The 49,700-nt window shown below is 59.1% G+C and carries 50 protein-coding genes and 1 pseudogene (1 of these 51 running past the window's edge); 32 read left to right on the plus strand and 19 right to left on the minus strand.

All coding sequences use genetic code 11. The annotated features are described in order from the left end of the window. The 3 genes in view from LD28_RS0104410 to LD28_RS0104420 are tightly spaced (at most 39 nt apart) and all read left to right on the plus strand, a layout consistent with a single transcriptional unit that may run on beyond the window. Positions 1–377 carry the end of an ATP-binding protein gene (locus tag LD28_RS0104410; RefSeq protein ID WP_241462261.1) on the plus strand. 3,862 nt of this gene lie to the left of the window's left edge, so the window shows 377 of its 4,239 coding nt (coding positions 3,863–4,239); its start codon lies off the left edge, out of view; its stop codon occupies positions 375–377. Further along, positions 364–1,575 (plus strand): EAL domain-containing response regulator, encoded by a 1,212-nt coding sequence (locus LD28_RS0104415; protein WP_033135803.1) that lies wholly within the window; start codon positions 364–366, stop codon positions 1,573–1,575. The genes LD28_RS0104410 and LD28_RS0104415 overlap by 14 nt, the downstream gene beginning before the upstream one ends. A gap of 39 nt (positions 1,576–1,614) precedes the next feature. Continuing rightward, positions 1,615–3,591 carry a HAMP domain-containing methyl-accepting chemotaxis protein gene (locus LD28_RS0104420; protein WP_033135804.1) on the plus strand — a complete coding sequence of 659 codons (1,977 nt, stop codon included), beginning with the start codon at positions 1,615–1,617 and terminating at the stop codon, positions 3,589–3,591. A 54-nt stretch (positions 3,592–3,645) separates the two neighbouring features. Here LD28_RS0104420 and rfaH read toward each other — a convergent pair whose 3' ends face one another. From rfaH to metN, 4 genes are all read right to left on the minus strand, one after another. Next, entirely contained in the window at positions 3,646–4,146 is a 501-nt protein-coding gene (gene rfaH / locus LD28_RS0104425) for a transcription/translation regulatory transformer protein RfaH (RefSeq protein ID WP_033135805.1), read from the minus strand. A 96-nt stretch (positions 4,147–4,242) separates the two neighbouring features. Next, positions 4,243–5,043, minus strand: coding sequence for a methionine ABC transporter substrate-binding lipoprotein MetQ (gene metQ, locus LD28_RS0104430; protein ID WP_033135806.1), 801 nt, complete (start codon positions 5,041–5,043; stop codon positions 4,243–4,245). Positions 5,044–5,068: 25 nt separating this feature from the next. Continuing rightward, positions 5,069–5,722, minus strand: a complete 654-nt coding sequence (locus tag LD28_RS0104435; RefSeq protein WP_005339070.1) for a methionine ABC transporter permease — start codon at positions 5,720–5,722, stop codon at positions 5,069–5,071. Then, entirely contained in the window at positions 5,703–6,746 is a 1,044-nt protein-coding gene (gene metN, locus LD28_RS0104440; RefSeq protein ID WP_033114901.1) for a methionine ABC transporter ATP-binding protein MetN, read from the minus strand. Before metN ends, LD28_RS0104435 begins: the two co-directional genes overlap by 20 nt. 504 nt (positions 6,747–7,250) lie before the next feature. On the opposite strand from metN, the gene LD28_RS0104445 reads away from it, so the two are divergent. Beyond that, positions 7,251–7,706, plus strand: coding sequence for a hypothetical protein (locus tag LD28_RS0104445; protein ID WP_033135807.1), 456 nt, complete (start codon positions 7,251–7,253; stop codon positions 7,704–7,706). A 104-nt stretch (positions 7,707–7,810) separates the two neighbouring features. Here LD28_RS0104445 and ppgK read toward each other — a convergent pair whose 3' ends face one another. Further along, complete coding sequence (gene ppgK / locus LD28_RS0104450; RefSeq protein ID WP_033135808.1) at positions 7,811–8,551, minus strand: polyphosphate--glucose phosphotransferase; 741 nt, start codon at positions 8,549–8,551, stop codon at positions 7,811–7,813. Between the two features lie 111 nt (positions 8,552–8,662). Then, a complete protein-coding gene (gene queG / locus LD28_RS0104455) occupies positions 8,663–9,817 on the minus strand; it encodes a tRNA epoxyqueuosine(34) reductase QueG (RefSeq protein WP_033135809.1) in 1,155 nt (384 codons plus the stop codon). Between the two features lie 60 nt (positions 9,818–9,877). Here queG and LD28_RS0104460 point away from each other — a divergent pair, with 60 nt between their 5' ends. The 11 genes from LD28_RS0104460 to LD28_RS22125 all read left to right on the plus strand — a co-directional run bounded on the left by LD28_RS0104460 (position 9,878) and on the right by LD28_RS22125 (position 20,788). Beyond that, on the plus strand, positions 9,878–11,389 hold the full coding sequence (locus tag LD28_RS0104460) for a bifunctional ADP-dependent NAD(P)H-hydrate dehydratase/NAD(P)H-hydrate epimerase (RefSeq protein WP_033135810.1): 1,512 nt from the start codon (positions 9,878–9,880) through the stop codon (positions 11,387–11,389). Between the two features lie 10 nt (positions 11,390–11,399). Then, positions 11,400–11,873: a tRNA (adenosine(37)-N6)-threonylcarbamoyltransferase complex ATPase subunit type 1 TsaE gene (gene tsaE, locus LD28_RS0104465; RefSeq protein WP_005339056.1), complete on the plus strand. Its 474-nt coding sequence runs from the start codon at positions 11,400–11,402 to the stop codon at positions 11,871–11,873. Further along, positions 11,864–13,588, plus strand: a complete 1,725-nt coding sequence (locus LD28_RS0104470; protein WP_081959416.1) for an N-acetylmuramoyl-L-alanine amidase — start codon at positions 11,864–11,866, stop codon at positions 13,586–13,588. The genes tsaE and LD28_RS0104470 overlap by 10 nt, the downstream gene beginning before the upstream one ends. A 16-nt stretch (positions 13,589–13,604) precedes the next feature. Continuing rightward, entirely contained in the window at positions 13,605–13,784 is a 180-nt protein-coding gene (locus LD28_RS0104475) for a hypothetical protein (RefSeq protein WP_033135812.1), read from the plus strand. Positions 13,785–13,892: 108 nt separating this feature from the next. Next, on the plus strand, positions 13,893–15,758 hold the full coding sequence (mutL, locus tag LD28_RS0104480) for a DNA mismatch repair endonuclease MutL (RefSeq protein WP_033135813.1): 1,866 nt from the start codon (positions 13,893–13,895) through the stop codon (positions 15,756–15,758). Then, positions 15,748–16,677 carry a tRNA (adenosine(37)-N6)-dimethylallyltransferase MiaA gene (gene miaA, locus LD28_RS0104485; protein WP_033135814.1) on the plus strand — a complete coding sequence of 310 codons (930 nt, stop codon included), beginning with the start codon at positions 15,748–15,750 and terminating at the stop codon, positions 16,675–16,677. Before mutL ends, miaA begins: the two co-directional genes overlap by 11 nt. Before the next feature lie 72 nt (positions 16,678–16,749). After that, a complete protein-coding gene (hfq, locus tag LD28_RS0104490) occupies positions 16,750–17,013 on the plus strand; it encodes an RNA chaperone Hfq (protein ID WP_005339045.1) in 264 nt (87 codons plus the stop codon). Positions 17,014–17,076: 63 nt separating this feature from the next. Beyond that, positions 17,077–18,363 carry a ribosome rescue GTPase HflX gene (gene hflX / locus LD28_RS0104495; protein ID WP_033135815.1) on the plus strand — a complete coding sequence of 429 codons (1,287 nt, stop codon included), beginning with the start codon at positions 17,077–17,079 and terminating at the stop codon, positions 18,361–18,363. A 91-nt stretch (positions 18,364–18,454) separates the two neighbouring features. Continuing rightward, a complete protein-coding gene (hflK, locus tag LD28_RS0104500) occupies positions 18,455–19,606 on the plus strand; it encodes an FtsH protease activity modulator HflK (protein WP_033135816.1) in 1,152 nt (383 codons plus the stop codon). 3 nt (positions 19,607–19,609) lie between these two features. Continuing rightward, complete coding sequence (hflC, locus tag LD28_RS0104505; protein WP_033135817.1) at positions 19,610–20,494, plus strand: protease modulator HflC; 885 nt, start codon at positions 19,610–19,612, stop codon at positions 20,492–20,494. A 105-nt stretch (positions 20,495–20,599) separates the two neighbouring features. Next, positions 20,600–20,788 (plus strand): DUF2065 domain-containing protein, encoded by a 189-nt coding sequence (locus LD28_RS22125; RefSeq protein WP_005339036.1) that lies wholly within the window; start codon positions 20,600–20,602, stop codon positions 20,786–20,788. An 81-nt stretch (positions 20,789–20,869) separates the two neighbouring features. Here the strand turns inward: LD28_RS22125 and ispB are convergent, their stop codons facing one another. Beyond that, the gene (ispB, locus tag LD28_RS0104515) at positions 20,870–21,841 is read right to left on the minus strand and encodes an octaprenyl diphosphate synthase (protein ID WP_033135819.1); all 972 of its coding nucleotides are present in this window, start codon (positions 21,839–21,841) and stop codon (positions 20,870–20,872) included. A gap of 242 nt (positions 21,842–22,083) precedes the next feature. Between ispB and rplU the strand changes: the two genes are divergently transcribed. From rplU to LD28_RS0104555, 8 genes and pseudogenes are all read left to right on the plus strand, one after another. Further along, entirely contained in the window at positions 22,084–22,395 is a 312-nt protein-coding gene (gene rplU / locus LD28_RS22130; protein ID WP_005304210.1) for a 50S ribosomal protein L21, read from the plus strand. A gap of 17 nt (positions 22,396–22,412) precedes the next feature. Next, entirely contained in the window at positions 22,413–22,670 is a 258-nt protein-coding gene (gene rpmA / locus LD28_RS0104525) for a 50S ribosomal protein L27 (RefSeq protein WP_005339028.1), read from the plus strand. A 191-nt stretch (positions 22,671–22,861) separates the two neighbouring features. Continuing rightward, on the plus strand, positions 22,862–24,064 hold the full coding sequence (gene cgtA / locus LD28_RS0104530; RefSeq protein ID WP_033135820.1) for an Obg family GTPase CgtA: 1,203 nt from the start codon (positions 22,862–22,864) through the stop codon (positions 24,062–24,064). A 367-nt stretch (positions 24,065–24,431) separates the two neighbouring features. After that, a pseudogene (locus tag LD28_RS0104535) lies at positions 24,432–25,802 on the plus strand (YjiH family protein). A 165-nt stretch (positions 25,803–25,967) separates the two neighbouring features. Further along, positions 25,968–26,957 (plus strand): luciferase-like monooxygenase, encoded by a 990-nt coding sequence (locus LD28_RS0104540; protein WP_033135821.1) that lies wholly within the window; start codon positions 25,968–25,970, stop codon positions 26,955–26,957. 3 nt (positions 26,958–26,960) lie between these two features. Further along, positions 26,961–27,407, plus strand: coding sequence for a bleomycin resistance protein (locus tag LD28_RS0104545; protein WP_033135822.1), 447 nt, complete (start codon positions 26,961–26,963; stop codon positions 27,405–27,407). A 123-nt stretch (positions 27,408–27,530) separates the two neighbouring features. Next, the gene (locus LD28_RS0104550; protein WP_033135823.1) at positions 27,531–28,031 is read left to right on the plus strand and encodes a 2TM domain-containing protein; all 501 of its coding nucleotides are present in this window, start codon (positions 27,531–27,533) and stop codon (positions 28,029–28,031) included. A gap of 215 nt (positions 28,032–28,246) precedes the next feature. Then, entirely contained in the window at positions 28,247–28,756 is a 510-nt protein-coding gene (locus LD28_RS0104555; RefSeq protein ID WP_033135824.1) for a DUF6622 family protein, read from the plus strand. A gap of 261 nt (positions 28,757–29,017) precedes the next feature. On the opposite strand, the gene LD28_RS0104560 is transcribed toward LD28_RS0104555, so the two are convergent. The 6 genes from LD28_RS0104560 to lptD are packed head-to-tail and all read right to left on the minus strand — an operon-like array spanning position 29,018 to position 35,806. Continuing rightward, positions 29,018–29,839, minus strand: a complete 822-nt coding sequence (locus LD28_RS0104560; protein WP_033135825.1) for a symmetrical bis(5'-nucleosyl)-tetraphosphatase — start codon at positions 29,837–29,839, stop codon at positions 29,018–29,020. A 6-nt stretch (positions 29,840–29,845) separates the two neighbouring features. Further along, positions 29,846–30,208 (minus strand): Co2+/Mg2+ efflux protein ApaG, encoded by a 363-nt coding sequence (gene apaG / locus LD28_RS0104565; RefSeq protein WP_033135826.1) that lies wholly within the window; start codon positions 30,206–30,208, stop codon positions 29,846–29,848. A gap of 4 nt (positions 30,209–30,212) precedes the next feature. Then, on the minus strand, positions 30,213–31,040 hold the full coding sequence (gene rsmA, locus LD28_RS0104570) for a 16S rRNA (adenine(1518)-N(6)/adenine(1519)-N(6))-dimethyltransferase RsmA (protein ID WP_033135827.1): 828 nt from the start codon (positions 31,038–31,040) through the stop codon (positions 30,213–30,215). Beyond that, positions 31,030–32,025, minus strand: a complete 996-nt coding sequence (gene pdxA / locus LD28_RS0104575) for a 4-hydroxythreonine-4-phosphate dehydrogenase PdxA (protein WP_033135828.1) — start codon at positions 32,023–32,025, stop codon at positions 31,030–31,032. The genes rsmA and pdxA overlap by 11 nt, the downstream gene beginning before the upstream one ends. Continuing rightward, positions 32,025–33,323 (minus strand): peptidylprolyl isomerase SurA, encoded by a 1,299-nt coding sequence (gene surA, locus LD28_RS0104580; RefSeq protein WP_033135847.1) that lies wholly within the window; start codon positions 33,321–33,323, stop codon positions 32,025–32,027. The genes pdxA and surA overlap by 1 nt, the downstream gene beginning before the upstream one ends. Positions 33,324–33,349: 26 nt before the next feature. Then, on the minus strand, positions 33,350–35,806 hold the full coding sequence (lptD, locus tag LD28_RS0104585) for an LPS assembly protein LptD (RefSeq protein WP_033135829.1): 2,457 nt from the start codon (positions 35,804–35,806) through the stop codon (positions 33,350–33,352). A 174-nt stretch (positions 35,807–35,980) separates the two neighbouring features. On the opposite strand from lptD, the gene LD28_RS0104590 reads away from it, so the two are divergent. From LD28_RS0104590 to djlA, 3 genes are read left to right on the plus strand one after another with little or no spacing between them, the layout of a single operon-like run. Next, complete coding sequence (locus LD28_RS0104590; RefSeq protein ID WP_033135830.1) at positions 35,981–36,991, plus strand: aminoglycoside phosphotransferase family protein; 1,011 nt, start codon at positions 35,981–35,983, stop codon at positions 36,989–36,991. Continuing rightward, a complete protein-coding gene (murU, locus tag LD28_RS0104595; protein ID WP_033135831.1) occupies positions 36,988–37,656 on the plus strand; it encodes an N-acetylmuramate alpha-1-phosphate uridylyltransferase MurU in 669 nt (222 codons plus the stop codon). Before LD28_RS0104590 ends, murU begins: the two co-directional genes overlap by 4 nt. Before the next feature lie 19 nt (positions 37,657–37,675). Next, a complete protein-coding gene (gene djlA / locus LD28_RS0104600; protein WP_033135832.1) occupies positions 37,676–38,509 on the plus strand; it encodes a co-chaperone DjlA in 834 nt (277 codons plus the stop codon). A gap of 89 nt (positions 38,510–38,598) precedes the next feature. Here the strand turns inward: djlA and LD28_RS0104605 are convergent, their stop codons facing one another. After that, positions 38,599–40,050, minus strand: a complete 1,452-nt coding sequence (locus LD28_RS0104605) for an aminoacyl-histidine dipeptidase (protein WP_033135833.1) — start codon at positions 40,048–40,050, stop codon at positions 38,599–38,601. 957 nt (positions 40,051–41,007) lie between these two features. Here LD28_RS0104605 and gpt point away from each other — a divergent pair. The 5 genes from gpt (at position 41,008) to LD28_RS0104630 (ending at position 45,939) form a co-directional block, all read left to right on the plus strand. After that, the gene (gene gpt, locus LD28_RS0104610) at positions 41,008–41,475 is read left to right on the plus strand and encodes a xanthine phosphoribosyltransferase (protein WP_033135834.1); all 468 of its coding nucleotides are present in this window, start codon (positions 41,008–41,010) and stop codon (positions 41,473–41,475) included. A 165-nt stretch (positions 41,476–41,640) separates the two neighbouring features. Further along, positions 41,641–42,909, plus strand: a complete 1,269-nt coding sequence (gene frsA, locus LD28_RS0104615; protein WP_033135835.1) for an esterase FrsA — start codon at positions 41,641–41,643, stop codon at positions 42,907–42,909. 63 nt (positions 42,910–42,972) lie between these two features. Continuing rightward, positions 42,973–43,365, plus strand: coding sequence for a sigma factor-binding protein Crl (crl, locus tag LD28_RS0104620; RefSeq protein ID WP_033135836.1), 393 nt, complete (start codon positions 42,973–42,975; stop codon positions 43,363–43,365). 181 nt (positions 43,366–43,546) lie between these two features. Next, positions 43,547–44,650: a glutamate 5-kinase gene (proB, locus tag LD28_RS0104625; protein ID WP_033135837.1), complete on the plus strand. Its 1,104-nt coding sequence runs from the start codon at positions 43,547–43,549 to the stop codon at positions 44,648–44,650. Further along, positions 44,650–45,939: a glutamate-5-semialdehyde dehydrogenase gene (locus tag LD28_RS0104630; protein ID WP_277619814.1), complete on the plus strand. Its 1,290-nt coding sequence runs from the start codon at positions 44,650–44,652 to the stop codon at positions 45,937–45,939. The genes proB and LD28_RS0104630 overlap by 1 nt, the downstream gene beginning before the upstream one ends. 86 nt (positions 45,940–46,025) lie before the next feature. Here the strand turns inward: LD28_RS0104630 and LD28_RS0104635 are convergent, their stop codons facing one another. Genes LD28_RS0104635 through rsgA form a run of 5 tightly spaced genes read right to left on the minus strand, consistent with a single transcriptional unit; the run spans position 46,026 to position 48,869 of the window. Beyond that, positions 46,026–46,415 (minus strand): hypothetical protein, encoded by a 390-nt coding sequence (locus LD28_RS0104635; protein ID WP_033135839.1) that lies wholly within the window; start codon positions 46,413–46,415, stop codon positions 46,026–46,028. A gap of 2 nt (positions 46,416–46,417) precedes the next feature. Further along, a complete protein-coding gene (locus LD28_RS0104640; RefSeq protein ID WP_033114870.1) occupies positions 46,418–46,681 on the minus strand; it encodes a DUF2960 domain-containing protein in 264 nt (87 codons plus the stop codon). A gap of 4 nt (positions 46,682–46,685) precedes the next feature. Continuing rightward, on the minus strand, positions 46,686–46,937 hold the full coding sequence (locus tag LD28_RS0104645; protein ID WP_033135840.1) for a VF530 family protein: 252 nt from the start codon (positions 46,935–46,937) through the stop codon (positions 46,686–46,688). Continuing rightward, positions 46,934–47,806, minus strand: a complete 873-nt coding sequence (gene asd, locus LD28_RS0104650) for an archaetidylserine decarboxylase (protein ID WP_033135841.1) — start codon at positions 47,804–47,806, stop codon at positions 46,934–46,936. Before asd ends, LD28_RS0104645 begins: the two co-directional genes overlap by 4 nt. Before the next feature lie 28 nt (positions 47,807–47,834). Then, on the minus strand, positions 47,835–48,869 hold the full coding sequence (gene rsgA / locus LD28_RS0104655) for a small ribosomal subunit biogenesis GTPase RsgA (RefSeq protein ID WP_033135848.1): 1,035 nt from the start codon (positions 48,867–48,869) through the stop codon (positions 47,835–47,837). Positions 48,870–48,960: 91 nt separating this feature from the next. Between rsgA and orn the strand changes: the two genes are divergently transcribed. Then, positions 48,961–49,506: an oligoribonuclease gene (orn, locus tag LD28_RS0104660; RefSeq protein ID WP_033135842.1), complete on the plus strand. Its 546-nt coding sequence runs from the start codon at positions 48,961–48,963 to the stop codon at positions 49,504–49,506. Positions 49,507–49,700 lie beyond the last annotated feature (194 nt).

Here is a 49,700-nt window from a genome sequence, read left to right on the forward strand (position 1 = left end):
GCGAAGTGGCGGAGCCTGAGCAGGTTCAGAACCCTGCCGCCCCGGCACTGGCGGCCCGCTGGATCGCCCTGTTCGGGGAGGAGGCGGATGCCAGGGATATGGCCTGCGAATATCTGGCATCCAACCGACAGGATCGCGAGGAACTGATGGCGGCACTGGCTGCCTGCGATGAGGCCGCGGTGCTGGAGATCGCCCACCGCATCAAAGGGGCCGCCAGAATGGTCGGCGAGTGCGCGCTGGCCGAACAGGCCGAACAGCTGGAAAACGCCGCCCGGTTCAAGCAACTGGATGTGCTCGCCGTGCTGGGACAGGAGGTTGATTTGTTGATCAATCAGGTTACATACGAGACAGGGTTATGGCTGAATGAACAAGCGTGAGCATAAAGTTGTCATCATGGTGGTGGAGGATCACGCCTTTCAGCGCAAGGCGCTGTTACATCAGCTCCGGGGGCTTGGTTATCACCAGTTGCTGGAGGCCAGGGATGGCGTCGAGGCGCTGGCGCTGTGTCAGAGTCATACCGTAGATATCCTCTGTTGTGATCTGCGGATGCCCGGTATGGATGGGATGGGCTTGTTGCGTCGCCTCTCGCTGGCAGGTTTTCGTGGTGGCATCATCCTCTCCAGTGCCCTGGGTGATGATGTGGTGGAGGCCGTGCTGCGAATGAGCGAGGCCTATGGTTTGCAAGTGCTTGGACGGATTGAAAAACCCTCCCTCCCGGCGCAGCTGGGCGCACTGATCGCAGCCTGGTCCCCCGCGGCGACACCCGTGCGCCAAGAGAAGGGGTATCCCATCGATCTGGATGCGCTGAAATCTGGCATTGAACGAGGTGAGATTTTGCCCTGGTATCAGCCCAAGGTGAGTTTTGCCACGGGTCAATGGGTGGGCATGGAGGCCTTGGCCCGCTGGCAGCATCCGGCATACGGGCTGATCTCCCCGGGGATCTTTATCCCGCTTGCAGAGGAGAACGGCCTCATCGATCCGTTGACCGATATCATCATTGGCAAGTCACTCGAGGATTGCCATCTTTGGGCTGCGACCGGGTTGTCGATCAATCTGTCGATGAATATGTGCCCCACCTCACTGAGTGAAGGAGGGGTGTGCAAGACCCTGATTGACCAGTGCCAGCACTGGAGCGTTGATCCTGAGCTGATCACCCTGGAGGTGACCGAGAGTGTCTTTATCCGGGATATCGGGGCGCTGCTGGAGGTGCTGACCCGGTTGCGGATGCATGGCTTTGGCCTTTCCATTGATGACTTCGGCACCGGTTACTCCTCGATGCAGCAGCTGGCATTGTTGCCGTTCACCGAGCTGAAACTGGATCGCTCCTTTGTCGATCGCTGCCATGCCGACCCGTCATGCTTGGCCATCATCGAATCCAGCATCGAGCTGGCCCGCAAACTGGGGCTCAAATCGGTGGCGGAGGGGGTGGAAGATGCCGCAACCTGGCAATTGCTGGCAACGCTCGGCTGCGATGTTTGCCAGGGCTTTTTCTCTGCCCGACCGATGCCGCGTAGTGAATTGCAAGATTGGCACCGGACTTGGCAGCAGCGATTGCCTACACTGATATCTATCTGAATCTTTGGGTCAAATCAGTCACGCTGAACAAGGATGTTCATGAAAATCTCAAGCAAGTTGCTGCTCAGCTTCGGTTTTATCAACCTGCTGATCGTGCTCTCTTCAACGTTGGTCTATTACCGGCTAACCCAGATCAATCAGGCCCAGCACACGTTGCTGGAACAGGCGCTGCCCGCCTTGCAGCGGGATGAGGCGAGCCAGAAGGCCTTGGTGGCAACAGTCTCTGCGCTGCGTGGCTACCTGATCCTCGGCAAGGATCCAGCCCAGGCTTCCCGCCTCAAGCAGGAGTGGGAATCGGCCTGGCAGGCCATTGCCCATCAGACCTTCAGCCCGGCGCTCGCCAAGTCTCTCGAGACCTTCAAAAGCCATCAGGAGAAGGTGTGGACCATCGCCCAGAGCGAAGAGAATCTGCCCGCTCACGCTCTGATGTTGCAGGAGGCGGGACCGCTGGCGGAGGCGGCGCTCGACCAGCTGCAATCTTTTGCCAATGAGGAGGTGGCGACCCCGCAGGATCAGCTCTCCGGTGATCGTCGCATGCTGCTCAAGCAGGTGGGGGATGCCTATAACAGCCTCGCCAATGCTCTCTCTGCCCTGCGGGATTTTCTCATCTCCGGCGATCCCGAGTACCGCAGCAAATATCAGGATTACTACCAGTTTCACCAGCAGCGGGTTGCCGAGCTGAAGCAGCAAGCGGCGCTCTTTACCGAGACCCAGCGTAGCCTATGGCAGCTGTTCGAAGAGATGGCGACTCCTTTTTCCGAACTGGTGGGACAGGTGATCAGCAAGCGGCAGGCGCCGGATTGGGATCAGGCCAACTATCTGATGGCCACCGAGATTGAACCCATGCAGGCCACCTTGTATGCGCAGTTGGTCAAACAGGTGGAAGAGACGCGGGCCGCAGTAGCCGGGATTTCAGTCCGAATGACTCAGGCGGGGATTGCCATCAATCGCACCCTGCTCATGGCCACCGGCAGTGCCATTGTGCTCGGCATGGTGGTCGCATGGCTCTTTAGTCGGCGTCTGACCCGCGACATTGCCAGTCTGGTGACCCGGGCGGGGCAGGTTGCGGATGGCCGATTGGCGGCTCAGCCCCTGCCGATCACGGGACAGGATGAGCTGGGGGGACTGACCGGCTCCATCAACCGGATGTCTACCCAGCTGCGTCAGCTGGTGGGGGAGCTGCAGGGGGCCGTGGGGCAGGTTGAGGTAGCCTGCCTCGATGTGGGAAGTACCACGCGGGCGATCGTGGCCGATCTCACGGTACAGGATCAGCGGGTCGATGCAGTGGCGGCGGCTATCGATCAGATGTCGGTCAGCGCCCGGGATGTGGCTGGCAACATCGCCGGGGCGGCTGATGGGGCCCATCAGGTGCAACAGCAAACCCGGCAGGGGGAGGCCGCGCTGGCGCGGATGACCGACACCATGCAGCAGATTGCCGCCATGATTGGCCAGGCCAACGAAGCCATGGGGCTGCTGGAGCATCAGAGCGAACAGGTCGGGCAGATCACCGAGGTGATCGCCACCATTGCCGAGCAGACCAATCTATTGGCTCTCAATGCCGCGATAGAGGCGGCGCGGGCGGGCGAGCAGGGGCGCGGTTTTGCGGTGGTGGCCGATGAGGTGCGCCAGCTGGCGACACGAACCCATCAATCGACTGCCGAGATCAGCCAGACCATTGCGGCCATCTCTCAGCAGACCCGCCAGACGGTGAGCACGGTCAGCGGCGGCACCCGGCTGGTGGAGCAGGGGCGGGATGCAGTGGGGCTGGTGACGGATACCCTGAGCGCTATGAATCAGCTGGTGCAGTCGCTGTCGGGCCAGCTGGAGGCCATTTCGGTGGCAACCGAGCAGCAGTCACGGGTGGCCGCCGAAGTCGCGGGGACGGTCGATGATATTGCCGAGCTCAGTCGGCAATCCTGTCTGCGCAGTCAGCAGGGGGAGGAGATAGTCGCCAGGTTGGCCGGGGATACCGGCAAGCTGACGGCAGTGATCGCTCGCTTCGATCTCGACGCGTGAGATGGCGGGATCATCCCGCCATTACCATTCATCGAGTCGTCTGGCTCGGTCGGCTTAGTCCAGACGTCTGAAAGCGTGGTTGTCAAAGCTGCTGGTGGTCTCCCGATTGAGCAGGCTCACCAGCAAAATGGCCCGTTTTTCCCCATCCGGTTCCATATAGATGGCTTCGAAGCCGGCCAGCGGCCCCTCTTCAATCAGTACCTTGTCACCTGAGCTGGGCAGGCTGGCGTAGCTGGCGCGCGCCTCATCACTGTCATCGCGACTCATCAATTGATAGACCAGCTTGCTGCAGATCGGGGTCCATTCACTGCCAAAGTGGATGATCCGGCTGATGCCGCGGGTTGATTTCAGGGTGACCGGCGTTACCTGTTCCAGATCGACAAAGATAAACAGGTAGTTGGGAAACATGGGTTCCCGGACCGGAACCCGCTTGCCCCGACGCAGCTTCTCGATCTCCACCATGGGGTAATAGGATTCGATACCCTGGGCATCGAGGTGGGCGCGGGCGCGGGCCTCTTCTTTTGGCTTGCAGTAGGCCAGATACCATTTTTTCATGTTATGAGTATGTTCGTGTTGCCGTGCTCGCCAATATGATAACGGCGACAATAAAAAAGGCCACGCATTGCGTGGCCTTTTTTGTCGAGTGAGCAATTACCAACCTTTCACCAGACCGCCTTTGAACAGTTCCAGACCCTTTTTGTAGACCTCTTCGGTCTGATAGGACTGGACGAACTGTTTGACCTTCTCGTCATCCTTGTTGTTGTCGCGAGCCACGATCAGGTTGACGTAGGGGGACTCTTTGTCTTCAACAAACAGGCCGTTTTCGGTCGGGGTCAGACCAATCTGACCGGCGAAGGTGTTGTTGATGATGGAGAGATCCACATCTTCCAGCGAACGGGGCAGCTGGGCTGCTTCCAGCTCGACAATCTTGAAGTTACGCGGGTTGCTGGCGATATCCAGCACGGTCGCTTCCAGACCTGCGCCATCCTTCAGGGTGATCAGACCCTGTTTGGCCAGCAGGATCAGGGAGCGACCCAGGTTGGTCGGATCGTTCGGTACCGCGATCTGGGCACCATCCTTCAGCTCGGAGAGGGCCTTGATCTTCTTGGAGTAACCTGCGATCGGGTAGACGAAGGTGTTGCCAACCGGCACCAATTTGAAGCCGCGATCTCGCACTTGCGCATCCAGATAGGGTTTGTGCTGGAAGGCGTTGACGTCAATGCTGCCATCGTTCAGCGCCACGTTCGGGGTGACGTAGTCGGAGAAGTTGACGATCTGAACGTCCAGACCGTATTTCTCTTTGGCTACCTTGGCTGCCACTTCAACCAGTTCGGTCTCCGGGCCCGCGATGGCGCCCACTTTCAGAACCTTGCTCTCTTCTTTTTGACCGCAACCGGCCAGAACCAGACCAGCCAGCAGGGCAGCCGCAACGGATTTGATGCCAAATTTCATAAAACCTCCTGTCAGAAATCGACGATTAACGATGATCACATTTGTTGACCAGGCGCTCACCCGCGCTCTGGATAAGTTGAACCAGTACTACCAGGATAACCACGGTCACCAGCATGACGGTTGGGTCAAAACGCTGATAACCATAACGAATACCCACATCCCCCAGACCGCCGCCACCAATGGCCCCGGCCATGGCCGAGTAGTTCACCAGAGTGACGAGGGTAATGGTGACGCTGTTGAGGATGCCGGGCAGGGCCTCAGGCAGCAGCACCTTGGTGATAATTTGCAACGGCTTGGCGCCCATCGCCTTGGCCGCTTCCAGCAGGCCGTCCGGCACTTCCATCAGGGCCCCTTCCACCAGACGGGCGATGAAGGGGATGCAGCCGACAGTCAGCGGCACGATGGCGGCGATGGTGCCGATACTGGTGCCGACAATCAGCCGGGTCAGCGGAATGATGGCGACCAGCAGGATGATAAAGGGCACCGAGCGACCCACGTTGACCACCATGCCCAGGGTGCGGTTGAGCAAGGGGTTGGCCAGGATCTGGCCCGCCTTGGTCACATGCAGCGCCACGCCGAGCGGCAGGCCCAGCAGGCAGCCGAACAGGGCGGAGGCAAACACCATGATCAGGGTGTCGCCCAGGGCCGTGATGAGCAGATTAATCATGGCTTCGGACATAACCCATTACCTCCAGCTGAATGTGGTTGTCAGTCAGGAACTGCTGGGTCGCCTCACACTGGGCTTCATCCCCGAACAGCTCGGCCAGCAGGAAACCGAATTTGACGCCACCGGCGTACTCGATGTCTGCGCTCAGAATGCTGATGTCGATATTGAAACGACGGCTCGCCTCGGAAATCAGCGGCGTATCGACCGTGCTGCCGGTAAAGCCGAGCTTCAGCAGTGGATAGCTGCCAGGCACCCGCTCGCGGCTCATCCGATCCTGATACTCCTGCGGGACCTCCAGATGGATGGTGGAGTGGATGAAGTCACGGGCCAGCTGGGTCTTGGCATTGCTGAAGAACCAGGCCACTTCGCCCTGTTCGATCAGGCGACCGTCGCTGATGATGGCCACTTCGTCACAGATCCCTTTCACCACGTCCATTTCGTGGGTAATGAGCAGGATGGTGAGCCCCAGCTTGACGTTGATCTCCTTGAGCAGGGTCAGGATCGAGCGGGTGGTTTGCGGGTCGAGGGCCGAGGTGGCCTCATCACAGAGCAGCACCTTGGGGGCTGGGGCCAGTGCGCGGGCAATGGCAACACGCTGTTTCTGGCCGCCGGAGAGCTCGGACGGATAGGCGTGGGCACGGGCTTCCAGCCCGACCAGCGCCAGCAGCTCTGCAACCCGTTGCTGGATCTTCTCTTTGCTCCAGCCTGCCAGCTCCAGCGGAAAGGCGATGTTGGCAAACACGGTACGGGAGGCGAGCAGGTTGAAGTGCTGGAAAATCATCCCGATCTGGCGGCGGGCCTGGGTCAGATCCCGTTCGCTCAGGGCGACCAGATCCTGGCCATCGACGATCACCTGACCCTCTGTCGGGCGCTCCAGCAGGTTGACACAACGAATGAGGGTACTCTTGCCGGCACCGGAGGCACCGATCACCCCGAAAATTTTGCCTTGGGGTACATGCAGACTCACATCACGCAGGGCGTGCACGGCGTCACTGCCTGTACCGTAGACTTTGTTGAGACCGATCAACTTAATCATGGATTCTTCCGTGCTAACAGCCTTAAAGCACAGGGCGCTACAGGCGGGGAAATTGGGCAGAGGTTCCACTGGGTTACTCTGCCATCATGGAGGATGATGCTAAGATGTCTGGATGGCCGTGTCAACGCATGTTTCTACGTCTAGACGTCTAAAAAAGTGATAAGGATTTCTGTCTGGTTGATAACGATCAGGGGAGATATGTCGTGTATCCAGATCCTGTTTCGCTTGTGTGGCATATGACCGAATTAAAGATGGTTTATGGCGGGGAAATGCTGGTTTTATTAGTGTGCCAGCCCGATCCCGCTCACGTCAGATGTCGAGCCTGACGCGCCGCCATAGTTGCACAAATCGCTGCACAAATCGTTCCCTAATCGTTCCCGGATGACCTGCTCGCCCCTTTGTCGACGTCAACCTTGATGCAGCGCAAGGGGCGCTCGGATAGGGATTGGGTGGTTGCGCCGGTTTTTTATACTGATGGTGCCGACAAGCATGGAGGGCAGTGCGATGAGATTTCAACAGATCAAAGAGTTGCTGCACTATCTTGAGCAGGTTCATCACCAGCTAGGGCTCTGTTACGGACGGCTGGCCCGTCAGGTGGACAGCGAACGCAGCCGGATGTTGCTGGTCTATCTGCAAGGGCGTGAGGATGCGGCCAGTGCCCATCTGCACGAATATGCTGCTCAACTGGGAGGGGCGGTCAGGGAGACCTGGCTGAACCAGAGCTTCAGCGAGGATATGCTGCCTGCCATCACCCGCTTCGAGATGCCGGCCTCGGCCCAGACCCAGGATATCGTCACTCAGGTGTGCCGCAGGGAAGAGCAGTTGGTGGGCGAGCTGGGCCATCTGGCCCGGGAGTGTCCGACACCGGCAACTACCACGCTGCTCGACAATCTGGCCAAGCTGGAGCAGACCCGCCTGACCCGACTGGTGCACGGGGTACATCGACTCGACGACATGTAACGGGTGGTGGCGGTCAAACAGACAAGATAGCGGCCAAACAAAAGGGCCCGGCAGCAGTGCCGGGCCCTTTCCATTAGATCTCTGCTGATTTGCAGTGAGCGTGGTCAGCCCTGCTGCTCGGCCGCGTAGAGGGCGGCTCCGATAATGCCTGCCTGATTGAGGCTGGCCGCCGGAATGAGCGGCGCCCGGGTCTCGATGCGATCGACAAACTTCTCCAGCTTGGATGCGCTGCCGCCCCCCAGAATGAAGAGGTCGGGGGAGAAGAGAAACTCGAGGCGCGCCAGATACTTGTTGAAGCGCTTGCCCCAGCGGCCCCAGGAGAGATCTTCCCGCTTGCGCACCGCGTCGGAGCAGTAGTGCTCTGCCACCATCCCTTCCAGCATCAGGTGGCCCAGCTCGGTGTTGGGCAGCAGGTGACCGTTGACGAAGACAGCTGTGCCGATGCCGGTGCCAACCGTTATGAGGATGATGACCCCCTTGCGATCCTTGCCGGCACCAAAGCGCATCTCTGCCAAACCGGCGGCGTCGGCATCGTTCAGCACATAGCAGGGCTTGCCGGTGACATCGGCAAACAGGTGCTCGGCATCGGTCTCAATCCAGCTCTTGTCGATGTTGGCTGCGCTCTTGGCAATGCCGTTGTGGATGGTGGCCGGGAAGCCGCAACCCACCGGTCCTTTCCAGTCGAAGTGTTCCACCAGAGCCTTGAGGGTATGGGCAATGGCGGCCGGGGTCGCCGGCTGTGGTGTGGCAATGCGATGGCGCTCGCCAATCAATTCGCCGGTTTTGGTATCGACCAGACAGCCCTTGATCCCTGAGCCTCCAATATCCACTCCCAACATATGCATTTGTGTTGTCCTTGTTGTGTGCCGACCAGTTGGTACTGACTACGGTGTTCTGGTCACTGCGGGTCGGCAGAGCATGAAAAAAGTGCTGCAATCCGGCAAGGGGCAGATCACTTATGCGTGATCCGACAGACCTTTTTCGATGCAGCGGATCAGCAAACGGGTCTTCTTGTTCTCTTCATCCTGACGCCGGGCAAGGGTGGCCAGCGCCCATTCGATATGTTCGGCCACCATGGGCTCGGCGGTGGTCAGCCCCTGTTGCAGGGCGGCGATGACCTCGGGGGTTGCCGGGCCATTGCCAAGGGCGACCGCCAGATTGCGGCGCCAGCGTTGATAGCCGATGCGGCGGATCGGGCTCCCCTCGGTCTGCTTGAGAAAATCGCTCTCGCTCCAGCGCCACAGCGCCAGCAGGGGCGGGCGGTGCAGGCTGGGGCGCGGGCTGAAATCGGGCTCCGGGCTGGCATCGGCATAGCGATTCCAGGGGCAGATAAGCTGGCAGTCGTCGCAGCCGTAGATGCGGTTGCCCATCAAGGGCCTGTACTCTTCGGGGATGGGGCCGTCGTTCTCGATGGTGAGATAGGAGATGCAGCGGCGGCCATCCACCACATAGGGGGCGACAATGGCGCCGGTCGGGCAGATGTTGATGCAGGCGACGCACTTGCCGCACTGCTCCTTCTCCACTGGCTGGTCGAGCGGCAGCGGCAGGTTGAGCAACAGCTCACCGAGAAAGAAGAAGGAGCCGGCCGATTCATTGAGCAGCAGTGAGTGTTTGCCAACCCAGCCAAGCCCGGCCTTGGTTGCCAGCGGCCGCTCCAGGATGGGGGCGGAGTCGACGAAGGGTCGCCACTCACCCAGGGTGTCAGTGGTGCCTTGAAACAGCTCGGCGCAGCGCGCGTCGATGCGATCACCCAGTTGTTTGAGCCGGTTGCGCAGCACCTTGTGGTAGTCGCGGCCGAGGGCATAGCGGCTGATATAGCCGAGGGTCGGATCGCGCAGGGTGGCGGCAAAGCCCGCCTCGAATGGCAGGTAGTTCATCCGCACCGACAACACCCGCACCGTGCCCGGCAACAGCTCGTGGGCGCGCGCGCGCATCATGCCGTGGCGCGCCATGTAATCCATGCTGCCGTGATAGCCTGCATCCAGCCAGGCCTGCAATCTCGGCTCTTCGATACGCAGATCGGTGTCGGTGATGCCCGCCTGGTCAAATCCTAGCTCCCGTGCCCAGAGCTTGATATCGTGGGCCAGCTGGTGGAAGTCAGGTGCGCTCATGCGACTTGGCCTGGCCGGTGTTTGCTGGCATGGGTCGGTTGATAAGAGGCGGGAGCCGTCATGGTAGAGATCATCAGGGGCGCGTTGGGCACAAAAGAGGGTGGCAGTTTACCACAGGGGCTGTGGCAGACTGAACAGATCCGCGCACTGGAGCGCAACTGGGCCGCCCGTGATGGGCAACCGCTCTATGCCCTGATGGAGCGAGCCGGTGCCGCGCTGCGTACTTATGCCACCCTGCATTGGCCCGAGAGCCGCGGCTGGTGGATCTTCGTCGGCCCCGGCAATAACGGCGGTGATGGCTATGTGTTGGCCCGTCTTGCCCGCCAGATTGGCATCGAGGTGGTGGTGATTGCCGCCAGAGCACCCGACCAGCTGAAGGGGGATGCCAGACGGGCCGCCGATGAGTGGCTGGCGGCCGGTGGCCGAGTCTGGCCAGCCGAGCAGTTTGACGGAATGCTGCTGCCCGCCCCGGATCTGGTGGTCGATGCCCTGCTTGGCACCGGCGTCAACACGCCGCTTTCACCGTTACTGACAAAGATCGTCGCAACAATCAATGGCTTGGCTGCGCCTGTGCTGGCGGTGGATCTCCCCTCCGGCCTCAACGGCGATACCGGCCGCGCCATGGGGGCCGTGGTGCAGGCCACTCGCACCCTCACCTTTATCGGTATCAAGCAGGGGATGCTCACCGGCGACGGAGTGGATTGCGTCGGCCTGCTCGACTGTGATCCCCTTGGCGTCACGCCGGATGGCGCGATCTCGCCCGCCGCATGGCGCATCGATTATCCGCTACTAAGCGAACAGCTGACCCCGCGCCAGCGCGCTTCCCACAAGGGCTCTTATGGCAAGGTGCTGCTGGTGGGGGGTAATCGCGGCATGCAGGGGGCCATCGTGCTGGCGGCCCGCGCCTGCCTGCGAGCGGGGGCTGGGCTGGTGCGGGTGTGTCAGCATCCGGAGCATCCGCCGGTCAGCCTCTATCAACCCGAGCTGATGAGCCTCACTACCGCTGATGACGAGGGGTGGGCGTCGGTGCGGGTCATTGGCCCCGGGCTCGGTCAGGATGAGTGGGGAAGCGCGCAAATCGCCCGTTATCTCACCGATCGGCTGCCATTGGTTTTGGATGCCGATGGATTGAATTGGCTGGCACAATCTCCCCGCCATCAGGATAATTGGGTGCTCACGCCCCATCCCGGCGAAGCGGCGCGACTGCTGGGATGCACCATTGCCGACATTGAAATCGACCGCTTTGCCGCCGTGCAGGCGCTGCAGCGGCGCTATGGCGGTGTGGTGCTGTTAAAAGGGGCGGGAACACTTATTTATGACGGCGAGCGGGTCGCTCTCTGTTGTGAAGGCAATCCCGGCATGGCAAGTGGCGGCATGGGCGATCTGTTATCTGGTATAATCGCCGCCCTTTTGGCCCAGGGCTGGTCTGCCACCATGGCAAGCTGGCTGGGCGCCGTGATCCACGGCGAGGCCGCAGATCAGGCCGCCGCAGACGGCGAGCGGGGCATGCTGGCGTCAGATCTGCTGCCGCTGATCCGCAGACTGGTTAATCCCGACACCATAACAAGTTAAAAAGAAGAACATGGCAAAACAGTTGATGATGACACTGCCGGACGAGGCAGCAACCGTGGCACTGGGTGGCCGTCTGGCACAGGCTTGCCAGCAGGCGACCACAGTGTTTTTGCATGGCACGCTTGGCGCCGGTAAAACCACCCTGACCCGTGGCTGGGTGCAGGGCCTTGGCCATCAGGGCAAGGTAAAAAGCCCGACTTACACCCTGGTCGAGCCCTACGAACTCGATGGCTGGCAGGTCTACCATTTCGATCTCTATCGCCTGGCTGATCCGGAAGAGCTGGAATTCATGGGCATTCGGGACTACTTTGCCGCCAATACTCTCTGTCTGGTGGAGTGGTCCGAGAAGGGCGAGGGCTGGTTACCGGCTCCCGACCTTGAAATCACCCTCACTTATGTAGGCGAGCAGCGCGAGGTTCTGATAGAGGCCCGCACTGCTATTGGCGAAGCCATTCTGGAACGGTTGTCATCTACGTGCGCTTGATCCTTGTTATTGCTCTCTCTTTGATGGCGTTACCCTCCTGGGCAAATCAGCTCAAGAGCGTACGAATCTGGCCATCACCGGATAACACCCGGGTGGTACTCGATATGAGCAGCGCCCCCAACTTTAACTATTTCACCCTGAGCGGCCCGGATCGGTTGGTGATCGATCTGAAAGGGGCGAGCAACGCCGCCAATCTGGCTCGGGTCGAAAACAACAGTGAGCTGGTGCGCAAGATCCGCCAGAGCACACCGCTGGAGAAGGGCGGCCTGCGACTGGTGATGGATCTCAGCTCCGCCATCAAGCCGGTGGTCTTTCCGCTGGCGCCAGCCGGGCCATATGGCCACCGTCTGGTCATCGACTTGCCTTATGAAGAGAAGCGCTCGGCGGCAGCGGTGCAATCCACGCCGGTAGGTGGCAAGGGGCGCGGGGTGGTGATTGCCATCGACCCGGGCCACGGCGGGGAAGACCCGGGTTCCATCGGCCCGCGCCGTACCTATGAAAAGCGGGTGACCATGGCCGTCTCCCAGAAGCTGGCGGCGTTGATCGATCGCGAACCGGGCATGCGTGCCGTGTTGACCCGTCGCGGCGATTACTTCGTCGATCTCAACAAGCGATCCGAGATTGCCCGCAAGGCCAAGGCGGATCTGCTGGTGTCGGTGCATGCGGACAGCTTCCACAACTCCACGCCTCGTGGTGCCTCGGTCTGGGTCTTGTCTACCAACCGTGCCAACCGCGAGATGGGCAGCTGGCTGGAGAAGCAGGAGAAGCAGGGTGAGCTGCTGGGCGGTGTCGGCAAGGTATTGGCGGAATCCGATCCCAACCCCTATCTGGCGCAGACCTTCCTCGACCTCTCCATGGACAAGTCCCGTGCCGAAGGGTATGACGTCAGCCGCCAGATCCTGCGCTCCATGGGCAAGGTCGCCCGACTGCACAAGAAGGCGCCGGAGCATGCCAGTCTGGCCGTGCTGAAAGCGCCGGATATTCCCTCGGTGCTGGTGGAGACCGGCTTTATCTCCAACCATGCGGAAGAGAAGCTGCTGGCCACCGCCAGCTATCAGGACCAGCTGGCTCGCGCTATCTTCGAGGGGATCCGCAACTACTACCGAGCCCACCCGACCAAGGGGGCCATGCTGACTGGCAAGGGGCAGGCGAGCCGACCTGCCGCTACCACTCGCCCAGCGCCAGTGGCCCAGCAGCCGGTGAGCCAACCGAGGCAGGTACAGTCACAACCGGTGGTGACCAACAAGATGCCCGCCACTGCCCGCGACGGCGGTGCGGCGACCGGCTCCGGCGCCGGAGTGATCAAGCCTTACTCGGCGGCCGCGCAGGAGTCCGGTGCGCCGGTCAGCAATGTGGGCGACTATGACAAATCGCGGATGATCCGCCATGTGGTCCAGCGGGGCGAGAGCCTCTCCCGCCTGGCCGAGAAGCATGGGGTGAGTCAGTCCACCCTGGTCGAGATCAACCAGCTGCGCAGCCGGGATATTCAGATTGGTCAGACAATCTATATTCCCCAGCAGGGGCCGAGCCGCAGTGCAGCCCCCGTTCGCAGTGACGACAAGTCGCAGATGATCCGTTATGTGGTCAAGCGGGGTGAGAGTCTCTCCCGCCTGGCCGAGAAGCATGGGGTGAGTCAGGCTCGACTGGTGGAGATCAACAAGCTCAAGTCGCGGGATATTCAGGTAGGGCAGGTGCTCTACATTCCCCAGAACTAATGTGCGGGAGCTGGCGATGCCGCTCCCGCTGTTAGCGAATACCATCTGCAAGATTGAAATTCAGGAGCAAGTGATGCCGATCCGTATATTGCCCCCGATTCTGGCCAACCAGATTACAGTCGGAGGTGATGTGGTGGAGCGGTCCTCCTGGATCGTTAAGGGACTGACCATCCGCAAGATAGAAATTCAGGAGTAAATGATGCCGATCCGTATTTTGCCACCCATTCTGGCCAACCAGATTCCGGTTGGTGGAGAGGTGGTGGAGCGGCTCTCTATCCGCAAGATTGAAATTCAGGAGTAAGTGATGCCGATCCGTATATTGCCCCCTATCCTGGCCAACCAGATTGCTGCCGGAGAGGTGGTGGAGCGGCCCTCTTCTGTGGTGAAAGAGCTGGTGGAGAACAGCCTGGATGCGGGGGCCGACCGGGTCGAGATCGACATCGACAAGGGGGGCGCCAAGCTGATCCGCATCCGTGACAACGGCAGTGGTGTCGCCAAAGACGAGCTGGTGCTGGCGCTGTCGCGTCACGCGACCTCCAAGGTTGCCACGCTGGACGATCTGGAAGGGATCAACAGCCTCGGTTTTCGTGGCGAGGCGCTCGCTTCCATCAGTTCGGTCTCCCGTCTCACCTTCACCTCCCGTACCGCAGAGCAGTCCGAAGCCTGGCAAGCCCAGGCGGAAGGGCGCGAGATGAGCGTCACCATCAAGCCGGCGGCCCATCCGGTGGGCACCACGGTGGAGGTGGTGGATCTCTTCTTCAATACCCCGGCGCGGCGCAAGTTCATGCGCAGCGAAAAGACCGAGTTTGCCCATATCGACGAGCTGGTGCGCCGCATCGCGCTCTCCCGCTTCGATGCCACCCTGATCCTGCGCCACAACGGCAAGGTAGTGCGCCAGTACAAGGCCGCCAATACCGTGCCGGAGCAGGAGCGCCGTCTCGCCGCCGTTTGCGGCACCCCTTTCATGCACCATGCGTTGGCGGTGGAGAGCGAGCATAGCGATGTGCGGCTGTGGGGTTGGCTGGCGACCCCGGAGGGGGCAAGACCGCAAAACGACCTGCAATACACCTACGTAAACGGCCGGATGATGCGCGACAAGCTCATCAATCACGCCATCCGTCAGGCCTATGACGAGTTGCTGCCTCCCGATCGCTTCGCCGCTTATGTGCTCTATATCGAGCTGGATCCCCGTCAGGTGGATGTCAACGTCCACCCGGCCAAGCACGAGGTGCGCTTCCATCAGGCACGGCTGATCCACGACTTTATCTTTCAGGCGCTGTTTACTGCGCTGCGCCGTGAAGGGGTCGGTGCCGCTCATCAGGAAGCGCCGCTGGCTGAAACCCTGGTCGAGCTGCCGGTCAGCCCGCAGATTGAATATCCCGGTCAGGCGCCACGCCCGGAGTGGTACGGTGCCGAGCACAGCTACCGGGCGCCTGCGCAGGTGCGGGAAGGGGGCGCGGCTCGCGCCAGCAACTATCAACCGCCCGAGCCGCCAAGCAGGGAGGCGATGCGTGGCATGGGGGCTCTGCTCACGACGCTGCCCATCGCAACAGCGGCTGAGGCTGCGCCCGCGCAGCCAGCTGCCGCCATGCCGCAACCCAAACTGGGGGGATGCCGCGCTCTGACGCTGGTGGAGCAGGCCTACCTGTTGATCGAGCGGGATAGTCAGCTGGCACTGCTCTCGCTGGTGCGCGCCGAGCGGGTGCTGCTGCGCCACTGGCTGTTGGAGGCCTGGGGGCAGGGGTTGGCGGCCCAGCCACTGTTGCTGCCGGTCTCCTTCAAATTGCCGAAGAATCTGATCGCGCTGGTGACCGAGCAGGAACGTTTGCTGAAACGGATGGGGCTGGAGTTGAAAAGCGGGGGGCGCGACACCATGATCCTGACTCGGGTTCCTGCCCTGCTGCGCCAGACCGATCTGGTGCGACTCTTACCCGAATTGTTGCAACTCATCGAGGGCGGATCTGACAGTGATGCTGGTCAGCAGGCTGAAGTATTATGCCAATGGCTGGTGGAGCAGGGGATAAGCCGCGAGAAGATATACGATTTTTCAACTGCCAGTCGCCTGCTGACGGAACTTGTGACCGATTTCAGTGACCAACTGGCAGACATTCGCATGGTGCGCCCGCTTTCGCTGGCGACCGTGCTGGAGGAGTTTGAACATGGCGAGTGACTTGCCGACCGCAATTTTTCTGATGGGGCCGACGGCCTCCGGCAAGACGGATCTCGCCATTGAACTGTGCCAGGCATTGCCTTGCGACATCATCAGCGTCGATTCGGCGCTGATCTATCGCGGCATGGATATCGGCACGGCCAAGCCGACCGCCGATGAACTGGCGCGGGCCCCGCACCGGCTGATCGACATTCTTGACCCGGCCTTGAGCTATTCGGCGGCCGACTTTTGCAAGGATGCCCTGCGGGAGATGAAAGAGATCGCCGACCGTGGCCGCATTCCGCTGCTGGTGGGCGGTACCATGCTCTATTTCAAGGCGCTGCTGGAAGGACTCTCTCCGCTCCCTTCTGCCGACCCTGTTATTCGGGCCGGAATAGAAGAGGAGGCTGCCCGTCTTGGCTGGCAGGCGCTGCACGATGAGCTGGTGCGCATTGACCCGGTGGCCGGGGCGCGGATCCACCCCAATGACCCGCAGCGGCTCTCTCGGGCGCTGGAGGTCTACCGCATCAGCGGCAAGACCCTTACCGAGCTGACGCAGGTGCAGGGGGAGGGATTGCCCTATCGGGTGCAGCAGTTTGCCATCGCCCCGAGCGATCGCGCCGTGCTGCATCAGCGGATCGAGCAGCGCTTTGACAAGATGCTGCAAGGTGGCTTTGAACAGGAGGTTCGTGCGCTGATGGCGCGCGGCGATCTGAACCCGGATCTCCCCTCCATTCGCTGTGTGGGTTATCGCCAAATGTGGGACTACCTGTGCGGTGAAGTGGGGTATGATGAGATGCGTTATCGTGGCATTGTTGCCACACGCCAATTGGCAAAACGACAGATGACCTGGTTGCGCGGCTGGCCCGACGTGACCTGGTTGGAATCTGGTGAGTCTGGCAATCTTGACCGCGTGCTTGCTCGCGCTGGTGCGGCTTGACACTCCCTGTATAATCAGGTTGTTATATTGATATCCGGTGTTTAAAAACAACAAACTATAAGGAAAAGAAAAATGGCTAAGGGGCAATCTCTCCAAGACCCGTTTTTGAATGCGCTGCGCCGTGAGCGGATTCCTGTTTCTATCTATTTGGTGAACGGCATCAAACTGCAAGGTCAGATCGAGTCTTTTGACCAGTTTGTTATCCTGCTGAAAAACACTGTGAGCCAGATGGTTTACAAGCACGCCATCTCGACTGTCGTACCGGCCCGTGCCGTCAATCATCACCAGCCCACTCCGGGTGGCGCGGCTGATGAACAGGGTGATGCCGAGGCGTGATATCCCTGGGCGAGTCGACTCGCCAACTCAGATTCATCATGATTCCTGTTAAGGAGCAAGCGCTTGTTTGACCGTTATGAAGCTGGCGAACAGGCCGTTCTGGTGCATGTCAACTTCAGTGATGAGGGTGAGCGGGAGGATCTGGAAGAGCTAAAGATGTTGGTGAGCTCGGCCGGAGTCAATGCGTTGGGGGTCGTTACCACCAGTCGCAGTGCGCCCAGTGCCAAATTTTTTGTCGGCAGTGGCAAGGCTGAAGAGATCGCGTCCCAAGTCCAGATGCTGGCGGCGGACGTGGTGATCTTCAACCATGCCCTTACCCCCGCCCAGGAGCGTAACCTGGAGCGTCTGTTCCAGTGCCGGGTGGTGGATCGAACCGGCCTGATCCTCGATATCTTTGCCCAGCGCGCCCGTACCCACGAAGGCAAACTGCAGGTTGAACTGGCCCAGTTACGCCATCTTTCCACTCGTCTGGTGCGAGGCTGGACCCACCTTGAGCGTCAAAAGGGCGGGATTGGTCTGCGTGGCCCGGGTGAAACCCAGCTTGAAACTGACCGACGCCTATTGCGGGAACGCATCAAGGCGATTTTGCGTCGGCTCGACAAGGTGGCCAAGCAGCGGGAGCAGGGACGTCGTGCCCGCAACCGCAACGAAGTGCCGACGGTGTCACTGGTTGGTTATACCAACGCCGGAAAGTCCACTTTGTTCAACCAACTTACAGCTGCCAGCGTGTATGCTGCCGACCAATTGTTCGCAACTCTGGATCCCACCCTGCGTAAACTGGTGATCCGGGATGTGGGTGATGTGATTTTGGCGGATACAGTTGGATTTATTCGACACTTGCCCCATGATCTGGTCGCGGCCTTCAAGGCGACCCTGCAGGAGACCCGTGAAGCGGATCTGCTGCTGCATGTGGTGGACTGTGCCGATGAGCAGATGCAGGAGAATATCGACTCCGTGCAGCAGGTGTTGGCCGAGATCGAAGCCGATGACAGGCCCCAGCTGATGATCTGCAACAAGATCGACAAGCTGGCGGATCGTCCGGCAGGTCTGGAGCGAGATGACGAGGGGCGCCCGTTGCGCGTCTGGTTGTCGGCCCAGACCGGTGAAGGTTGTGAGCATCTGTTTACGGCGCTGACCGAATTGCTGGCTGGCTCTATGGTGCATCACACCCTGCAGTTGCCTCCTTCTGCCGCGAGATTGCGCAGTGCGCTCTATCAGCTGAAAGGGATTGAGCAGGAAGGTTTTAGCGAGGAGGGTGATTTCGTGCTGGAAGTCCGCTTGCAAGTGGCCGACTGGAACCGCCTCGTGAAACAGGAAGGTGAGAGTTTACAACGCTTTATCAGGCATTGATTCGTCGATGAAGATGAACCCTTAGGGGCTTCTCAACGTATGACGGCCCGGTAGAGATGATATCCATCCGCATGTATTAATGGAGACGCTGATGGCTTGGAATGAGCCTGGTAACAACGGCAAAGACCGTGACCCTTGGGGGAATAACGGCAAGAATCAGGGACCCCCTGATCTGGATGAAATGCTGCGCAAAGTGAGTCGCCGTTTCGGTGGCTTATTTGGTGGCGGCAAATCTGGCGGCGATGTAGGTCGCTTTGGTATCTCCATCGCGCTGGTTGTGGCTGTGGTGGTGTGGGTCGTCAGCGGCTTCTACACCATTCGCGAAGCCGAGCGTGGAGCAGTGCTGCGGTTTGGCAAGTTTTCCCATATTGTCGAGCCGGGCCTGCGCTGGAAGCCGACCTTTATCGATCAGGTGATCCCGGTGGACGTCGAGTCCGTGCGCTCCCTGCCTGCCTCCGGTTTCATGCTGACTCAGGATGAGAACGTGGTACGGGTCGAGATGGACGTGCAGTACCGTGTCGTCAATCCCGAGCAGTATCTGTTCAGCGTGACCAATGCTGACGAGAGTCTGGGCCAGGCCACCGATAGCGCCCTGCGCTACGTGGTGGGTCATACCCGGATGGATGATGTGCTGACCACCGGCCGTGAGAAGGTGCGTCAGGAGACCTGGCAGGTGATCGATGGCATCATCGAGCCCTATCAGATGGGTCTGCAGATCGTCGACGTCAACTTCCTGCCGGCTCGTCCGCCGGAAGAGGTGAAAGACGCCTTCGATGACGCCATCTCCGCTCAGGAAGATGAACAGCGCTTTATTCGTGAAGCAGAAGCTTATGCACGCGAAGTGGAACCGAAGGCGCGTGGCTCAGTCAAGCGTCTGGAACAGGAAGCCGAAGGTTACAAGTCCCAGATCGTGCTGAAGGCCAAGGGTGAGGTTGCCCGTTTCAACGAGCTGCTGCCCCAGTATCAGGCTGCGCCCGAGCTGACTCGCAACCGTATCTACCTGGAAACCATGGAAGAGCTCTATCAGCAGGCCAACAAGGTGGTGGTCGACATGCCGGCTGGCAACAACAGCATGATCTACCTGCCGCTCGACAAGCTGTCTGGCAAGCCGAATGCAGTCCAGTCTGATCGCGCCACTGTCGCTCCGGTCGCAGAGCCAGCCCCCGTTTCCAACGAGGGTGCCAACTCTACTCCGATAACGCCGCTGCGTAGCGGTGACCGCTTCAGCTCAGGGAGAAACTGATAGATGAAAAAGCTAGCTATTGGTGCAATCGCTGTCGCGGCCATGGTCTGCTTCTCCTCTGTCTTTATCGTTGATGAAGGTCAGAAGGGGATTGTGGTGCAGTTTGGCAAGGTGAAGCGGATTGACTCCGGTGAGCCCCGCCTCTATGAGCCGGGCCTGCACTTCAAGGTGCCGCTCATCGACCAGGTTCGCAAGATGGATGCTCGCATCCAGACCATTGACAGCCAGGCCGACCGTTTTGTCACCTCCGAGAAGAAAGACCTGATCATCGACTCCTATGTGAAGTGGAAGATCGAGGACTTCTCCAAGTACTACCTGGCAACTGGTGGTGGCAACAAACTGCAGGCTGAAGATCTGCTCAAGCGCAAGATCAACAACGGTCTGCGTTCCGAGATCGGTAACCGCACCATCAAGGACATCGTCTCCGGTGAGCGCAGTACCGTGATGGAAGATGCCCTGAAGAAGATGGCGCGCTCCTCCGAGCTCGGTATCAAGGTGGTGGATGTGCGGATCAAGCAGATCAACCTGCCGGTGGAAGTCTCCAACTCCATCTACCAGCGTATGCGTGCCGAACGTACCGCAGTCGCCCGTGAGCACCGCTCTCAGGGTCGCGAGAAGGCTGAAATCCTGCGTGCCGATATCGACCGCAAGGTGACCGTCATGATCGCTGACGCCGAGAGTAACGCTCGCCAGCTGCGTGGTGAAGGAGATGCGGAAGCCGCCAAGATCTATGCCGACAGCTACAAGAAAGACCCCGAGTTTTTCAGCTTCGTGCGTAGCATGGAGGCCTATCGCAAGAGCTTTGCCGGTGGCAACGACCTGATGGTGTTGAAGCCGGACAGCGAGTTCTTCCGTTACCTCAAGTCTCCTCACGGCACCAAGCAGTAATCGCCACGAGGTCACATTCAAAGGGTCTGCATTGTCAGACCCTTTTGTTTTTGGCGCCAACGCCAGCTGTCGACCCCGGTGGCTGGTTGTGTTGAAGGGGGTCAGATGCTGACATCCATGCTGATGGGGTTGGGATTGCTGTTGTTGTTCGAGGGGCTCGGTCCACTGTTGATGCCCAGGGCATGGCAGCAGATGTTGCGGCTGCTTAGCGACCAGCCACCGGAGCAGTTGCGTCGTATCGGCGGCTCGCTGGTGGTAGCTGGCAGCGTGATCCTCTGGATGCTGAGTCGCTGAGTCTGGCGCAATGCACAGTCCACCAGAAAGCAGACAATAAAAAAGAGGCCAACGGCCTCTTTTTTCATGCATGTCGTTTACTCAGGCACTGCGCTGCACGGCCATGTGCGCCAGTGTTTCCAGTGCGTGCTTGTGCGGGGAGTCCGGCAGGATGGCGAGGGCGGCAATGGCCTTGTCGGCCTCTTCACGGGCCCGCATGCGGGAGTACTCCAGCGCGCCGGTACGGTCGAGAATGCCGAGGATCTGGTCGAGATGCTCCATGCCGTTGCGGTGCTCGATGGCATCGCGCACCAGCTGGCGCTCTTCCGGGTTGCCCACTTCCATTGCGCGCAGCAATGGCAGGGTCGGTTTGCCTTCAGCCAGGTCGTCACCGACGTTCTTGCCCATCTCTTCGCTCTGGGAGCAGTAGTCCATCACGTCATCGATGATCTGGAACGCGGTGCCCAGATACTTGCCGTAATCGGTCATGGCCTGCTCGACAGCGTCGGGCTGATGGGTAAGCACGGCGGCGAGCCGGGTGGCTGCCTCGAACAGCTTGGCGGTCTTGCAGTAGATGACCGTCATGTAGCTCTCTTCGGTGGTGTCCGGATCGTTGCAGTTCATCAACTGCAACACTTCCCCTTCGGCGATGGTGTTGGTGGCATCCGAGAGGATCTCCATCACCCGCAGGTTGGAGAGTTCGGCCATCATCTGGAAGGAGCGGCTATAGAGGTAGTCACCGACCAGCACGCTTGCGGCATTGCCAAACATGGCGTTGGCGGTCTCCCGGCCGCGGCGCAGGTCGGATTCGTCGACCACGTCGTCATGCAGCAGGGTAGAGGTGTGAATGAATTCGATGATGGCGGCCAGTTTCAGGTGATCCTCACCTTCATAGCCCAGCGCACGCGCAGCCATCACGGTCAGCATGGGGCGCATTCGTTTCCCGCCGGCGCTGACAATGTAGAAACCCAGCTGATTAATCAGACTAACGTCGGACTGGAGTCGGGCCAGGATCAGTTCATTGACCGCCGTCATGTCGGCGGCACAGAGCGCACGGATAGTCTGTTGGTCCATAAGTCTCGTAACGTGACAGCAGCAATAACTGCGATTTTAGTAATGGCAGGGATTCTACACGATTTCACAATGGGTTACAGTTAGGCGTTTATCCACGGCGGCAGATATGCGCACAAAATAAACTTTTTGCTAAAATGGCCTTGCCTGAGCAGATCGATTTGCGTAGAATGCCCGCCCATTGTTATAGGTTTTTGCGCATGTCTAGCCTTGAGCAAAAGACATGCCTTTACGGAGTTAATCAAATGTACGCGGTATTCCAAAGCGGCGGAAAACAACACCGTGTGGCCGAAGGTCAAATCGTTCGTCTGGAAAAGCTGAACGTTGAGACTGGCGCTACTATCGACTTCAACGAAGTTCTGATGGTTGCTGCAGGCGACACTTTTAAAGTAGGTGCTCCTTTCGTTGAAGGTGGCAAGGTTGTAGCTGAAGTTGTGGCTCACGGCCGTGGCGAGAAAGTGACTATCGTCAAGTTCCGTCGTCGTAAGCACCATCGTAAGCAAGCGGGCCACCGTCAGTGGTTCACTGAAGTCAAAATCACTGGCATCAGCGCTTAATTAGAGGAGTCCGATAAATGGCACACAAAAAAGCTGGCGGTTCATCCCGTAACGGTCGCGATTCTGAAGCTAAACGCCTGGGCGTGAAGCGTTTCGGCGGCGAAACAGTTCTGGCTGGTAGCATCATCGTTCGTCAACGTGGCACCAAGTTCCACGCTGGCACCAACGTTGGTCTGGGCAAGGATCACACCCTGTTCGCAACCGCGACTGGTAAAATCCTGTTCGAAGTTAAAGGTCCGCTGAATCGTAAGTACGTTAGCATCGTTGCTGAGTAATTACGGACCGCAAGGATCCGAAGCCCCGCCAACAGGCGGGGCTTTTGTTTTTCTGAATAGCTGACGAAAAAACGGAACGCAGATGACCCGGGCTCCGACAGGGGCGTGGATTGCCAAGATGCGTATCGCCCGCAGGGGTCTGTACCACTATAATTGCGTATCGGTTTTTCGAATTAAGGTGACGGTTACCTATGAAGTTTGTTGATGAAGTCCAGATTCGAGTCGATGCCGGTGACGGTGGTAACGGTTGTGTCAGTTTTCGCCGGGAGTTGTATGTCCCCAACGGTGGTCCGGATGGCGGTGACGGTGGCGATGGCGGTGATGTCTATCTGCTGGCCGACGAGAACCTCAACACCCTGATCGACTACCGTTTTGAGCGTTTCCACGCCGCCGAGCGTGGCGAGAATGGTCGCAGTGCCAACTGTACTGGCCATCGTGGCAAAGACAAGGTCCTGCGCGTTCCTGTCGGAACCCGCGCCAGCGACGAGGATACCGGTGAGCGACTGGGCGACTTGACCAGTCATGGTCAGAAGTTGATGGTTGCCAAGGGTGGTTTCCACGGTCTGGGCAACACCCGCTTCAAGAGCTCCGTCAACCGGGCTCCGCGTCAGAAGAGTAACGGTACTCCGGGTGAAGTGCGTACCCTGAAGCTTGAGCTGCTGCTGCTGGCTGATGTCGGTATGCTGGGTCTGCCCAATGCGGGCAAGTCTACCTTTATCCGTGCCGTCTCCGCTGCGCGTCCGAAAGTGGCCGATTACCCCTTCACCACCCTGGTGCCAAACCTTGGTGTGGTGCGTGGTGAGAACTCTCGCTCCTTCGTGATCGCGGATATTCCGGGTCTGATCGAGGGTGCAGCCGAAGGCGCTGGTCTGGGTATTCGCTTCCTCAAGCACCTCGAGCGTTGCCGCGTGCTGCTCCATCTGGTAGACATCTGCCCGATCGATGGTTCCGATCCTGCTGAAAATGCCGTGACCATCGTCAATGAGCTGGAAAAATACAGCCCCGAGCTGGCAGGCAAGCCGCGCTGGCTGGTGTTCAACAAGATGGATCTGATCCTGGAAGAAGAAGCCCAGGAAGTGATGGATCGTGTTAAAGCTGCCCTCAACCATGAAGGGCCGGTTTACGCCATTACCGCCATCAACAAGGAAGGTACCAAGAAGGTCTGCTACGACATTCTGGATCTGCTGGACACCATGCCCCGTCAACTGGAGCAGGATGCCAAAGAGGCGATCGAGAAGGTGGAGTTCAAGTGGGACGACTACCACAAGAACCAGCTGGCCCAGGCCGAAGCAGAAGCACTGGCTGCCTCTGTTGCCTTCGACGAAGGGCTTGATGACGACGACTGGGATGACGACGAAGATGATGGCGTTGAAGTCATCTATGTTCGTGACTGATCCCCGCCACTCTCATTGAAAACCGGAGCCTGAACAGGCTCCGGTTTTTTTATGTCTATCGAGCGGCAGTTGATTAGGTCTGTTTTCAATATCACTTATTGCCTGTCATTCATAACCGATGAGATTACCCACCAAAATCAACACTAACGAAACAAGTGACTGGCGATGTCGATTGAATCGATATGCGTTGCTATATCCAGTTGTTTTTATGATAGATTTGCCTAATGAAATATTTATGCGTTAATTTCTCCATTAAAGGCTTGTTTGTGCATTTTTTTAGAGTATTCTTGCGCCCGTTTTTTCCGGTTAACGCATGAATACGCAGGTTGGCCGGGTTGGGGGAAAGTAACATTAGGGCAGTCATATCATGTTGGAAAAAAGTCTCGAAGTACCTGCGGTCAATACCCGCCGTAACTTGTTGATGTTTCTGGTTCCGTCACTCATCGGGATCCTGCTGTTCATGACGCCGGTCGTCTACGACGGTAATGTCACTATCCCGGTGGCCGTGCTGGCCAAGCTGGTTCAGCGGGTGTTTGCCGATTATCTGGTCGCTATGGTCAGTGCGGTGATCACCACCACCATGCTGATGACGGTGATTGCCTGGTTGTTCAAGCCAGCGATTCTGGTGCGCCGTCCTTTCCTCAACAGTTTGTTCAATGTATCCCCTTTCTGGGCCTGTGTGCGGGTGCTGGGCGGTATCTTCGTGCTGCTGACCTTTTTCCAGGTGGGGCCAGAGGTGCTGTATTCTGGCGCAACCGGTGGGCTGGTGCTCAATGATCTGCTGCCGGTGCTCTTCTCGGTATTCCTCTTTGCCGGTCTGCTGCTGCCGTTGCTGCTCGATTTCGGGCTACTGGAGTTTGTCGGCACCATGATGACCCGCATCATGCGTCCGGTCTTCCGGTTGCCGGGTCGCTCCGCAGTGGACTGCTCTGCCTCCTGGCTCGGCGATGGCAGTGTCGGTATCCTGCTGACCAGCAAGCAGTACGAAGGGAAGTTCTATACCCAGCGTGAAGCCGCAGTGATCGGCACCACCTTCTCCGCGGTCTCCATCACCTTCTGTCTGGTGGTGATCGCCTAGGTGAAGCTGGAGCACATGTTCGTCCCCTTCTACCTGACTGTCAGCCTGGCAGGCGTGGTCGCAGCCATTGTGGTGCCGCGTCTGCCGCCGCTCTGCTGGAAGAAGGACATCTATGCCGATGGCACTCCCCTGTGCCGCAAGCAGGAGGCGGTGCCACACCAGCACAGCGTGATGAGCTATGGTTTCGAGCGCGCACTGACCAAAGCTGACAGCATGACCGACCTGGGCGCCGTCGCGCGGGAAGGGGTGAAGAATGCGCTGGATATGGTGTTTGGCGTGTTGCCGGTGGTGATGGCGATCGGCACCTGTGCCCTGATGCTGGCCGAACACACCCCCATCTTCAACTGGCTGGGGGCGCCCTTTGTCCCCTTGCTGGAGCTGCTGCAACTGCCGGAGGCGGAAGCGGCCTCCAAGACCATCATGGTCGGTTTTGCCGACATGTTCATTCCGGCGGTGCTGGCCTCGACCATCGAGAGCGACATGACCCGCTTCGTGATTGCCGCCATGTCGGTGACCCAGCTCATCTATATGTCGGAAGTGGGTGCCCTGCTGCTGGGCAGCAAGATCCCGGTCAAGCTGTGGGAGCTGTTCGTCATCTTCCTGCTGCGTACCCTGGTCACCTTGCCGGTTATCGCCGTGGTAGCACACCTGCTGTTCTGATCGCGCAGTCGTGCTGAAAAAGGCCATCCCGCTTGCGGGGTGGCCTTTTTGCATCTGGCGTTTTGCTTCATCCGTCATGCCATCAGGGGCAAATGTGTTCCGTTCGAACATCTCATGGTAGAGTGCCAGCTCTGTTAGCAAATTGTGATGCAATGGAGTGTCTTTATGTCTGCCGTCCCTTATTCCGTGCTCGATCTGGTGCCTGTGGCCGAAGGTTCTGTGCCTGCCGAGTCGTTTCGCCGTTCGCGGGATCTTGCCCGCCATGCCGAGGGTTGGGGTTACCAGCGCTACTGGCTGGCCGAGCATCACAACATGCCGGGCATTGCCAGTGCCGCCACCTCGGTGCTGATCGGTCATCTGGCTGAGGCCACCACCACGTTGCGGATCGGGGCGGGTGGCATCATGTTGCCAAACCACTCGCCGCTGGTCATTGCCGAGCAGTTTGGCACTTTGGCTTCTCTCTATCCCGACCGCATCGATCTGGGCCTGGGCCGTGCGCCCGGTACCGATCAGCGCACCATGCGGGCGCTGCGGCGTATGGGCAGTGGCGAGGTGGATGATTTCCCGGCCGATGTGCGCGAGCTGATGAGTTACTTTGGCGACGAGATCGGCGCAGTGCAAGCGGTGCCCGGTCAGGGGCTGCATCTGCCCATCTGGCTGCTGGGCTCCAGCCTCTACAGCGCGCAACTGGCGGCGGCGATGGGCTTGCCGTTCGGTTTTGCCTCCCATTTCGCCCCTGCCATGTTGCTGCAAGCGCTGGAGATCTACCGCAGCCAGTATCGTCCCTCTGCTCGCTGGCCCAAGCCCCATGCGGTGGTCTGCATCAACATGATCGCCGCCGACAGCGAGCGTGAGGCCCGCTTCCAGTTCACCACCGTGCAGCAGCAGTTCTTGCGTCTCCATCGCGGTGACGCGGGCAAGCTGCCCGCGCCGGTTGTCCAGCTTGGTGACGAGTGGGCGCCCCGTGAGCTGATGGCGATGGAGCAGACCCTGGCCCGCTCTCTGGTGGGGGATCCTGAGCAGGTTCGTCACGGTCTCAAGGCGCTGCTGGCGGAAACCCGTGCCGATGAGCTGATGTTCAATGGCCCCATCGTCGATCATCAGGCACGGCTGCGCTCATTCGAGATCGCTGCCGAGTTGATGCAGAGCCTCTAAGCCATGACGAATCCAACTGTCGTGGTGGATGAGGTCTATTGGAGCCCCATGGTGCCGGAGCTGTCGGTCACCGATCTGGCTCGCTCTCTGGCGTTCTACACCGGCTTGTTGGGCTTTTCAGTCCGCTATCGGCGCGATGACCCTCCTTTTGTTTATCTGGAGCAGCAACAGGTACAGCTGATGCTGGAACAGGTTCATTCGGCGGGTTGGCAGGTCGGTACACTGGAACCACCGTTCGGTCGGGGGATCAATCTGCAGATGGAGCTGACCGATATTCAGCCGCTACTCGACCGATTGCAGCGCGCCGGCACTGCGCTGTTCCGGCAGCCCACTGAGGTCTGGTATCCGGTGGGCGGGATGCTGGCCGGGCAGCGCGAATTTTTGCTGCAGGATCCCGATGGTTATCTGCTACGGTTTGTTCAATATCTGGGGGAACGAGTGGCTGACTGACAAGCTTTAAATCTTAACCATCTGATTTTAAAGGACTGTCAGATAGATGTCGGCCATCTGTCGTGTCACCTTTCGCGGCGCAAGCCCTATGCTGGCCCTGTCAATTACCACAAGGAGTGCGAGATGATCGTCAGGAAGTTGAGATTGCAACGGGGTTGGTCCCAGGATCAGTTGGCGACGTTGACTGGTTTGAGTGTCCGCACTATCCAGCGGATCGAGCAGGGGCAGCAACCCGGACTGGAATCTCTCAAGGCCCTGGCCTCCGTCTTTGAACTCGATGTGGCTCAACTGGATGGGTCAGAGCAACAGGAGCGCGAGATGAGAGGAAGTGACACTATGGGTCAGGATGCGGTGCAGGTATCGGCAGAGGAGCGGGCGGCGATGCGCTATGTGGAGGAGCTCAAGGGCTTCTATCACCATGTCGCCAGCTATGTGGTGGTGATCTGCGGGCTGTTTGTCATCAACTACCTGAGCAATCCGGAGTATATCTGGGCCTGGTGGCCAACCCTGGGTTGGGGGCTGGGGCTTGCCTCCCATGCCATTCGGGTGTTTCAGCCCTTCAAGCTGTTTGGCCCCGAGTGGGAGCGGCGCCAGATCGAGAAGCGGCTGGGGCGCAAGTTGTAATCTCAACACGATCACACATCTGCCCATATTTATATTACAGCATCATAGCTAATATCCCTGAATATGGGCATGTCCACGATGTGGAGTAATTCTATTTTGAGAACTGTCGCTGCCAAATATCCTTGGCTTGCAGCGAATTCATTTCGTGAATAAAAGTCACATATGGCTATTATCGTCATGTAACATTTTTTGTATTTTTAGTTAAGGATGGTGGTATGTTGCTTTTAAATATTTTAGCTGACACACCAGTATGGGTCTGGGCTCTGTTTGCTTTTCTCATTGCTACAGGGATAAATGCATTACGTGATAGAGAGATGAATGTTAAAGGATTATTCATTATGCCACTGTTCTTTCTCTTGTGGGGTGGAATCTCCGTGATAGATGAACTGGCTTTCTTATTCTGGGGTTTGGCTGCTATGTTGGTGGGGCTGATGGCAGGCTATTGGACTGGCTGGTGTCTTTCGAGCGGTGGACCTCAGTTGAGGAATAAAGAGGGTACTAATTTAATTATCTGGCCTGGCACTCAGTGGGTTATCTTTTTTGTGATAATTACTTTCATTATAAAGTACACATTGAATATTTTTTTGAACATGGAGCCTGAGTTAAGGTTTTCATTGTGGTTCAATGTTGTTTTTGGTGTTTTAAGTGGCGTTATTAGCGGTGTGCTTTGGGGGCGTACGTTAAATTTATATTTAACCTATCGACAGGCCAATTCATGTGGTTAACTATCCTCTCTACACCGCTTGGTTATAGCTGGAAATTTAAATTATTAAGCATCCTTTTGTAATAAAATCAGTCATATTTCATTAGTTAGTATTCGGCATGTTGAAAATATATCTTTGTACAAACGGTAAGTCTTTTTTATATTGATGATATTCATCCATCATCAATATAAAAAACAGAAAGCCCGGCAGGTTGCCGGGCTTTGTTATTGATGCGGGTTTTGGCAATCCGTGCGGCAGCGACGCCTGATTGCTGCGCTCTGCCTAGCTGGCGTGAACCGGGCAGGGGGTGGCGATCAGGGCATCATCTTCGTAGCGCCACAGGGTAAGGCTGTTGCCCCAGACGCAGCCGGTATCGAGCGCCTTGATATCGCTCTTGCCGGTGTTGCCCATCAGGGCTGCCCAGTGGCCAAACACCAGGATGGGGTCATCTACGTGGTGCTCCCGCTGTTCGAACCAGGGACGCAGCCCCGGGGTCGACTCCTTGGGCCCCTTCTTGCATTTGAAGTCGAGACGACCGTCGAAATAGCAGAATCGCATCCGGGTGAAGGTGTTGATGATGTAGCGGTAGCGGTCGATCCCGACCAGATCATCTTTCCAGCCATCGGGCTGGTCGCCGTACATGTTGTGCAGCAGCCAGCTGTACTGGTCACCGCGCAGCAGGCTCTCCACCTCGCGGGCGCAGTTGCGGGCGGTGCGGGCATCCCACGCCGGGGAGATACCGGCATGCACCATCATGATGGGCAGATCCGGATGCTCGGCCAGCAGCGGACGGTGGCGCAGCCACTCCAGCAGTTCATCCCGATCAGGGGCATCCATCAGGCTTTGCAGCTTGTCTTTCTTCTTGAGCGGCGCGACGCCATTGGCGACCGCCAGCAGGTGCAGGTCGTGGTTGCCAAGCACGGCGACGGCGCGGTTGCCCAACGCCTTGACGAAGCGCAATGTGTTGAGGGAGTCCGGGCCGCGGGCGACCAGGTCGCCGCAGAGCCAGAGCACGTCTTTGTCGGGATCGAACGCGGCAAGATCCAGCAGACGGCGCAAGTCGTCGTAACAGCCCTGGATGTCACCGACAAAACAGTTCGCCATGAAACCTCAGTTGATAATATTGGGGATGGCCAGCGTGAAGGGGGCGATGGGCGCCTCAAACTGCTGGCCAGAGCCATCTTGCAGGGTGTAACTCCCCTCCATCACCCCGAGCGGGGTCGCCAGTGGCACACCACTCTGGTAGCGGTAGGTTTCCCCTTCGGCAATGACGGGTTGTTCCCCGACCACGCCCGGACCTTCTACTTCCAGCATCTTGCCATTGGCATCGGTGATGAGCCAGCGCCGGTGCAGCAGTTGCACCGGGCCGGGCCCCAGATTCTCAATCTCGATCAGATAGTGAAACTGGTAAGGGTCTTTGGATTCCGCCACATACACGGGGTATGGGCGGATCTCGATGTGCGGCTGAGCCACAGGATCAGGCCTGTTGCTGATCCGCCAACCAGTTGGCGATGATGACGAACTGCTCGAGGGAGAGGTTCTCCGGACGCAGGTTGCCATCGATACCAAGCTCGGTCAGCTGGGCGTCGGTGATGAAGTTGGAGAAGCTGTTGCGAATGGTCTTGCGACGCTGGCCAAAGCCCTCGGTACAGACGCGGCTCAGGCAGCGCATGTCTTTCGCAACGATAGTCGGGTTCTTGTGCGGGATCAGGCGCACCACGGCAGAGTCCACTTTCGGCGCCGGTTTGAAGGCGCCCGGGCCCACTTCCAGCACTGGCACCACCTGGCAGTAGTACTGCACCATGACGCTCAGGCGGCCATAGGCTTTGCTGCCAGGACCGGCACACATCCGCAATACCACTTCCTTTTGCAGCATGAAGTGCATGTCTTCAACCCGGTCGGCAAATTCGCACAGGTGGAAGATGAGCGGGGTGGAGATGTTGTAGGGCAGGTTGCCGAAGATGCGCAGCGGCGGCTTGCCTTCCCCCATCAGGGTGCCGAAGTCGAATCGCATGGCGTCCGCTTCGATGACGGTCAGCTTGTCCTTGAGGGTCGGGTGCTCGCGCAGGCGAGCTGCCAAGTCCCGGTCAAGCTCGACCACGGTCATCTTGTCCATCTGGGAGGCGACCGGTTCGGTCAGCGCGGCCAGACCCGGGCCGATCTCCACCAGATTCTGACCCGGCTGCGGGTTGATGGCTGCGACGATCTGGTCGATCACATACCGGTCGTGCAAGAAGTTTTGACCGAAACGCTTACGGGCCGTGTGACCCATGTGCACCTTATTGCTCTGCACCTTACTGCTCATATCTTTTTTTCTCTACCATCTTGATGGCGTGGTTAATCGCGGTGACAAGGCTGCCTGAATCCGCCAGGCCCTTGCCTGCCAGATCCAGCGCAGTGCCGTGATCCACCGAAGTGCGGATGAAGGGAAGCCCCAGGGTGATATTGACCGAACTGCCGAAGCCCTTGTATTTGAGCACGGGCAGCCCTTGGTCGTGGTACATGGCGAGTACCGCATCCGCATCCTTGAGGTATTTCTCCTGGAACAGGGTGTCGGCCGGCAGGGGGCCGACCAGATCGATCCCCTCCTGGCGCAGATTGGCCAGAGCGGGTTCGATCACATCAATCTCTTCACGTCCGAGATGGCCACCTTCCCCGGCATGGGGATTGAGGCCGCAGACGTAAATACGGGGTTTGGCGATGCCAAACTTGGTGGCGAGATCCTCGTTGAGGATCCGGATCACCTTGCCGAGGCGATCCTCGGTGATGGCCATCGCCACATAGGCCAGCGGAATATGCGTGGTCGCCAGCGCGACCCGCAGCCCCTCGGTTGCCAGCAGCATCACCACATCGGCGGTGCCTGACTGCTGGGCAAAGAACTCGGTGTGGCCGCTGAACGAGACGCCGGCCTGGTTGATGATCCCCTTGTGCACCGGCCCGGTCACCACGGCAGCAAATTCGCCGCTGAGGTTGCCATCGCAGGCGCGCTGCAGGGTCGCCAGCACATAGGCGCCATTGCCTTCGTTCAGCTCGCCCGGCACCACGGGGGCGCCGAGCGTGACTGGACAGACGGTCAGGGTGCCCGCCCGCTGCGGGTGGGCAGAGGCGGCCGCATCATAGAGCTCAAGCTCGATGTTGAGCCCCAGCAGGGCTGCCCGCTCGCGCAGCAGCGCCGGATCTGCGATGACCACCAACTGGTGGGGCCAATCCTGCTGGGCAATTTGCAGCACCAGATCCGGGCCGATCCCGGCCGGTTCGCCCGGGGTAACGGCAAGGCGACGGCAGCTCATCAGCTACCGGCTCCTTCGATCTGGATGTAGGCCTCGTCACGCAGCTCATCCAGCCACGCCTGGGACTCTTCCACGAAGCGGCGGTTGTAGATCAGCTGGTAGGCGCGCTGCTCCTGCGCCTTGTCGGTGGCATCCTGGCTGCGGCGATCTTCCACCTGCACGATGTGCCAGCCGTGGCTGGTACGGAACGGGGCACTGATCTGTCCCGGTTGCAGGCGGTTGACCATGTCACGGAACTCCGGCACATAGACGTTGGGATCAGACCAGCCCAGTTCGCCACCCTGCACCGCAGAGCCCGGATCTTCGGAGTACTTCTCTGCCATGCTGGCGAAGTTGGCCTTGCCGCTCTTGATGTCGTGCAGAATGCCGTCCAGCATCCCCTTGGCTTTCTCTTCGCTCAGGATGATGGAGGGCTTGATCAGGATGTGACGGGCCTTCACCTCGGTCTGCATCACTTGCTGCTGACCCTTGGTGTCGAATACCTTGATGATGTGCAGGCCGGCGCCGGAGCGCAGCGGGCCGACGATGTCGCCCTTCTTGGCACCCTGCACCGCTTCTGCCATCAGGGTCGGCATCTCTTGCGGGCTCATCCAGCCCCAGTCTCCCCCTTCCAGCGCCTTGGGACCGTTACTCTCGGCAATGGCCAGTTTGCGGAAGTCTGCACCCTGTTTGAGGGCGGCCAGAATGCGCTCGATCTTGCTCTTGGCGGCATCCAGCTGGGCGGCGGTGGGGTTGTCCGGCAGGGCAATCTGGATATGGCCGACGTGGTATTCGTTCTGCTGTTGACCCTGTTTTTTCAGGATCTCCACCACCTGCTTCACCTCCTGTTCGGAGATGTTGATGCGACGACGTACCTGATTGCGGCGTACCTCGTTCATCAGGATTTCGCGGCGTACTTCTTCGCGATACTGGGCATAGGTCAGCCCTTCTCGGTCGAGTTGGGCCCGCAGCTGCTCGAGGGTCATTTTGTTGTCGGCGGCGATGCCCTGAATAGCCTGTTCCAGCTGGGTGTCGCTGATCTTCAACCCCTGGCGTTCGGCCAGTTGCAGTTGCAGGCTCTCCTGGATCAGGCGATCCAGCGCCTGTTTGCGCAGGGTGGCATCGTCAGGCAGTGATTGGCCGCTCTCTTGGGCGGAGAGTTTTACCTTGTTGACCAGTGCGTCCTGTTGACTGGACAGCACCACGTCCTTGTTGACCACGGCCAGCACCTTGTCCATCAGCTCGGGCGCAGCCAGTGCGGCCTGGCTCATGGCGCCGAACATTCCCGCGGTCAGCAGGGCAATCAGGGTCTTTTTCATATCCATCTCTCAAGGCTGGACCAGCATCATTGCTGGTCTTTCAGATTAAACGGGCGAACATAGGGCAACAGCTCGGTATCCAGCGTGACACTGCGGCCACCGGTACCCACGCTGCCAAGTCCCTTCATCTCGAACTGAAGGCCGATCGATTTCTCGGAGGTGGGCTTCAGGGTGATGTTGTCTGGCTGGTTGTGCCACTCCAGACTCAAGTTGATGCTCCAGCAGCAGGAGTCATATTTGACGCCCACTTTCCGGTCGATATTGACGTTTTGCTGGATGTCCCGGTAGTAGCCACCATACATCTGCCACTGATCAGCGATCGGGGCCATTACCACCAGACCGGCCTGACTCAAATCCTCAGTCATGGCTGTGTTGTAGTAGTTCTTGTTACCGTCTTTGATGAAGCGGTAGTTGATCTGGCTGATGAACTTCTCGTGGCGGTATTCGACAGCACTGTTGGCCGCGGTGAACTCGCTCTCAGAGGTATCGTACTGGGTGCCCGCATGAGCAAACCATTTTTCGGTGATCCGGGCATCCCCCTCAAACGAGAGCAGGGAGCGGGCGTTAGTGCTCTCGGGATCAGATGGGTAGAGGCGCACCTTGGGTGGTGTCATCTCGAATGCCTGGGCAACAGCCAGACGCAACCGCTCATCGCCCACATTGTCATAAACCCGGCTGGTCAGGCCAACGGTGATTCGGTTGGCATCGCTGATGCGGTCGAGACCGGCGTAGCGGCGATCACTGAACAGGCTGTAGTAGTCCTGACGGGTGGTGGTGGAGTCGTAGATCCCGATATCATTCTGATCCCGATAAGGAACATAGAGATACTGGAACTCGGGCTCCAGGGTCTGGGTCCCCTTGCCATCATACCAGTTGAGCGGGCGATCGAAGTTCAACCCGCCTTTGAGTCTGAATGAGGGGAGGGTGCGATTGACGGTCCCATCCTTCAGAGTGAGCTGGCCAGTGCTGGAGTCGGTGAAGCGGCTGCGATCCACGCCAACCAGATCTCTTGGTACCTCCTGGTTATAGGAGGTAAACATCAGCTTGTACTGGCTGGTGAGGAAGTAACCCGGCGCATCCACCAACGGAACGGTCAGGGTCGGTGCCAGATGGAAGCGGGTTGCCGTGTAGCGTTCACCCGCCTGCTGGACACTGGCGCTGCCACTGTCGTAACCAAACTTGGTCAGCTCGCTGTTCCAGGCCAGATCGAACCAATTGCCTTGCTGGTAGTAGTTGTAGTCGATACGCGGCAGCATCTCGTGGGGGAGCAGCGCGTAGGGGCTCAGGATCTGGTAGCGGCGTACCTCGGAGGTGAGGTTCCAGTTCTGCTGGTAGTAACCTGCGGTAAAGGATTGCTGCAATTGGCTGTCGACCTGGGTGCCCACTTGCGGGCTGAAGTCGTTGAAGTAGTTGTAATCCTTCTCCCGCACCTGGGTGTAGTCCAGGCCAAAACGCAGGGATCCATCCATCAGGGCGGAACCGTGACGGACGTTCATCAGGTAGCGATGGCCATCCGAGAGGTACGGGGTGCCGGTTGACGGATTGGTAAAGCTGGGATTGCCCGCGTCATACTGCTTGTCGTCAGCCAGATTTTCAAAGTAGAGGATGCCTGCGTGGGCGGGGTCCGGCATGTAGCGGAACTCTACCTGCTCCATCAGGCCGCGCTTGTCCATGAAGCGCGAGGTGATGGTGGCATCGTAGTTGGGGGCTATGTTCCAGTAGAAGGGCTGGGTGATATCCATGCCGTTGCTGGAACTCTGCGTATAGCCGGGATAGAGCAGACCGGTCTTCCGTTCATCCTTGATGGGGAAGTTGATATAGGGGAAGTAGAAGACCGGATAGTCATAGAGCCAGAGGCTGGCATTCCAGGCTTCGCCGAACACCTCTTTCTGGTCGATGTCGATGCTACCCGCTTTGAGGGTCCACACTTCCTGACCGGGGGGGCAAGTGGTGTACTGGGCCCCCTCCATGGTGATGTTCTGGTTGTTGTTGGTCATCACCACGCGCTTGGCAAAGCCGCGCACCGGTGAGCCATGCACCTGATATTTGCCCTCTTCCAGTTCGGAGTTCTTGGTATCCAGGTTGGATTTGAGGGTCTTGTCGCTGGTGACGGTCACCTGACCGTCGTTGTAATAGATGTTGCCGATGGCGATGACATCCCGGCTTTTCTGATCGAGCTGGGCATAGTCGGAGTCAAACTTGCGAACACCCTGACGAACCTTGACGTCACCTTCATAGACGGCGGTGCCGCCCTGTTTGGCCTCGAGACGGTCGGCATCCACCTCGACTGGCTGTGCGTTGGCATCCTGACCCGATGCAGGCTTCTCTATCTTGGGAACATAGTCATAGCAGAGACTATCGAGGATCCCGGTGGCCGGCGGCGTTTCAAACGGTGCCGCCTGAACCATCATGGATGTCAGGGCGGGGGCCAGGCTGATAGTCAGGGCGATGGGATAGCGGTACCCCAGTGTCCATTTTGTCATGTGAAAGACTCGTGCAATCCGTGATAGATACGGTTGATCCAAGGCATGCATTTTACGACAGGTTTCATCGAGTTGACATTGCATGTCATTGCTTTATGTTAGCCGGCAATGATAAAGCATTATTGCGGCCAGGGCTAACAGCCAAGTGCTGCTTTCCACCTTGGTCCTCTACTTATGCACGATCGCGATTCCCTGCTATTGCAGTGGGCACGCCGTATTTCCGGTGATGCCAATCTTCAGTTGACCCTCATTTCCGGTGATGCCAGCTTCCGCCGCTACTATCGTGGTGGTGGCCTGGTGTGGGTGGATGCCAATCCTAAAACCGAAAAAAATCATGAATTTGTTCGTAATGCCGCCGCCTTGCTGGCGCGTCAGCTGTTGGCGCCAGAGGTGAAAGCGGTGGACTACGAACAGGGCCTGCTGGCGGTCAGTGACCTGGGCGATACCCAGCTTATCAGCTGTCTGAATGAACAGACGGTGCTGGCCTGGTATGGCAAGGCGATTGATCTGCTGCCCCGACTGGGGGCGGTCGACCTGGCGCTCGAACCCTTCGATGCGGCCTTTATGGCGCGAGAGAACAGCATTTTCCCCGAGTGGCTGCTTGGCCATCATCTGCAACTGATCCTGAGCCATGAAGAGCAGCAACTGCTGGATGAGACTTTTGCCTGCCTCACCGCCTGCAATCTGGCCCAGCCGCAAGGGGTGATGCACCGGGATTTTCACAGTCGCAACCTGATGGTGTGTGGCGGTGATACCCCCGAGAGCAGCACCCTTGCCATCATCGATTTTCAGGACATGGTGATCGGGCCCCTGAGTTATGACCTGGTCTCCCTGCTCAAAGATTGCTACGTACGCTGGCCGGACGAAGTGATCGATGAAGGGATGCGCCATGGCTTTGCCACCCTGCAACTGGCGGGTCTGCTTGGCGAGCGCGATTATGCCAGTTTCCGTCGTGATGCCGACCTGACCGGCATGCAGCGCCACCTGAAAGCGGCGGGGATCTTCACCCGGCTCTATCATCGCGATGGCAAGTCCGGTTATCTCAAGGATATTCCCCGTACCCTCGGTTACGTGGTGGATGTCTGTCGCATTCACGGTAGCGCCTATCCGGTACTGGCCAGTTTCGGCCAGTGGCTGGAGCAGGTGGTGTTGCCCGGGATGGCCAACGCTGGAGTAAAACCATGAAGGCGATGATCCTGGCCGCTGGCCGTGGCGAGCGGATGCGCCCGCTGACCGACCTGCTGCCCAAGCCACTGCTGGCGGTGGGGGGCAAGCCGCTCATCGTCCATCACATCGAAAAGCTCAAAGCCGCCGGGGTGACCGAACTGGTGATCAACCACGCCTGGCTCGGCCACAAGCTGGTCGAGACCCTTGGCGATGGCAGTGCGCTCGGCGTGACCATCCACTGGTCGGCCGAGGAGAGTGCGCTGGAGACCGCGGGCGGCATCGTGCAGGCGCTGCCGCTGCTGGGCTCCGAACCCTTTTTGGTGATCAACGGCGATACCTGGCTCGATCTCGATTATCACACTCTGGTCAGTCAGCCCCTTGGCGATGATCTGGCCCACCTCTGGCTAGTGCCCAATCCACCTCAACATCCGACCGGGGACTTTGCCCTGCAAGCCGGGCGAGTCATGGATACGCCAGCGTTTACCTTCAGTGGGGTCGGACTATATGATCCGGCGGCCTTTGCCGGTCTCGCCGGCGGCGCCCGCAAGCTGGCGCCGCTGCTGCGGGAGTGGATGGCACAAGGGCGGGTGGGCGGCAGCCTGCTCGCTGGCGAGTGGCGCGATATTGGCACTGTCGATCGACTGCGCGAGCTGGATGACCAGCTCCAGGCCCGCACTCATTAACTTCAAGAGGTCTTGAACCATGCGTATTTGGGGTAAGGTGCTGGGCGCCTTCTTCGGTTTTTTGCTCGGCAATATCATTGGTGCCCTGATTGGCCTCTGGATCGGCCACCGTTTCGACCGTGGCATGGGGCTGCAGGGGGCGTTTCGTCGCGGCCCGAGTCAGGAGCAGCAAGCCGTCTTCTTCCACGCCACCTTCTCGGTGATGGGCCACATCGCCAAGTCCAGCGGTCAGGTGACCGAGCAGGAGATCCGGGTTGCCTCCAACCTGATGGATCGGATGCGGCTGGCAGGCGAACAGCGTGCCCGAGCGCAGGAGTCGTTTCGTCTCGGTAAAGAGGCCGACTTCCCGCTGCGTGAGACCCTGGCCGAGTTTCGTCGCGCCAGCCTCGGGCAGCGCGACATTCTGCGCTTCTTTCTGGAGGTACAACTGCAGGCGGCCTTTGCCGACGGGCGGGTAGAGGAGGGCGAGCGCGCCATTCTCCATACCATCGCCGACGAGCTGGGTTTCAGTCGCATCGAGCTGGCCCGTATTCTGGCGATGGCCGAAGCGCAGATGAACTTCTTCAATCAGGCCCATGGTCAGTATCAGGGTGGTCATTCCGGTGGCCAGCAGTATCGGCAGGAGGTGCCTTCTGCGGATCGCCTCAAGAATGCCTACCAGTTGCTGGGGGTGAGCGAGAGCGACAGCGATCAGGATATCAAGCGCGCCTACCGCAAGGAGATGAGCAAGCATCACCCGGACAAGCTGGCCGCCAAAGGGCTGCCGCCGGAGATGATGGAGATGGCCAAGGAGAAGACCCAGGAGATCCAGCAAGCCTGGGAGTGGGTCCGCGAGGCGCGCGGCATTCGTTAAGCGCCGAAGCCTGTCATATCGGCACAGCAGACAATAAAAAGCCCCGCAGCAGTGCGGGGCTTTGTTTTGCGGTGTGGCGTCGGGCCGGGTTATTTGGCCGGAATGGCTTCCAGCACGTGTACCAGCAGTTGCCAGAAACGCTCGACCGCCGGGATGTGCACCTTCTCGTCAGGGGAGTGGGCACCACGGATGGTCGGGCCGAAGGAGACCATGTCCCACTCGGGATAGGCGCTCTTGAACAGACCACACTCGAGACCGGCGTGGATCACCATCACGTTGGGCATGGTGCCAAACAGGGTCTGGTAGCTGTTGCGTACCAGTGCCATGACGGGGGAGTCCACGTTCGGCGCCCAACCCGGGTAAGCACCGGTGAATTCGCAGCTGGCACCCGCCAGAGTGAACAGGGAGCGGGTCATCTGCTCGATGCTCTCGCGACCGGAGTCGATCAGGGAGCGGATCAGGCATTGAACGTACACTTCGCCATCCTGAGTCTTGATGACCCCCAGGTTGATGGAGGTTTCGGTCACGCCGGGCATGGCATCGCTCATGCGCATCACGCCGTTCGGGCAGGCCATCAGGGCATCCAGCAGGCGCTGCTGCAGGGAGACGCTCATCAGCTTGGCCGGTTTGGCGGCGCTGTTGACCAGCACGGTCAGGTTCGGCTCGGTGGCGGCCAGCTCGGTCTGATAGATACCGGTGTAGCGGTCAACCAGTGCGTTGAACTCGCTCACGCTGGCGGCGGGCACCAGCAGGGTGGCGCGGGCTTCGCGCGGGATGGCGTTGCGCAGGGTGCCGCCGTGGATCTCGGCCAGACGAATACCCAGCGGCTCGGCTGCTTTGAGCAGGCGTACCAGCAGCTTGTTGGCGTTGCCACGACCGCGATGGATGTCGCAACCGGAGTGACCGCCACGCAGCCCTTTGACGGCCAGCTCGACCACTTCGCCTTCGCTGGCGTCAACCAGCTCGAGCGGGAAGCGGATATTGGCATCCACACCGCCAGCGCAGCCCATGTAGACCTCGCCATCCTCTTCGGAGTCAGTGTTGAGCAGGATCTCGCCTTCCAGCCAGCCTGCTTCCAGACCGAAGGCGCCGGTCATGCCGGTCTCTTCATCGGTGGTCAGCAGCACTTCCAGCGGACCGTGCTTGATGGTCTTGTCGGCCAGCACAGCCAGGCAACCGGCCATACCGATACCGTTGTCGGCACCCAGGGTGGTGCCACGGGCAGTGACCCACTCGCCATCCACATAGGCGTCGATGGGGTCGGTCGCGAAGTCGTGTTTGGTGTCGGCGTTAGCCTGCGGCACCATGTCAATGTGGGCTTGCAGCACCACGGCTTTGCGGTTTTCCATCCCCGGGGTGGCCGGTTTCTTGATGATGATGTTGCCGACCTTGTCCTGCTTGACCGCCAGCCCTTCCCCTTGGGCCCATTGGATGATCCAGGCGCTCAGCTTGGCTTCATGCTTGGAAGGGTGGGGAATGGAGCAGATCTGTTCGAAGAAATGCCAAATCAGTTTGGGAGAGAGAGAGCTAAGCTGTGCCACGTCGGGACTCCTTACCAGCACGGAATAAACAGGGCCCCATCAGCGGGCCGAGAAAGAGGATGACGATAATACAGTCAATCCCACAAAAATGTGAGCAATCAGCGTAAATCGCAGGCTGGTGGTGCTGGTGCCGGGGGATGGCAACAAGGCGGTACGATTGTCAGGTTCGGATGACGCTGGTTGGTCGGAAATAAATTATGTGACCGATCTCACAAAAAAGTTGAATTTAACGCGCCGACTGGTAAATTAGCCCTCGTGGTTCGCCACCCGTCAGGATGACGATGAAAGCCTCCAGGGAACCGAAGCAAAGCAAGTGCGCCTCCATGGAATCGAGTGTTTGTTCAAGGATTTGAGCCCGCATAATGGTACGTAACTTGTTAAGCAATCAGGAGTTTCAACATGTTAGGCAGCAGCTCAACTTATTGGTTTGTCCCTTCTTTGTATACCCCGGGTTTCAGCTACCCGAATCCGTTCGTCGCACGTCGCTAAGACGACCAGCCTGATAAGAGACAGGCAATGACGAGAAAGCAGCAGGTGTGTGAGGTCAAACCTCCCCCCTGCTATTTTTTTATATGCATTTTGTCCTGATGCTGCTTCCCGCGTCAGCAGGATGAGTTGCAGTTGGCCGTTTGGCTCTTCGTTGTGCCAATCGGAGATGAAGAGGCCGATTTCCCTGAATTTGGCATACGTTTGCCAGGCATTTTATCTGGAAACGATGCTATCATATCGGCCCAACAGCCTGTCCGCGGTATCGGCACTCTATCTAACCGATCGTCGGATATGCCCATCTTGTTTCCATTGTCATCAGATCTGCTGCCGAGGCTTAGCCCTGAGGCAGCCGAAGTGCAATCTGAATTCAGTCGGGCAAGGGCCGCCATTTGCTGGCATTCGAAGGGTACCTTTCGGGTGTCATTATTTTAAGTGATTGTTTTTATATAACTATTTGAGATCGATAACATGCCGAAAAAGTTCTATGTGTCGTGGGACAACCTGCAACGTGAAGCTCGCCGTCTGGCCCGTCGTCAACTGCCTGTCAGCCAGTGGAAAGGTATCATCGCGGTCAGCCGTGGTGGTCTGGTGCCCGCAGCCCTGATGGCCCGTGAACTTGGCATCCGCAATGTGGAAACCCTCTGCATCTCCAGCTATGACCACGACAACCAGCGCGAGCTGGTGGTGGTGAAGGGCGCTACCACAGCCGGTGACGGTGAAGGTTGGCTGGTGGTGGAAGATCTGGTGGACACCGGTACTACCGCCAAGGCGATCCGCGAGCTCTACCCGAAAGCCAAGTTCATCGCGATTTTCGCCAAGCCGATGGGCGAAGCGCTGCTGGACGACTTCGAAGTTGCGATCCCGCAGGACACCTGGATCGAACAGCCGTGGGATATGGCGTTGGAGTTCACCACGCCGATCTGCGACGAAGAGTAACCGGAGCTGGCGTTATCCACGCCATATGCCGCAACGCAGAATGATGGTTTCACGGGGCCCCAATGTGGGGCCCTGTTTTTTTGTATGTCAATAGGGTTCAGGGTGGCTGTCAGATGGTAAAAGTGGTTAAGATGGGCCATTGCCTGATCTGAATGAGACATTGAATTGGACTTGAACGAAGACCTCAATCTGACCGAACAGCTCTTTACCCGCGTCAAGAAGGTATTGGAAACATCAGAGATTTCCAACTCCAGCGCGGCTAATCTGGCTGAAGCCGCGTCAGACGAGATGTTTATCGACGGCTCCATGTCAAAAAGCTGGTATCGCCTGTTGCGCCGACCCTCCTGGGCCTGGCAGGGGGCTGACCCGGTCGAGGTGGAGCAGACCCTGGCCCGCATTGCCATGGCGACGGGTGAGCGCACTCACGACTGCTATCTCGATACCATCAAGGGCTATGTGCCCGGTAACTGGATCTATGAGTGGAGCCAGGTGGCTGGCACTTACTTCAAGCTGGGTCGCGAACTGCGCGAGCAGGGCGATACCGCTGGCGCCCTGAAACAGTTGCTCAAGGCGGTGCGTTACTACTCCATCGCCAGCTATCCCCATCTGAAAGATGACGAACTGGCGGATCAGGCCCAACTGCTCGGCAACATGGCTTATCGCGAGGCGGGTCGCCTGTTCAAGGTGCCCCTTAAAGAGATCCAGGTGCCATTTCGTGGCAAGAATATCCAGGGTTACCTCCATCTGCCGACCACCGAAAAACCGGTGCCGCTGGTGATCATCAGCGGGGGGATCGACTCCCTGCAGCTCGATTTTCTCAACTTCTACCTCAAGCGGCTCGAACCCCATGGCATCGGCATGCTGTCGCTCGATATGCCGGGCATCGGTTATGCCGAGCATTGGCCACTGGTGCAGGATACCAGCCGTCTCCATCAGGCGGTGCTGCACTATCTCTCCGAAGTGGCTTGGGTCGATCATCAGCGCATCGCCATGGTGGGGATGCGTCTGGCCGGTAACGTGGCGGCCAGATTGGCGTTTATCGAGCCCTTCAAGCTGCGTACCGTGGTCTGTGTCGGGGCGGGGGTGAATCAGGTCTTTACCAATCATGAGCTGTTTGCCAAATGCCCGCGCATGATGCGTGACAGTCTGGCTAACCGGCTTGGTGCCGATGCTGCCCAGTGGGATGTCATGCGCACCAAGTGCCAGGTATTTTCACTCAAGACCCAAGGATTACTGGGGACGCGCACTTCGGTGCCGATATTGAGTATTGGACACAAGCGAGATTTTATTTGTCCCGAGCAGGATGTACGGGCATTGGCGGCCGCCAGCCGTAATGGCAAGGCTATCGTGTTCGACAAGCAGCCTTTGCTGGAGGTCTATGACAAGGCGCTGGACGAGATCGTCGAGTGGCTGAAGCAGCACTTATGTACATGATATTGCGCTAAAAATACGGGCGCCATCATCAGGTGGCGCGACTTGTTTAACAGGGAGGTTAACATGTCTGAAAGAGTGACCTACAAGCGACTGCTCAGGCAGTTTGCTGCCATCGGCCCCTATTTGCGTGAGGATCTCTGTGAAGAGGGGCGTTACCGTTTCGACAGCCTTTCCGTCTGTGTCAGCGCCAAACCGGCGCCAGACAAGCGGGAGTTCTGGGGCTGGTGGTTGGTACTGGAACAGGAGGACCATCTGTTCCGTTACCACTATCAGTTTGGTTTATACAATGCCGACGGTGAGTGGATCCACAAGCCGATCCCCAAGAAACATCAGGTGGAGGTTGAGCGAACCCTCAACCGTTTCTACAAGCTCATCAGTGACAAGCTGACCGCGCTTGAGTGCCAGTTAGTGCCTGCCGAGCAGGTGACCAACGAGCTGAGCGTCACTGCCGCCTGATCCCCTGATGCCCGGCTAAGAACCACGTTTCTTGCCGGGCCATCAGTCAGCCATTTCAACCCCTTCTCTCGGAACAATCAGGGCCTTTGCCCCCATCTCCTCGCCCCGGCGTTAATTGCCTTGCAGGGCTCCATGGCCGTGGGTATAAAGATATTCCTTACTTTTTAGCCTTTATGCTCCCATGGAAAACAGAACCATAGTCGTCAAGTTGGGCACCAGCGTGCTCACAGGGGGGTCTTCCCAGCTCAATCGTGCCCATATGGTCGAGCTGGTCAGACAGTGTGCGGCCTTGCACCGTCACGGCCATCGGGTCGTGGTCGTCACTTCAGGGGCTATCGCTGCCGGGCGTGAACATCTGGGTCACCCGCCACTGGCACCCACCCTGCCCAACAAACAGATGCTGGCAGCCGTCGGTCAGACCCAGCTTATTCGGGTATGGCAGGATCTGTTCAACCTCTACGGCCTGCATATCGGCCAGATGCTGCTGACCCGCGCCGATCTGGAAGATCGGGAGCGTTACCTCAACGCCCGCGACACCCTGCGTACTCTGCTTGATCATCGGATCATTCCGGTGATCAACGAGAACGATGCGGTAGCGACCGCCGAGATCAAGGTCGGCGACAACGACAACCTCTCCGCCCGTGCCGCCATCCTGGCGGATGCGGATCTGCTGATCCTGCTCACCGACCAGAAGGGGCTCTTTACCGCCGATCCGCGCACCAATCCGGATGCCCAGCTGATTGAAGAGGTGCAGACCATCGACGATACCCTGCGCTCGCTGGCAGGTGACAGCGTCAGTGGCCTCGGTACCGGCGGTATGGCCACCAAGCTGCAAGCGGCCGATGTGGCGCGCCGTGCCGGGGTCAATGTGGTGATCGCCACTGGCCAGATGCCGGAGGTGATCGGCCGTCTTGCCAAGGGCGAGCGTATTGGCACCCTGTTCCCGGCGCTGGCCTCCCCGCTGGAAGGGCGCAAGAGCTGGATCCTGGCAGGCCCCCCCCCTCATGGCGAAGTGCATGTGGATCAGGGGGCTGTCGCCGCCATGAAGGAGAAAGGCTCCAGCCTGCTGCCCAAGGGGATCGTTGCGGTCAAGGGCGACTTCATCCGGGGCGACGTGGTGCGCATTCTCGATCCTAAGGGGGCTGAGCTGGCCCGCGGCATCTGCCGTTACGACCATCTGGAGCTGGAGAAGCTGCGCGGCGTCCACTCGGATCAGATTGAGCAGGTACTGGGCTATGGATATGGTTCAGTAGCCATCCATCGAGACGATATGGTGCTGCTCTAATCAGGGCGGCACGGCATGAACAAAAGGGAACCGAGATGAGTCTGGAGAAAATGGGGCAGGCGGCCCGTGAAGCCGCCTATCAGCTGGCCACCATCAGCACGGCGCAGAAGAACCGGGCGCTGGCCGCCATCGCCGACGAGCTGGAGGCTCGTAGCGAGCAGATCCTGGCAGCCAATGACAAGGATATCGCGGCAGGCCGTGAGGCTGGCCTCTCCGAGGCGATGCTGGATCGCCTGCTGCTCAATCCGGCTCGTCTGGCCGGGATTGTGGCGGATGTGCGCAAGGTGATCACCCTGGACGATCCGGTCGGCGCCGAAATCGACAGCCGGGTGCTGGAGAACGGCCTGCGCCTCTCCCGTCGCCGGGTGCCCATTGGCGTCATCGGCGTCATCTATGAGGCGCGCCCCAACGTCACCATCGACATCGCCAGCCTCTGCCTCAAGACCGGCAACGCCAGCATACTGCGTGGCGGGCGCGAGACCTTCCACTCCAATCTGGAGCTGGTGCAGGTGATCCAGCATGCGCTGGTCGCCTCCGGCCTGCCGCAGGCGGCGGTGCAGTACATCGACAATCCGGATCGGGCGCTGGTCGGCGAGTTGCTGCGCCTCGACCGTTATGTGGACATGATCATCCCCCGCGGCGGTGCCGGGTTGCACAAGATGTGCAAGGAGAACAGCTCCATCCCGGTTATCATCGGCGGGTTTGGCATCAGCCATATCTTCGTCGACGAGAGTGCCGATCTGGTGCGCTCTCTGGCGGTCATCGACAACGCCAAGGTGCAACGCCCCTCCGCCTGCAACGCCCTCGATACCCTGCTGGTGCACGAGAAGGTGGCGGCTACCTTCCTGCCGCAACTGGTGGCTCTGATGAACGAGCGCAAGGTGACGCTAGTCGGCGCGGCCAACGCCATGGCGCTGCTGGCGGGTGCCGACAACCTGTGCGAGGCGGGGCCGGAGGATTTCGATACCGAGTGGCTGGGATTGACTCTGGGGGTCAAGCTGGTGGCGGATGTGAACGAGGCACTGGCCCATATGCGCGAGCACAACGCCGGTCACTCCGATGCCATCCTGACCAACGATCTGGCCAACGCCGAGCGTTTCGTCAACGGGGCCGGTTCGGCGGCGGTCTATGTGAACGCTTCGACCCGCTTCACCGATGGCGGCCAGTTTGGGCTGGGGGCCGAGGTGGCGGTCTCGACCCAGATGCTGCACGCTCGCGGCCCCATGGGGCTGACCGAGCTCACCAGCTACAAGTGGGTGGGGCAGGCCGATTACCTTAGCCGCGCCTGATAACAGTCTGTTTCACATACAAAAATGCCGACCTCTTGGGTCGGCATTTTATTTGGTGGATATCGGGAAGATATCAGGTGCTCGGGTTACTCCCCCTGATAAAGCACCTTGTCACCGGATTTGAGCACATAGCCCTTCCAGGGGAAGAGGGTGTAACCGCTGCCCTGCCACGACCAGTTACCTTCCATGCCCTGACGGGCAAGCTGGTGCTGCTCGCCGGTGGGCAGGGTCAGCTCGGCCTTGCTCTGATCGGTGTTGAACAGCACGAACGCACTGCTGGTCTGGCTGGCATCGGTCGGATTGAGCCGGATGCCTTGCTCGAACAGGCGCACGCATTTGCCGGTCAGCGCTGACCACTGATAGCCCGCGCTGCCGATACAGCCGTGGCTGTCGCGATCGCGGCCAACCAGATGTTGTTCAGGTGTACTGCATGCCGCCAGAAGCAGAGAGGCGGCCATCAGAGTCAAGGTTCGCATGGTTACTTCTGATCCTCTTCGAGGTTGTCCCGTTCGATGACGATATTGGAGAATCCCAGCTCTTTGAAGTAGTTCTCCCGGTAATCCTTCACGCTCTTCTTGTCGCGCCGGCACACCTGAGCCAGCTGAGCCTCCATGGCGTGGAAGCTGGCGAGATCGATCCCTTCGGCAGCGGCAACCGCATCATAGATGCTGTTGAACTTGTCGTTGGCATAGCCGATCGTTTTGGCCTGCTTCTTGTAGGTGTAGGTAATCTTGAACGCCATGGCGTTATTCCTTTGATTTGGCTTGCTTGCGCAGAACGTAGAGGTAGAGGCTCTCTACCTTCTCCCGGGCCCATGGGGTCTTGCGCAAGAACTTCAGGCTGGATTTGACGCTGGGCTCATGGGTGAAGCAGCGGATATTGATCTGCTGCCCCAGCTCTTCCCAGCCGTAGTGTTCGACCAGCGCGGTGACGATGGCTTCCAGCGTCAGCCCATGCAGCGGGTTGTTCTTCTGCGAGGCGTTCGGTTGCTCGCTCATGCCTGCTCCGCCAGCTTGGCAAAGGGCTGACCCATGCGGGTGGTGACCCCGTTGGCCAGATGCAGCTCGAAACCGGCCAGCATGCCCGGGCCAAACAGGCAGACGACAGTACTACCCAGTTTGAACAGCCCCATCTCGGCACCTTTTTGCAGGGTAATGGCCTCGTCGCCACTGTAGTCCCAGCGCACCACCTTTTTCTCTTTGGTCGGCGCAATGTTGCCGGCCCAGATGGTCTCGATGCTGGCCACGATAGTGGCACCGACCAGCACCAGCGCCATCGGGCCGTGCGGGGTGCGGAAGGTGGCCACCACCCGCTCGTTGCGGGCAAACAGGTTCGGCACGTTCTCGGCGGTGAGCGGGTTGACGGAGAAGAGATCCCCCGGCACGAATACCATGCTCTCCAGCACGCCGTCCAGCGGCATGTGGATGCGGTGGTAATCCTTGGGCGCCAGATAGATGGTGGCGAAGTCGCCATCCTTGAACGGCGCCACCAGATCCTCATAGCCGCCCAGCAGCTCGCGGGCGCTGTAGTCGTGGCCCTTGGCCTGAATGATGCGACCCTGCTGGATCGGACCGAGCTGGCTGACGGTACCATCGACCGGCAGCGCCAGAGTCATGGCATCTTCTACCACGGGGCGGATACCGGGCTTGAGCTCGCGGGTGAAGAACTCGTTGAAGCTCTTATAGTGGGCCGGGCTCTCGTGCAGCGCCTCGCTCATGTCGACCTGGTACTGCTTGATAAAAGCCTCGATCACCCTGGTGGTGATGTTGCCCGCTTCGGCGGCGGCAAACTTGCCGATCAGACGGGAGAGGGCGTGCTTGGGCAGACAGTATTGACCGGCAATTTTCAGGTTGTCAGTAATGCTCATGTTCATCATCAACGTAGGTTAAACAGGGTCACAGGCGCGCCTGTTGGCGACCGTGACGGGCTTCCTGCATGGTTTCCAGGATGCGGTGATAGTTGTGGAAGCGATCGGCGCTGATGGCGCCACTGTCGACCGCGGCGCGCAGGGCACAGCCGGGATCGTCCTTGTGGGTACAGTCGCGGAACTTGCAGCCACCCAGATAGTCGCGAAACTCGACGAAGCACCAGGTGATGCGGTCGGCTTCCAGATGCCAGAGGGCGAACTCGCGGATCCCGGGGGAGTCGATGAGATCGCCACCGCTCGGGAAGTGGTAGAGCCGCGCCGTAGTGGTGGTGTGCTGGCCGAGCCCCGAGTTTTCGGAGATCTCGCCTGTGAGCACATCCAGCCCCGGCATCAGGGCATTGGTGAGCGAGGATTTGCCCACCCCGGACTGGCCGACGAAGATGCTGATCTTGTCGGTGAGCTTGGCTTTCAGCTCATCGAGCCCTTCACCGCTCTCGCAGCTCACCAGCAGCACCTCGTAATTGAGTTTGCGGTAGGTTTCGAGCTGGCGCTCGATGCGCGCTCTGGCGGCATCATCGAGCATATCGACCTTGTTCAGCACGATGAGGGGGCGGATCTCCACATCCTCGGCGGCCACCAGATAGCGGTCGACGATGTTGGTGGAGAACTCGGGCATCACCGCCGAGACGATGATGATCTGGTCGATGTTGGCAGCGATGGGTTTGACCCCGTCGTAGAAGTCCGGCCGGGTCAGTACCGAGTGGCGCGGATGCACCGCCTCGATGACGCCGGCGATGGCGGCATTGAGGCCGGGACGCCACACCACCTTGTCGCCGCACACCAGACTGCTGATGCTGCTGCGCCGCAGGTTGCTGCGGTGGATGGTGCCATCGCTCGCTTCCACGTCCGCGTGCTGACCGAAACGGCTGATCACCACCCCTTCGATGGCCGGGCCAAACAGGGTGTCATCCACCTCTGTGGTGTGCTCTTTTTGCAGCCGACGCTCGCGGTTGGCCTGGACGCGTCTTTGTTGACCCAGATTGAGTTTTGCTTTCTTTGCCACTCGATTCGCCAGTTTATGAACAGATCCAAAGCCAGTATGATACATGCAAATTGGCAAAATTCCGCCATTCCTCCCAACAGAGAGAGTAATCATGACAGTCAGCGCGCAGAACCTGGTATGGATCGACATGGAGATGACGGGTCTCGACCCTGAAGAGAACGTGGTACTGGAGATTGCCACCATCGTCACCGACAAGGACCTGAACGTGCTGGCCGAAGGGCCGGTCATTGCCATTCACCAGAGCGAAGCAGAGCTCGCCAAGATGGACGAGTGGAACGTCAACACCCACACCAAGAGCGGTCTGGTGGCCCGGGTCAAGGCGAGCCAGCATGACGAGGCGAAAGCCGTTGCCGAGACCCTCGAGTTCATTCGCCAGTGGGTGCCGGAGCGTACCAGCCCGCTGTGCGGCAACAGCATCGGTCAGGATCGCCGCTTCATGGTCAAGCACATGAGCGATCTGGAAGCCTTCTTCCACTATCGCAACGTCGACGTCAGCACCATCAAGGAGCTGGTACGCCGCTGGCAGCCGGAACTGCTGGATCAGTTCAAGAAGAGCGGCACCCATCAGGCGCTGGACGACATCCGCGAATCCATCGCCGAGCTGCAGTTCTATCGCGGCCACGTCTTCAAGATCTGATTCCCCGGCAAGGGTTTGTCATGCTCTGGCTGCTAAAATCGACAGTTCGGCCAGCTTTTGAGCGAACGCGCGCAACCAGACAAAAAAGCCCTTGCAATTGGAATGACTGCTCTTATAATTCGGCTCCCGTACAGTAGCGCAAGCAACCAAATGCTGTACGGCCTGTTTTAAGGTAGTTGCGGGAATAGCTCAGT

Source organism: Aeromonas finlandensis (genome assembly GCF_000764645.1).
In the GTDB taxonomy this organism is placed as follows: domain Bacteria; phylum Pseudomonadota; class Gammaproteobacteria; order Enterobacterales; family Aeromonadaceae; genus Aeromonas; species Aeromonas finlandensis.

What these genes read in the sequence shown, in the direction of transcription:
- LD28_RS0104415 (WP_033135803.1), top strand. Translation starts at nt 364, where the DNA reads ATGAACAAGCGTGAGCATAAAGTTGTCATCATGGTGGTGGAGGATCAC.
- LD28_RS0104420 (WP_033135804.1), top strand. Translation starts at nt 1,615, where the DNA reads ATGAAAATCTCAAGCAAGTTGCTGCTCAGCTTCGGTTTTATCAACCTG.
- rfaH (WP_033135805.1), bottom strand. Translation starts at nt 4,146, where the DNA reads ATGAAAAAATGGTATCTGGCCTACTGCAAGCCAAAAGAAGAGGCCCGC.
- metQ (WP_033135806.1), bottom strand. Translation starts at nt 5,043, where the DNA reads ATGAAATTTGGCATCAAATCCGTTGCGGCTGCCCTGCTGGCTGGTCTG.
- LD28_RS0104435 (WP_005339070.1), bottom strand. Translation starts at nt 5,722, where the DNA reads ATGTCCGAAGCCATGATTAATCTGCTCATCACGGCCCTGGGCGACACC.
- metN (WP_033114901.1), bottom strand. Translation starts at nt 6,746, where the DNA reads ATGATTAAGTTGATCGGTCTCAACAAAGTCTACGGTACAGGCAGTGAC.
- LD28_RS0104445 (WP_033135807.1), top strand. Translation starts at nt 7,251, where the DNA reads ATGAGATTTCAACAGATCAAAGAGTTGCTGCACTATCTTGAGCAGGTT.
- ppgK (WP_033135808.1), bottom strand. Translation starts at nt 8,551, where the DNA reads ATGCATATGTTGGGAGTGGATATTGGAGGCTCAGGGATCAAGGGCTGT.
- queG (WP_033135809.1), bottom strand. Translation starts at nt 9,817, where the DNA reads ATGAGCGCACCTGACTTCCACCAGCTGGCCCACGATATCAAGCTCTGG.
- LD28_RS0104460 (WP_033135810.1), top strand. Translation starts at nt 9,878, where the DNA reads ATGGTAGAGATCATCAGGGGCGCGTTGGGCACAAAAGAGGGTGGCAGT.
- tsaE (WP_005339056.1), top strand. Translation starts at nt 11,400, where the DNA reads ATGGCAAAACAGTTGATGATGACACTGCCGGACGAGGCAGCAACCGTG.
- LD28_RS0104475 (WP_033135812.1), top strand. Translation starts at nt 13,605, where the DNA reads ATGCCGCTCCCGCTGTTAGCGAATACCATCTGCAAGATTGAAATTCAG.
- mutL (WP_033135813.1), top strand. Translation starts at nt 13,893, where the DNA reads ATGCCGATCCGTATATTGCCCCCTATCCTGGCCAACCAGATTGCTGCC.
- miaA (WP_033135814.1), top strand. Translation starts at nt 15,748, where the DNA reads ATGGCGAGTGACTTGCCGACCGCAATTTTTCTGATGGGGCCGACGGCC.
- hfq (WP_005339045.1), top strand. Translation starts at nt 16,750, where the DNA reads ATGGCTAAGGGGCAATCTCTCCAAGACCCGTTTTTGAATGCGCTGCGC.
- hflK (WP_033135816.1), top strand. Translation starts at nt 18,455, where the DNA reads ATGGCTTGGAATGAGCCTGGTAACAACGGCAAAGACCGTGACCCTTGG.
- hflC (WP_033135817.1), top strand. Translation starts at nt 19,610, where the DNA reads ATGAAAAAGCTAGCTATTGGTGCAATCGCTGTCGCGGCCATGGTCTGC.
- LD28_RS22125 (WP_005339036.1), top strand. Translation starts at nt 20,600, where the DNA reads ATGCTGACATCCATGCTGATGGGGTTGGGATTGCTGTTGTTGTTCGAG.
- ispB (WP_033135819.1), bottom strand. Translation starts at nt 21,841, where the DNA reads ATGGACCAACAGACTATCCGTGCGCTCTGTGCCGCCGACATGACGGCG.
- rplU (WP_005304210.1), top strand. Translation starts at nt 22,084, where the DNA reads ATGTACGCGGTATTCCAAAGCGGCGGAAAACAACACCGTGTGGCCGAA.
- rpmA (WP_005339028.1), top strand. Translation starts at nt 22,413, where the DNA reads ATGGCACACAAAAAAGCTGGCGGTTCATCCCGTAACGGTCGCGATTCT.
- cgtA (WP_033135820.1), top strand. Translation starts at nt 22,862, where the DNA reads ATGAAGTTTGTTGATGAAGTCCAGATTCGAGTCGATGCCGGTGACGGT.
- LD28_RS0104540 (WP_033135821.1), top strand. Translation starts at nt 25,968, where the DNA reads ATGTCTGCCGTCCCTTATTCCGTGCTCGATCTGGTGCCTGTGGCCGAA.
- LD28_RS0104545 (WP_033135822.1), top strand. Translation starts at nt 26,961, where the DNA reads ATGACGAATCCAACTGTCGTGGTGGATGAGGTCTATTGGAGCCCCATG.
- LD28_RS0104550 (WP_033135823.1), top strand. Translation starts at nt 27,531, where the DNA reads ATGATCGTCAGGAAGTTGAGATTGCAACGGGGTTGGTCCCAGGATCAG.
- LD28_RS0104555 (WP_033135824.1), top strand. Translation starts at nt 28,247, where the DNA reads ATGTTGCTTTTAAATATTTTAGCTGACACACCAGTATGGGTCTGGGCT.
- LD28_RS0104560 (WP_033135825.1), bottom strand. Translation starts at nt 29,839, where the DNA reads ATGGCGAACTGTTTTGTCGGTGACATCCAGGGCTGTTACGACGACTTG.
- rsmA (WP_033135827.1), bottom strand. Translation starts at nt 31,040, where the DNA reads ATGAGCAGTAAGGTGCAGAGCAATAAGGTGCACATGGGTCACACGGCC.
- pdxA (WP_033135828.1), bottom strand. Translation starts at nt 32,025, where the DNA reads ATGAGCTGCCGTCGCCTTGCCGTTACCCCGGGCGAACCGGCCGGGATC.
- surA (WP_033135847.1), bottom strand. Translation starts at nt 33,323, where the DNA reads ATGAAAAAGACCCTGATTGCCCTGCTGACCGCGGGAATGTTCGGCGCC.
- lptD (WP_033135829.1), bottom strand. Translation starts at nt 35,806, where the DNA reads ATGACAAAATGGACACTGGGGTACCGCTATCCCATCGCCCTGACTATC.
- LD28_RS0104590 (WP_033135830.1), top strand. Translation starts at nt 35,981, where the DNA reads ATGCACGATCGCGATTCCCTGCTATTGCAGTGGGCACGCCGTATTTCC.
- murU (WP_033135831.1), top strand. Translation starts at nt 36,988, where the DNA reads ATGAAGGCGATGATCCTGGCCGCTGGCCGTGGCGAGCGGATGCGCCCG.
- djlA (WP_033135832.1), top strand. Translation starts at nt 37,676, where the DNA reads ATGCGTATTTGGGGTAAGGTGCTGGGCGCCTTCTTCGGTTTTTTGCTC.
- gpt (WP_033135834.1), top strand. Translation starts at nt 41,008, where the DNA reads ATGCCGAAAAAGTTCTATGTGTCGTGGGACAACCTGCAACGTGAAGCT.
- crl (WP_033135836.1), top strand. Translation starts at nt 42,973, where the DNA reads ATGTCTGAAAGAGTGACCTACAAGCGACTGCTCAGGCAGTTTGCTGCC.
- proB (WP_033135837.1), top strand. Translation starts at nt 43,547, where the DNA reads ATGGAAAACAGAACCATAGTCGTCAAGTTGGGCACCAGCGTGCTCACA.
- LD28_RS0104635 (WP_033135839.1), bottom strand. Translation starts at nt 46,415, where the DNA reads ATGCGAACCTTGACTCTGATGGCCGCCTCTCTGCTTCTGGCGGCATGC.
- LD28_RS0104640 (WP_033114870.1), bottom strand. Translation starts at nt 46,681, where the DNA reads ATGGCGTTCAAGATTACCTACACCTACAAGAAGCAGGCCAAAACGATC.
- LD28_RS0104645 (WP_033135840.1), bottom strand. Translation starts at nt 46,937, where the DNA reads ATGAGCGAGCAACCGAACGCCTCGCAGAAGAACAACCCGCTGCATGGG.
- asd (WP_033135841.1), bottom strand. Translation starts at nt 47,806, where the DNA reads ATGAGCATTACTGACAACCTGAAAATTGCCGGTCAATACTGTCTGCCC.
- orn (WP_033135842.1), top strand. Translation starts at nt 48,961, where the DNA reads ATGACAGTCAGCGCGCAGAACCTGGTATGGATCGACATGGAGATGACG.